The sequence below is a fragment of the Nonomuraea sp. NPDC003201 genome, from assembly GCF_053590415.1.
Genome location: NZ_JBSFTC010000071.1, coordinates 1 through 42,003, shown reverse-complemented (window position 1 = coordinate 42,003; position 42,003 = coordinate 1). Strand labels below are relative to the sequence as shown.

Annotated in this window: 37 protein-coding genes and 3 pseudogenes; 14 read left to right on the top strand and 26 right to left on the bottom strand. The window is 70.0% G+C overall.

Annotated features, from left to right (window positions below; genetic code table 11):
* The coding region (locus ACWDX9_RS24800) for a hypothetical protein (protein ID WP_449957731.1) at nt 1-212 on the bottom strand (212 nt) is incomplete at its 3' end.
* A 30-nt stretch (nt 213-242) separates the two neighbouring features.
* On the opposite strand from ACWDX9_RS24800, the gene ACWDX9_RS24795 reads away from it, so the two are divergent.
* Entirely contained in the window at nt 243-3,440 is a 3,198-nt protein-coding gene (locus tag ACWDX9_RS24795; RefSeq protein ID WP_449957729.1) for a hypothetical protein, read from the top strand.
* An 85-nt stretch (nt 3,441-3,525) separates the two neighbouring features.
* Here ACWDX9_RS24795 and ACWDX9_RS24790 read toward each other — a convergent pair whose 3' ends face one another.
* Both ACWDX9_RS24790 and ACWDX9_RS24785 read right to left on the bottom strand, forming a co-directional pair.
* Complete coding sequence (locus ACWDX9_RS24790) at nt 3,526-4,158, bottom strand: TetR/AcrR family transcriptional regulator (RefSeq protein WP_449957727.1); 633 nt, start codon at nt 4,156-4,158, stop codon at nt 3,526-3,528.
* Between the two features lie 32 nt (nt 4,159-4,190).
* Nucleotides 4,191-5,387 carry a cytochrome P450 gene (locus ACWDX9_RS24785; protein ID WP_449957725.1) on the bottom strand — a complete coding sequence of 399 codons (1,197 nt, stop codon included), beginning with the start codon at nt 5,385-5,387 and terminating at the stop codon, nt 4,191-4,193.
* A gap of 129 nt (nt 5,388-5,516) precedes the next feature.
* Between ACWDX9_RS24785 and ACWDX9_RS24780 the strand changes: the two genes are divergently transcribed.
* The 3 genes from ACWDX9_RS24780 (at nt 5,517) to ACWDX9_RS24770 (ending at nt 8,760) form a co-directional block, all read left to right on the top strand.
* A complete protein-coding gene (locus ACWDX9_RS24780) occupies nt 5,517-6,155 on the top strand; it encodes a class I SAM-dependent methyltransferase (protein WP_449957723.1) in 639 nt (212 codons plus the stop codon).
* Entirely contained in the window at nt 6,152-7,159 is a 1,008-nt protein-coding gene (locus tag ACWDX9_RS24775; protein WP_449957721.1) for an aldo/keto reductase, read from the top strand. The genes ACWDX9_RS24780 and ACWDX9_RS24775 overlap by 4 nt, the downstream gene beginning before the upstream one ends.
* Nucleotides 7,160-7,374: 215 nt before the next feature.
* The gene (locus tag ACWDX9_RS24770) at nt 7,375-8,760 is read left to right on the top strand and encodes a hypothetical protein (protein WP_449957719.1); all 1,386 of its coding nucleotides are present in this window, start codon (nt 7,375-7,377) and stop codon (nt 8,758-8,760) included.
* 56 nt (nt 8,761-8,816) lie between these two features.
* Here ACWDX9_RS24770 and ACWDX9_RS24765 read toward each other — a convergent pair whose 3' ends face one another.
* The gene (locus ACWDX9_RS24765) at nt 8,817-11,828 is read right to left on the bottom strand and encodes an MGH1-like glycoside hydrolase domain-containing protein (RefSeq protein WP_449957717.1); all 3,012 of its coding nucleotides are present in this window, start codon (nt 11,826-11,828) and stop codon (nt 8,817-8,819) included.
* Between the two features lie 55 nt (nt 11,829-11,883).
* Between ACWDX9_RS24765 and ACWDX9_RS24760 the strand changes: the two genes are divergently transcribed.
* On the top strand, nt 11,884-12,360 hold the full coding sequence (locus ACWDX9_RS24760; protein ID WP_449957715.1) for a phosphotransferase: 477 nt from the start codon (nt 11,884-11,886) through the stop codon (nt 12,358-12,360).
* 67 nt (nt 12,361-12,427) lie between these two features.
* Here the strand turns inward: ACWDX9_RS24760 and ACWDX9_RS24755 are convergent, their stop codons facing one another.
* The 4 genes from ACWDX9_RS24755 to ACWDX9_RS24740 form a co-directional block, all read right to left on the bottom strand.
* Nucleotides 12,428-13,252 carry a MarR family winged helix-turn-helix transcriptional regulator gene (locus tag ACWDX9_RS24755; protein ID WP_449957714.1) on the bottom strand — a complete coding sequence of 275 codons (825 nt, stop codon included), beginning with the start codon at nt 13,250-13,252 and terminating at the stop codon, nt 12,428-12,430.
* Nucleotides 13,253-13,382: 130 nt separating this feature from the next.
* Nucleotides 13,383-14,261: an SDR family NAD(P)-dependent oxidoreductase gene (locus ACWDX9_RS24750; protein WP_449957712.1), complete on the bottom strand. Its 879-nt coding sequence runs from the start codon at nt 14,259-14,261 to the stop codon at nt 13,383-13,385.
* Nucleotides 14,262-14,487: 226 nt separating this feature from the next.
* Nucleotides 14,488-15,072: a dihydrofolate reductase family protein gene (locus tag ACWDX9_RS24745; protein ID WP_449957710.1), complete on the bottom strand. Its 585-nt coding sequence runs from the start codon at nt 15,070-15,072 to the stop codon at nt 14,488-14,490.
* A gap of 234 nt (nt 15,073-15,306) precedes the next feature.
* Complete coding sequence (locus tag ACWDX9_RS24740; protein WP_449957708.1) at nt 15,307-15,813, bottom strand: pyridoxamine 5'-phosphate oxidase family protein; 507 nt, start codon at nt 15,811-15,813, stop codon at nt 15,307-15,309.
* Between the two features lie 588 nt (nt 15,814-16,401).
* Between ACWDX9_RS24740 and ACWDX9_RS24735 the strand changes: the two genes are divergently transcribed.
* The gene (locus tag ACWDX9_RS24735) at nt 16,402-17,757 is read left to right on the top strand and encodes an FAD-binding oxidoreductase (RefSeq protein WP_449957707.1); all 1,356 of its coding nucleotides are present in this window, start codon (nt 16,402-16,404) and stop codon (nt 17,755-17,757) included.
* A 9-nt stretch (nt 17,758-17,766) separates the two neighbouring features.
* On the opposite strand, the gene pdxR is transcribed toward ACWDX9_RS24735, so the two are convergent.
* From pdxR to ACWDX9_RS24710, 5 genes are all read right to left on the bottom strand, one after another.
* On the bottom strand, nt 17,767-19,197 hold the full coding sequence (gene pdxR, locus ACWDX9_RS24730) for a MocR-like pyridoxine biosynthesis transcription factor PdxR (RefSeq protein WP_449957705.1): 1,431 nt from the start codon (nt 19,195-19,197) through the stop codon (nt 17,767-17,769).
* A 324-nt stretch (nt 19,198-19,521) separates the two neighbouring features.
* The gene (locus ACWDX9_RS24725; protein ID WP_449957703.1) at nt 19,522-19,764 is read right to left on the bottom strand and encodes a hypothetical protein; all 243 of its coding nucleotides are present in this window, start codon (nt 19,762-19,764) and stop codon (nt 19,522-19,524) included.
* A 10-nt stretch (nt 19,765-19,774) separates the two neighbouring features.
* Nucleotides 19,775-21,922 carry a hypothetical protein gene (locus ACWDX9_RS24720; RefSeq protein WP_449957701.1) on the bottom strand — a complete coding sequence of 716 codons (2,148 nt, stop codon included), beginning with the start codon at nt 21,920-21,922 and terminating at the stop codon, nt 19,775-19,777.
* On the bottom strand, nt 21,919-23,505 hold the full coding sequence (locus ACWDX9_RS24715; RefSeq protein ID WP_449957699.1) for a peroxidase family protein: 1,587 nt from the start codon (nt 23,503-23,505) through the stop codon (nt 21,919-21,921). The genes ACWDX9_RS24720 and ACWDX9_RS24715 overlap by 4 nt, the downstream gene beginning before the upstream one ends.
* A gap of 2 nt (nt 23,506-23,507) precedes the next feature.
* Nucleotides 23,508-24,824, bottom strand: coding sequence for a cytochrome P450 (locus ACWDX9_RS24710; protein ID WP_449957698.1), 1,317 nt, complete (start codon nt 24,822-24,824; stop codon nt 23,508-23,510).
* Between the two features lie 227 nt (nt 24,825-25,051).
* Here ACWDX9_RS24710 and ACWDX9_RS24705 point away from each other — a divergent pair, with 227 nt between their 5' ends.
* The gene (locus ACWDX9_RS24705; RefSeq protein WP_449957735.1) at nt 25,052-26,002 is read left to right on the top strand and encodes an acyl-CoA desaturase; all 951 of its coding nucleotides are present in this window, start codon (nt 25,052-25,054) and stop codon (nt 26,000-26,002) included.
* A gap of 24 nt (nt 26,003-26,026) precedes the next feature.
* Here the strand turns inward: ACWDX9_RS24705 and ACWDX9_RS24700 are convergent.
* Nucleotides 26,027-26,113, bottom strand: a pseudogene (locus ACWDX9_RS24700) (phosphopantetheine-binding protein); the annotation flags it as partial.
* 290 nt (nt 26,114-26,403) lie between these two features.
* Here ACWDX9_RS24700 and ACWDX9_RS24695 point away from each other — a divergent pair.
* Nucleotides 26,404-26,550: a hypothetical protein gene (locus ACWDX9_RS24695; RefSeq protein ID WP_449957697.1), complete on the top strand. Its 147-nt coding sequence runs from the start codon at nt 26,404-26,406 to the stop codon at nt 26,548-26,550.
* A gap of 3 nt (nt 26,551-26,553) precedes the next feature.
* Here the strand turns inward: ACWDX9_RS24695 and ACWDX9_RS24690 are convergent, their stop codons facing one another.
* Nucleotides 26,554-27,336, bottom strand: coding sequence for an SDR family NAD(P)-dependent oxidoreductase (locus tag ACWDX9_RS24690; RefSeq protein WP_449957695.1), 783 nt, complete (start codon nt 27,334-27,336; stop codon nt 26,554-26,556).
* A 110-nt stretch (nt 27,337-27,446) separates the two neighbouring features.
* On the opposite strand from ACWDX9_RS24690, the gene ACWDX9_RS24685 reads away from it, so the two are divergent.
* Nucleotides 27,447-27,854, top strand: a complete 408-nt coding sequence (locus ACWDX9_RS24685) for a winged helix-turn-helix transcriptional regulator (RefSeq protein WP_449957693.1) — start codon at nt 27,447-27,449, stop codon at nt 27,852-27,854.
* Between the two features lie 337 nt (nt 27,855-28,191).
* Complete coding sequence (locus ACWDX9_RS24680; RefSeq protein WP_449957691.1) at nt 28,192-28,569, top strand: AMP-binding enzyme; 378 nt, start codon at nt 28,192-28,194, stop codon at nt 28,567-28,569.
* Nucleotides 28,570-28,576: 7 nt separating this feature from the next.
* Here ACWDX9_RS24680 and ACWDX9_RS24675 read toward each other — a convergent pair whose 3' ends face one another.
* The 3 genes from ACWDX9_RS24675 to ACWDX9_RS24665 are packed head-to-tail and all read right to left on the bottom strand — an operon-like array spanning nt 28,577 to nt 31,340.
* Nucleotides 28,577-29,182 carry a response regulator transcription factor gene (locus ACWDX9_RS24675; protein ID WP_449957690.1) on the bottom strand — a complete coding sequence of 202 codons (606 nt, stop codon included), beginning with the start codon at nt 29,180-29,182 and terminating at the stop codon, nt 28,577-28,579.
* Nucleotides 29,179-30,294, bottom strand: coding sequence for a sensor histidine kinase (locus ACWDX9_RS24670; RefSeq protein ID WP_449957688.1), 1,116 nt, complete (start codon nt 30,292-30,294; stop codon nt 29,179-29,181). The genes ACWDX9_RS24675 and ACWDX9_RS24670 overlap by 4 nt, the downstream gene beginning before the upstream one ends.
* Nucleotides 30,291-31,340 carry a hypothetical protein gene (locus ACWDX9_RS24665; RefSeq protein WP_449957687.1) on the bottom strand — a complete coding sequence of 350 codons (1,050 nt, stop codon included), beginning with the start codon at nt 31,338-31,340 and terminating at the stop codon, nt 30,291-30,293. Before ACWDX9_RS24665 ends, ACWDX9_RS24670 begins: the two co-directional genes overlap by 4 nt.
* A 194-nt stretch (nt 31,341-31,534) precedes the next feature.
* Between ACWDX9_RS24665 and ACWDX9_RS24660 the strand changes: the two genes are divergently transcribed.
* The 4 genes from ACWDX9_RS24660 (at nt 31,535) to ACWDX9_RS24645 (ending at nt 35,205) form a co-directional block, all read left to right on the top strand.
* Nucleotides 31,535-31,930, top strand: coding sequence for an SgcJ/EcaC family oxidoreductase (locus ACWDX9_RS24660; RefSeq protein WP_449957685.1), 396 nt, complete (start codon nt 31,535-31,537; stop codon nt 31,928-31,930).
* Nucleotides 31,927-33,336, top strand: a complete 1,410-nt coding sequence (locus tag ACWDX9_RS24655; protein WP_449957683.1) for an MFS transporter — start codon at nt 31,927-31,929, stop codon at nt 33,334-33,336. The genes ACWDX9_RS24660 and ACWDX9_RS24655 overlap by 4 nt, the downstream gene beginning before the upstream one ends.
* Nucleotides 33,337-34,103: 767 nt before the next feature.
* A complete protein-coding gene (locus ACWDX9_RS24650) occupies nt 34,104-34,553 on the top strand; it encodes a VOC family protein (RefSeq protein WP_449957682.1) in 450 nt (149 codons plus the stop codon).
* A gap of 145 nt (nt 34,554-34,698) precedes the next feature.
* Nucleotides 34,699-35,205: a pyridoxamine 5'-phosphate oxidase family protein gene (locus tag ACWDX9_RS24645; RefSeq protein ID WP_449957681.1), complete on the top strand. Its 507-nt coding sequence runs from the start codon at nt 34,699-34,701 to the stop codon at nt 35,203-35,205.
* A gap of 72 nt (nt 35,206-35,277) precedes the next feature.
* Here the strand turns inward: ACWDX9_RS24645 and ACWDX9_RS24640 are convergent.
* The 8 genes and pseudogenes from ACWDX9_RS24640 to ACWDX9_RS24605 all read right to left on the bottom strand — a co-directional run.
* A pseudogene (locus ACWDX9_RS24640) lies at nt 35,278-35,523 on the bottom strand (MFS transporter); the annotation flags it as partial.
* A gap of 289 nt (nt 35,524-35,812) precedes the next feature.
* Nucleotides 35,813-37,243: an MFS transporter gene (locus tag ACWDX9_RS24635; RefSeq protein WP_449957679.1), complete on the bottom strand. Its 1,431-nt coding sequence runs from the start codon at nt 37,241-37,243 to the stop codon at nt 35,813-35,815.
* 470 nt (nt 37,244-37,713) lie between these two features.
* The gene (locus ACWDX9_RS24630; protein WP_449957678.1) at nt 37,714-37,896 is read right to left on the bottom strand and encodes a hypothetical protein; all 183 of its coding nucleotides are present in this window, start codon (nt 37,894-37,896) and stop codon (nt 37,714-37,716) included.
* Nucleotides 37,893-38,216: a YciI family protein gene (locus ACWDX9_RS24625; protein ID WP_449957677.1), complete on the bottom strand. Its 324-nt coding sequence runs from the start codon at nt 38,214-38,216 to the stop codon at nt 37,893-37,895. The genes ACWDX9_RS24630 and ACWDX9_RS24625 overlap by 4 nt, the downstream gene beginning before the upstream one ends.
* Nucleotides 38,217-38,268: 52 nt before the next feature.
* Nucleotides 38,269-38,520 carry a dihydrofolate reductase family protein gene (locus ACWDX9_RS24620; protein ID WP_449957733.1) on the bottom strand — a complete coding sequence of 84 codons (252 nt, stop codon included), beginning with the start codon at nt 38,518-38,520 and terminating at the stop codon, nt 38,269-38,271.
* A complete protein-coding gene (locus ACWDX9_RS24615; RefSeq protein WP_449957675.1) occupies nt 38,517-39,398 on the bottom strand; it encodes a hypothetical protein in 882 nt (293 codons plus the stop codon). The genes ACWDX9_RS24620 and ACWDX9_RS24615 overlap by 4 nt, the downstream gene beginning before the upstream one ends.
* A 200-nt stretch (nt 39,399-39,598) precedes the next feature.
* Nucleotides 39,599-40,831, bottom strand: a complete 1,233-nt coding sequence (locus ACWDX9_RS24610) for a glycosyltransferase (RefSeq protein WP_449957673.1) — start codon at nt 40,829-40,831, stop codon at nt 39,599-39,601.
* Between the two features lie 517 nt (nt 40,832-41,348).
* Nucleotides 41,349-42,003 (bottom strand): annotated as a pseudogene (locus tag ACWDX9_RS24605) (hypothetical protein); the annotation flags it as partial.

Below are 42,003 nucleotides of genomic sequence, written 5' to 3'. Positions count from 1 at the left end.
GCGGCGGTGACCAGCGCCGTGGCGGCCACCGCCGCCGCCAGAACTCGCTTCATGCGCATCCTTAGAGAGGAGAAAGCCTCCTCCCACCCAGCGGGGCGTACCGCCGGCACCGCGGCCTGCTCACCGCGTGGTGCGAGGAGGTCCCGGACGGCGCCGACGGCGCGCTGGCCCTGGCCGACGGCTGGGCGGCGCTGGCGAAGGCCGCCGGGCACGCGCTCGGCGGGCCCGAGGACGAACGCGCCGTGCGGGCCCTGCTGGAGAGCGGCTGCATGGAGTCGGCACCGCAGGCCCTCTGGACGTTCGTCCTTCCGTTGCTCGGCCCGATGGCACGGGCGGACGCGGGCATCGGCCGCGCGCTCCTCGGCATCCTGCCGCTGCCCGCCAAGGACACCCCCAAGGCGAAGAGCGCGGCAGTATCGCTCCTGCTCGGCAACCTCGCGGGCGCGGGCCTGACCGCCCCGTTCACCACGTCCCCCGGGCCGGCGGTGAAGGACTGGCTCGGCCGCTTCCTGAAGCGGTACGCGGGGCTCGCGCTCCCCGTGGCCGGTCTCGGCGACCTCCTGCACGACGCCGGTACGCGGCTGCGCGCGGAGGGCCTCACCTGCGACGACCATGAGGCGGTGCTGGGAGTGGACGAGGACGAGGTCAACCACTGGGAGGAGACCGCCGCCGACCTCCCGCTCCTCGATCTCCTCCTGGACCGCGGCGTCCCGCTCGCGCGGCCCCGGCTGCTGCACACGTTCAAGCTGTACGACCGGCTCGCCGCCGGAGCGGGCACCGATCTGGCCGCCGTCGCCGCCGACCCGGACTGGGCTCCGCTGCTGCGCGACGCGATCGTGGGCAACGTGGCCAACCAGCTCAACGTCACGGAGCCCGCCGTCCCGAAGCAGACCGCCCCCGAGACCGTACGGGCCCTGACCGCGACACCGGGAACGGCGCAGATCGTCGCCGCCATCCTGGCCGAGCATGCCGAGCGGGTCGTCCCTGATCAAGGGCTTCCGGACGTGCACGCCGCCCTGTGTGACGCCGAACGGTTCACCATCGCCGGAGTCCCGGGCCCCCTCCTGGACAGCGTCCGGGCGATCGCGACCGGGACGGACCCGGCCCGCGCCCTCGCCACCACGCTGAGCGGCGGCGTCCTCGACGAACTGGAGTTGCCCGCCTTCGTCCCCGGCCACGTCAACACCATCACCGACTACCTGGAAGAGAGCGGCACCGACCTGCTCCTGATCGAGTCCGGCCGGCTCTGGGAGCACAAGTTCCGCGCCTGCGTCGTCACTCCGGCTGGAGTCGGCCCGTCCCACGGCTTCGGCACGTACGAGTTCGTCTCCAGCCGGTCCCACGAACGGACCGAGGCGCGCGACCTCTACGACCGCTGCCTGATCGCCGTGAACGGCCGGGTGACCGTACTGGACCACGGCGGCCCGCACTGCCCGCACGGCAGCGCGCACCCCGCCGCCCGCCGCGTCGTACCGGCCGACGGCGAACGGGTCGCCTTCCCCGGTGGCGCCGAGGCCACCGTGTGGCGCGGCCAGGGCCGGATCATCGAGCTGCGGGACGCGGCCGGGCGGACCATCGGCCGCTACGTCCGCGGCTGGAGCAGGGTGCCCGAGCACGACGGTGCCGAGAACATCAGCACGGTCGGGCGTCACCGCTACGCGTCCGGAACCCGCCTGGTCGCGCCTCCCGGCCGGTGGTCGGCGATGCGGCCGCGCGACCCCGAGGGATCCAGGGCGCTGCGCGCCGTCGACGAGAAGAAGGCGCAGGCCCTGATCGACGTTGCGGACGCCGCGCTCGCCGCCGGCCTCATGCGGGTGCTGGACCCCGAGAGCGAGTACGCGGAGAAGGTCGCCGCCCGCGACGAGCTGGCGGGACGGCTCCGCCCGCTCCTGCCGGAGATCACCGACGAGTCGCTCCGGAAGGGCGTCACGTTCCTGGTGTGGACGGCCGTCGAATGCCGCGAGCGCGCGTTCGCCCTGCTGGAACGCCTGGTGCTGACCCCGCCGCCGCACCTGCGCCCGGCGCCCGCCTCCGCGGCGCCCGCCGTCCTGCCCGAGAAGTCCCCTGAGAAGTCCCCCGAGCCGTCCCCCGGGCCGGACGATCCGGGGCCTGAGTCCGCGTACGAGAGGATCGTCCACTTCACCCGCGCCGCCGTCGATGTGCCGTACGACACGACGATCGCGACATTCGACGCCTCCGCCGTCAAGGGGGTCGAGAACACGCTGGGCCGCCTCGGCGCCGCCGTCCTGGAGGCCGCGTGGGGCAACGGCGTCGGGCGCGCGCGACTTCTGGAACTGGCCGCCGTCCCCGAACTCCTCCGTACCGACGGCACCTGGCACGTCGCCCGGCTGCGCCCGGAGTACGACCTCGGGCAGATCCGTTCGGGTCGCGGCCCCATCATGGCCGCCGCCGTCGCCGACCACGAGCAGGTGGGGCACGGGTACGCGGTCACGGCGCTCCTCCACACGCCGGACGGCCCCGACCCGCTCCTGTTCACCCGCAACCGCGCCGTCGAGCTGCGGACCTGCCGCGGCTGGGGCGACCAGGACCGGCTCCGGCGGGCGCTCGACCTGATCGCCGAGAACGGCCCGCCGCCCGTGGACCGGGAGGCGACCGTACGGGCGTTCGCCGAGGCCACCGGCCTGTCACCGGCCCAGTGCCTGATCCTGCTGTCCACCTCGGCCCGCACGCTCTCCTGGCCCGACGGCTGGGCGCGGGGCCGCGTCGCCGCCTTCCGCGAGGGCGACGCCGCCCGCGAACTCGACCTGCGCACCGCCGCGCTCTCCTTGGAGGCGCTCACCACCATCGACGAGGCCGTCGAAGTCGTCGAGCTGCTCATGCCCGACGACCCCGCCGACCTCTGGCGTACGGGCCCCGACCTGGACCGGGCGGTCGCGTACTGGACGGAACGCCACCCGAGGCTCACCCCGCTCACCACCGAGCAGTGGGTCACCCTCGCCTCCGGCGCCGAGGACGTCCTGGAGGCGCTGATCGCCCTGCTCGGCGAGCGTCCGTCCGTACCGCCGCTGGGTCACAGCGCCCGCGCCGCGAGGCTCCTGGCCGACCGCCTGCCCGAGAAGGACCACCCCGCCCGTACGACCGCCGCCGCCCGCCTGCGTGACCTGCACGAACACGTCACCGGCCCGGACACGACGCTGCCCATCGCCGCCGGGGTCACCTCGGTCACCGCCCTGGAACGAGCCGCCGGAGCGACCGCGGTCCACCTCCCGGAGAGCAGGCTCGCCATCGGCGAAGCCCTCATCCTGGAGCCCGCCGGGGACGGCTACCGCGTCCACCTCCGCCCGTCCCGCTGGTCCGACCTGGACGCGCTGGCCCCGGCCCTCCGCCGCGGCGGCGCCACCGATGTCGCCCTGGTCATGGAGGACCTGCGCTTCCTCCGTTCGTCCGAGCCGCTGGAGGCCGCGGCCCGGCTGGAGTGACGTTCCCGGAGGCGCGCGGTGCGGGCCACGATGTCCAGCCGCCTTCACGGCCGGCTCAGCATTGCGTAAATCGGATCAGGCGGGTTCAGTGTCCGATCTGTCGCGAAGTCAGGGAGGAGTCGAGGATGTGGTGTGACCGGGCGGAAGGGGCCGGCAGTTCGTCGTCCGACGGCCGCAGGCTCGACAGCAGCAGCGCCAGGTAGCGGCGGAGATCACCGCATTCGGGGTCGCCCGAATGCATGGTGGCCAGCGCCATCACCAGGATGGCGGCCAGGTCGCGGACGATCAGGTCGTGGCGTACCGCGCCCTGCCGCTGGGCCCTGGCCAGCACGACGCCCAGCGGCCCCATGAACCGTACGGCGATGTCGACGGTGAACGCCCCCGACATGCGCGCCGCCCGCAGCAGCGCGCGGTGCGCCGCGAGGGTCTCGACCGAGGCGGTCAGCGCCTCGGTCAGCGCCCGTCCGGCGTCGTCGGCGTCGCGGGCGGCCAGGACCAGCGGCTCGACCTCTTCGGCGAAGTACGTCTGGAAGGCCGCCCTGATCACGCCGTCGCGGTCGCCGAACCTGCGGTAGACGGTGGCGCTGCCGATGCCGGCGCACCGGGCGATCTCCTCGAGTGACACGTCCGGGCCGTGCTCGCGCAGACTCGCGATGGCGGCCCGGACGATCTTGTCCGCGTTGCGCAGCGCGTCGGCTCGCTGTCGCTGCTCGTGCACATGTGAACGCTAGCAGCCGACGCGCCCTGGGTTCACCAGGCGACTTCGAAGCTGGTCAGCCCGAAGACGATGTGGAAGGAGCGGAACTCGGCGGGGGCGCCGCTCTCGCGCAGGCCGGGGAAGCGCTCGAACAGGGCGGGGAAGGCGATGCGCAGCTCCATCCTCGCCAGCGGCGCGCCCAGGCAATGGTGCACGCCGTGGCCGAAGGCGACGTGGCCCATCTCGCCGCGGGTGATGTCGAAGCGGTCGGGGTCGGAGATGTACTTCGGGTCGCGGTTGGCCGAGGGCAGCGCCAGCATGACCAGATCGCCCGCCGGGATGTGCTGTCCCGCGACCTCCACGTCGGTGGTGGTCACCTTGGCCACGCCCGAGTGCACGATGCTGAGCCAGCGCAGCAGCTCCTCCACCGTGGCGCCGATCCGCTCGGGCTCCTTCTTGAGCAGTTCGAGCTGGTCGGGGTGGCGCAGCAGGGCCAGAGTGCCGAGCCCGAGCATGTTGGAGGTCGTCTCGTGGCCGGCCAGGAGCAACAGGTTGGAGATGCCGGCGAGTTCGTCGATCGACAGATCGTCGCCGTGCTCACGCACCAGCATGCCGAGCATGTCCTCGCCCGGCTCGACCTTGGCTCGGGCGACCAGTTCGGACATGTAGGCACGCGACTCCAGCGAGGCCGCCGTGCGCTCCTCGGCGGGCCTGGAGATGTCGAGCAGCGTGTTGGTGCGCTGCTGGAAGTCTTCGCGGTGCTCGTACGGGACCCCGAGCAGCTCGCAGATCACCAGCGAGGGGATGGGCAGCGCGAAGGTCTTGATCAGGTCGACCGGCGAGCCCGCGCGCTCCATCGCGTCGAGGTGGTCGTTGACGATGTCGTGGATGCGGGGCTCCAGCCGGCGCATGCGGCGCATCGTGAACTCCGGCGTCAGCATCCTGCGCAGCCGGGAGTGCTCCGGCGGGTCGAACAGCAGCAGGTTGCCCGCCTGCATCTTCGCGACCTGCTCGGGGCTCAGGCCCTGCATGCCGGGGACCGGGAGGTTCTGCGGGCGCCTGTTGCTGAACCGCTCGGCGTCTCCGAGGATCTCTTTGACGTCGGCGAAGCGGGTCACGAGCCAGGCTTCGAGCCCGAACGGCGTGGGCACCCGCTCGATGCCCGCGCTGTCGCGCAGTTTCGCGAGCTCGGGCACCGGATCGAACGCGGTGCGCCGCATATGCAGGGGCAGAGTCACAGGATCGCTCATGTCATCTCCTGGAGAGGCCGATGTGCCGGAAACGCCCTTCAAAAATGATAGTAATCCATCACTTGCCCGGGGTGGGCGGCGACCGGCACCTTCTGGATCCTTTCCCGTGGGCTCTCATATCGTCGGATCATGGAATCCCAGGAGCTCCATCTGGACCGCGCACGAGCCACGTCCTTCGGCTCGGTGGCCGAGCAGTACGACCTGTACCGCCCGGAGTCCCCGGACGAGCTGATGGACGAACTCACGGCGGGCCATCCAACCCGCGTGCTCGACGTCGGATGCGGCACCGGCAAAGTGGCCCGGACGCTGGCCAGACGAGGGCTGGCGGTGCTGGGGGTCGAGGTGGACGAGCGCATGGCGAACGTCGCGCGGGGCCACGGCGTCGAGGTGGAGGTCGCCCCGTTCGAGACCTGGGATGACGCGGGGCGTCGCTTCGACCTCATGACCTGCGGCGACGCGTGGCACTGGATCGACCCCGACGCCGGGATCGCGAAGGCCGCACGGGTGCTGGCCCCCGGCGGTGTCATGGCCTGGTTCTGGAACTCCTCGCAGGTCGAGGAGCCGGTGGCCGCGGCGTTCACCCGCGTGTACGCGCAGCACGCGCCGGAGATCGTCTGGGTCTGGGGTCCACGGGACACGACCTGTACCGAAGGCGTGCCGTCGTCCGCCGACGGAGGCGGCGCCTTTGACCCGTTCCCCGTTTCCTTGACCTGGAGCGCGCTCGAGCTCCTAGCGTCGGTGGCACCGAGAAGGGAGCAGATCACGTGAGAACTGTGCAGCTTGGCCGTACGGGCGAGCAGGTCAGTCAGCTCGCCCTGGGATGCATGATCATGGGAACGGCGACACCGGAGGACGAAGCCGTCACGATCCTCGATCGGTACCTCGAGGCCGGAGGCAATTTCCTGGACACCGCCGACTGCTACTGCTGGTGGGAGAACCGGGGGAGCTACGGCGGCGAGAGCGAGGAGCTGCTGGGTCGCTGGCTGGCCAGGACCGGGCGGCGTGAGCAGGTGTTCCTCGCGACCAAGGGCAGCGCCGTAATACGCGACCTGGACGCGGTCTGGTCCGAGGGCCGGCCCGACTGGGACGCCGCCTACCGGACGTTCGTCGGGGCCGGGGCGAAGACCTTGCGCGAGGCCATCGACGGCAGCTTGCGCCGGCTCGGCACCGACCATGTCGACCTGTACTACGTGCACGTCGACGATCGCGCCACCCCCTTGGAGGAGACGCTGGAGGCGCTGGCCGGAATCGTCCAGGCCGGCAAGGCCCGCTACATCGGCTGGTCCAACGTGCGAACCTGGCGGTTGGAGCGGATCCGCCAGTTGTGCGCCCAGCACGGCTGGCCGGCGCCGGTGGCGCTCCAGCAGCAGCACTCCTACCTGCGGCGCCGCGCCGGGCTCCGGCACGCGTCCATCGTGGACGACGAGCAGCTCGACTACCTGCAGGCACACGACGACCTGACCCTGGTCGCCTATTCGCCGATCCTCAAAGGCATCTACGACAGCCCCGCCAAGCGGGCAGGCCACGGGGTGATGGACCCTTACCTGGGGCCGGACGCCGAGGCCCGACTCGCCGTTGCCGCCGAGGTGGCCGCTGAGACCGGCGTCACCCCGAACGCGCTGGTCCTCGCCTGGCTGCTGCACCAGACCTCGCCGGAGATCGTGCCACTGATCGGGCCACGCACGCTCCAGCAGTACGAGGCGGCGCTACCGGCGCTCGACGTCAAGCTCACAGCAGAGCAGCTTGCCCGCCTCGACGCCGCCGGAGCCTGACCGGAACCCGACGCCGGGCCCGCGCGCATCGGATCGCCCGCCAGACCCGGGTGGGGGAGTGGGTGATGGGTCGGGCTCGGCGATGACTCCGACGCGTTAGTGTGTCTGGCTCGCCCTGATGGGGTGCCGTTAAGAACTTTGCGAGCCGCCAAACCCGCGGCACGGGGAACTCGCGCATGGAAGATCGCGTCAAAGCATGAATGAGATCTTTTCGCGTGTTCGTGGCAGCTGCCCTCATCGTCCTGGGGGCCGGATGCGGCGGCAACGTGGCGGACCCTCGGCAGGGACGTCCTGCGACCACTCCAGGCCAGGCTTCCGCGACGCTGCTTCTGCCGGAGCAGCCAGGAGACCTCCATCTGGAGCAGCTGGTCACATCGGACGCCGAACAGGATCCGGTCACGGCGTACGCGGAAGGCGACACGCCCGGCGGCAGGACGCTGGCCGTCCTGGTGACGGAGTCGGAGGACTGGGACCAGCCGTACGACTGGGAGCGGCCGTACCGTGGAAAGCCGGTCAAGCTGGACAAGCACGAGGCGACCATGGGCGGATCGGGACGGCACCGCTGGATCACCTGGCCGGTCAAGACGAGCCAGGACTTCGAGTCGTTCGCGGTGCTGGGCCACGGGTTGTCGGACGCCGAGCTGATCAGGGCGGCCAACGGAGCGGCAGAGGATCTGCGGCGGCCCCGGATCGATGCCGCGTATCTGCCACAGGGACTGGACCTGGTCAAGACCGGTTCGCTGCCGATCGGCAACTGGAAGGCGGAACTCGGCGGAACAGAGCAGGTCTGGACCAACCGGCGGGCGCGCGCCAGGATCTCCGTCAGCCAGTTGCCCGGCGATGCCGCCATGGAGATTCTCGCCGGCGCCACGGTCAGGGGAGAGCCTCGCGAGATCCGCGGAACCACCGGCCTGGCGGGTGGCGATCTGCTGTCCAGCGGATCGCTCAGCCTGGACTGGGTGCACCAGGACCAGACCCTCATGATCCCCAAGGTCCGGCTCTGGCGGGAGAACGGCATGATCGTCAAGGTGTCCGCGCTGGGGCTTTCCGACCTGGTGGTGGACGCGTTCGTGCGAGGTCTGCGGCCGGCCGGCCCTGAGGCCGTCGAGCGGGCGCGTGGCCAGATCCTGGAGTACCCTCCCGATCTTCTGTTCCCGCCCGTCGACGATGAGAACCGTCCGTTGCGTGTCGTCACGCACGGCAGGAACGCCGAACGGGCCTGGGCCATGAGCGCCGGTCTGCAGGACGGAACCTTCACGTCCGCGCTCCGCGTGCTCTCCCGCCGGGCCGAGATCGTGGACGGTGGCGGCGGGACCTTCGACTGGAAGCCGGAGTACGGCCGGGTGCCGCTGACGATCATGCGTGACGTGTTGGAGCTCGACCTGCCCAGCGACAACGTCCTCATCGGCTTCGCGGGGACCGGAGTACGGAACGTGCGCATCAGCTACGCGGACGGCACCTCGGCAGAGCCCCCGCTCGGCCCGGCGGGAGGTCCAGGCGGCGTCCGCTGGTTCTCTGCCGAGGTGAAGTCCCGCTCGTTCAAGCTCTCCGCAGAGATGAAGGACGGCAAGGTCACCGACACCGTACGGCGCATCCCCTGAGCGGCCTGATCACGTGCCACGAGCCGTGGAACAAGGGGACGGCCGCACGGCGGTGGTCAGGCGGCGCGGCCCTCCAGACCGGCGATGGTGATCGTGCCGGAGGTGGCGCGCAGGCCGAAGCCGTACCGGAAGCCCTCGCGGGCCTGCGGCGTGGCCAGCGTGGCGCCGATGCCGGCCGTGCGGAGCCGGTGCCACCGGCCGCCCGTGTGGGCGAAGGAGGTGATGGTGTCGCCGGACAGCACCAGCGCGAACCGGTCGCCCGGCGCGAGCGTCAGCGGCGCGTCGCCGGGCGTGTCCAGGAAGCGGCCGCCGACCCGCACGTTGATGCCGGACTGCTTGCGGGTGTTGTTGTACCAGGCGGTCACGTAGGTGTCCCGGTCCTTGACCCAGCCGACGAACACGCTGTCCTCCGGGCTGCCGGTGCCGGCGAACGAGCCGACCGTCACCACGCTGATCGCCTCGGCCGACGACGGCCCCGCCGGGCCCGCCACCAACCCGAAGAAGGGCTGCGCGCCGCTGCCCGCGAACCGGCCGCCGCCGGCCGTGGTCGCCGGCTTGGCCTCGCCGTCGAAGGGCTGGTGCACCGTGTAGCCCGCCGAGGTGTCAGCGGTGAACGCATCCTGGGCCTCGACCTTCGCATAGGAGGCGGGGTCGAGCGGCACCTCCACGTGCGCGTACGCGCTGGCGGCCCGCCCAGACCGGTCGTACGTCGCGAAGGCGCGCACCGGATAGGCGTCCGGGCGTGGCGAGGTCCCAGGCGGCGGCGTCACCCGCCAGCGCACCGCGAACCGGCCGCCGGGCCGCACCACGGGCGTCTCCGCGTGTCCGAGCGGCTCGGCCGACCAGCCCGGCGGCACGGCAGGCGCCACCTTGACGTGGGTGGCCGGCTTGCGGCCGTCGTTGGTGAAGGTGGCGGTCACCACGGCGGGCACGCCCTGCTCGGTGACGGCCGCGTCCAGCCGGGTGTCGCCCGCGGCGGGCGACCACGCCTGCAGCTCGGTGACGCCGACGTACGCGCCGGGCGGGTTGCCGAACACCAGCCGGATCCTGGTCGTGGTCAGGGCCGGGAACGTGATCCGGTTCAGCGCCGCACCCGGCTCTCGCGGCGTGCGCGCCTGCCCCGGCACCTCCCGCCACGCCGACCCGTCCCGGAACTCCAGCCGGTACGACGCCGGCGCTCGCACCCCGCCCCCGTCGTCGTAGGCGTAGAACCGCACGTCGCTCACCTGGGTCGGCACGCCGAAGTCCACCCCGAGATGGTCCTCTGGGTTCGGGGAGCGGTAGTTGGTCCAGCGGCTGTGCGGGACGTCGTCGTAGAAGATCCGCCCGTCCACCGCGTCCCACACGTTGTCGATGCCGTTGGTGTACGACGCGAACGGTTTGGGGTAGCCGGTTCCGTACGGATTCGCGGCGTCGTTGCCGGGACGCGAGGAGCGGTCGGGCTCGACGGCGGCGGGCACGCGGGCGGTCAGCTCGCCGAGCGCGGACCGCGCGGCGGCGAGCCTGCCGTTCACGTAGACGCGCAGTCCCTTGCCCTGGCCGTACCTGGTGCCGTCGCGGTCCCACAGCACCGTCACGTTGTGCCCGTGGTACGGCACGTTCTCCAGCGCGAAGTGGTCCCACTCCGCGGGTGCGAGCGGGTTCACCACGACCTTGCCGTCCGCCTGCGGGCGCAGCCCGATCAGGCCGCTGATCACCAGGTCGTCGAAGGTGGAGTGGTTGTAGTGCTCGCTGTGCCCCCGCGCGTCGTAGATCCAGCGCGGCTCGTCGGGGTGGTGAGCCTCGGCGACGTACGGGTGGCCGTCCTTGTACTGGGTGAGCGCGTAGCCGCGCAGCACCCGGTAGTAGTCGGCGGCGGTGACGACGTCCTGGTCGCGGTCGTTGAGCAGGTTGGCCATGGCGGTGAGCGTGGTCGAGGTGGAGTACGGCCAGCTCGGGCCGTCCCAGCGGCAGCAGCCGCCGAGCGCGTCCCGCATGAAGAAGGGGCTGCGCCGCTCTGCCGTGGTCGGCCCGTACGGCGCGGCGAACCCCTGCGGGTCCAGCAGTTGCGCCCACGCCTTCTCGGTGCCGGGCTTGGCCATGCCGAACGCCCACGGTACGAACCCGATCTGCTCCCTCGTGGAGACCAGCTTCCGCTGCGGGTCCAGGTCGGCGCGGGCCTTGTGGTAGAAGAACTGCCGCTCGGGGTCCCACAGGTAGCGGTGCAGCGCGTCGCGCAGCGAGGTGGCCCGCCGCTCGAACGTGCCGGACAGGGCTCCGTCGCCGCGCATCCGGGCGATGGCGGCGATCGCCCTGGCGTCGCCGTACTGGTAGGCGTTGAGCGTCGGCCGGTAGCCCGCGCCGCCGTGGTAGGGATCGGCCGGGTCGGTCTCGTAGGAGGAGGCGGTGTACTCCATCGCGTCCCACACCGGCACCGACCAGTACAGGCCCAGGTCCTTGTCGTACTGGCCGCCCCACTTGTCGTACTGGCGGACCAGGTCGGGCAGCAGTCCTTCGACGAAGGACGCGTCGCCCGTGACGAGATAGCGCTGGTAGGCGGCGTCGGCCGCCCACCAGGCGTACTGGTGCGCCCAGTCGTCGGTGTCCTTGTTGAGGTACTCCTCCTTCGGCTTGGGGCCGCTGCCGGGGCCCTGCAGCCAGTAGGTGAGGTAGTCGTCGATCGGGCGGGTGTCGCGCAGCCAGCGGCCCTCGTACACGTGGTGGCCGGCGGCCGCGACGATGCCGCCGAGCGGCGCGGCGTAGCCGGGGGCGTTGTGGAACTCGGTGATGATGTCGCCGGTCGCGGAGTCGGTGTAGCGGATGTGCCGCTTGTAGGTGCTCCAGCGGTAGTAGTAGACGTCCTGGATCTCCCGGTCGGGCACCTCCAGGAAGGGGATGTTCGCCTCGTACCACTCCGGTTCGGCGTATCCGGCCAGCAGCGCCCGGTGGTCGAGGAAGGCGGTGCCCGGGCCGACCTCGGGGTATGCCGGCGGGGGCTTCGGAGTGGCGGCGTTCGCCGGGGTGAGGGTCAGGGCGGTCGGCGCGACCAGCGCCGCGAGCATCGCGAGCGCCGCAGCCGTGCGTCTCATGGTCACCTCAAGCGTTCTCGGGGGGTGACGGTAGACCGCTCAGATCCGATCGCGCTTGCGGATCGAATCTGACCGATATTGCCCACATATTGACCAGTCGCGAGCGAAAACGCAAGATCTGTCCGGGAATGCGCGCCGACATCCTGACTGCAGATATCGCCCTGCCTGCCTCTGGACTGCTGGCCGGGTCCCGCCGAAGGGCGCGGACGCGGCGGCATGGGCCGCGGCGATCGGCGTGATCCGCAAGCCCGCGCCGCCCTATGAGGGGCGGCTCCTCCACGGGGACTTCCAGCCTGGCAACGTGCTGTTCGACGTGCCGCCTCCAAGGTCGGCAGGCGCCCGGATCACCGGCGTCGTCGACTGGGCGAAGACCTCCTGGGGCCCGACGGATTTCGATGTGGCGCACTGCTCCACCGATCTCGCACTGTTGCACGGCGCGGCGTGGGGTCTTTCGGCGGGGCCGACAGCCCGCAGCCGACCGGCCTTCTTCTTGCCGGGCAGCCAGGCGCCTTCGGTTACGCCAGGCGGGTGATCCCGCGCAACGACCTGCTCACCTCGGTGGCCGGGCCGGGGTCGTCGCCGTCGCCCGATGCGCCCGCTCAGTCGTCGACGGCCTGTACCGCGGCGGCGATCGGCTCGAGCCCTGCGGCCAGCTCGTCGAGCTCGTCCGCACTGAGCACGTCGTACGCCGGCGCGGCCAGCTCGTCGGTGAACGCCTCGATCCGCTGCTTGGTCTTTCGGCCGGCGTCGGTGAACCGGCCGGCGGCGTCCACGAGGCCGCGGCCGCGCAGTCCGTCGACCACGGCGGCCAGCCGTGCCTTGGGCAGGTGGTGGATCCGGCCGAACTCCTCCGCCCTCATTCCGAGGGAGAGGGCCATGAGGACGTGGGACTCGGTGCCGCCGATGCCGTGGGCGAGAAGGGCGGCGTTGTGGCCGTCCCCGCGGTGCTCCCGCAGCAGCGTCGCCGCGTGCCAGAGCCTGGCCACCGGCTCCTCGGGTACGTCGAGCGCCCGTAGCCCGGCGTACAGCACTCGGCCCTCGGTCGGCGCGCTGACCGCTGCTCGGGTGGCGCGGTCGGCGGCCCGCGCCAGAGCGGGGGAGTCGGCGAGCTCCCCGATTCTCTGCCGCAGCGCGGCGGTGCTGCCCCGCTCGCGTACGGCGATCGCCTCCTGCGGGCTGATCTTCCCCCACACCCAGGGGATGTGGCGCGCCACCTCGCCGTCGGCGAAGTTGTAGAAGACCGCGTGCACCACCCCGGCCGGTGCCATCCCCAGCGGCGCGGCCCGGCCGGCGAAGTATCCGTCCCAGTAGTTGCGCATGCCGACGGCCAGGAACGCCTCGTTCGCCACCTCGGAGAAGGTGACAGTGGCGATCGGCTCGACCAGCTCGAACATGCGGTGGATCTTGGCCTGTGGGTGCGGCATCGGTGGTTCTCCTGTGCTCGTGACAGCGCCCTCGTGGGCGGCCTCTCATCCTGGCTACGAACGACGCGGCCCGGATACGACAACTCCGGTCGATAATTTCCGGTCGATTCCGCCGGGCAGCGTCGGGGTGTCACCCGGACTCGGTCACCGCTCGGTCGCTGTCCCTATCGGTGGTAAGGGGCGTCCCGTCGGAGACGCTGAGACCGACTTCTCGCCAGGCCTCGTCGCTGGCGGCGAGTTCCCGTGCCGCCTGCTGCGCCAACGGCACGGCATCGGCGCCGAGCAGCAGGCGTAGGGGGGCATCGTCTCGGCCGGCGATGTCTCGGACCACCTGGGCGACACGGCGGGCGCTCGTCGCCTCGTGACCGGAGGCGGCGCGCACCAGCTCGGCGAACGCTCCGATGGTCGGCTGGTACGGCGCGCTGGGCTGCGAGATCGTCATCGACGAGCCCGCCCAGTCGGTGCGCATGCCGCCCGGCTCGAGAACAGTGATCTTCACCCCGAACGGAGCGAGCTCGTGGGCAAGGCCGCTGGAAAATCCAGTTACGGCCCACTTCGCCGCCTGGTAGGCAGTCAGACCAGGGGAGGAGAAGCGGGCACTGAGCGAAGAGACCTGGATGAGATGACCATCGCCCTGCTCGCGCAGGATCGGCACGACCGCCTTCGAAACGTTGACGACGCCGTAGAAGACGGTTTCGACCTGCGTGCGGAACGAGTCGATCGTCGTGTCCTCGAACGAGCTCAAGTCGCTATAGCCGGCGCTGTTGACGACGACATCGATGCGACCGAACCTCTCCACGGCCTGAGCAACCGCGCGCACCGCCGCGTCATGATCGGTCACGTCCAGCCGCAGCGGAAGCACCCCATCGCCGTAGGTGTCGAGGAGATCCTGCAACCGCTCCGGGTTGCGCGCCGTCGCCGCCACGCGATCACCCGCTTCGAGCGCGACCTCGACGAACGCGCGACCCAGACCGCGCGAACCTCCTGTCACGAACCACACCTTGGACATCGACACTCCTGGCTATTTGATCGACTCGCATGACAAGCTCGGTACTCCGGTGGACATGCCCGCACGTGTGCTCGACATCGACGCCGGTGGTGCTCCCTATCGCCTTCGAGCGCCAAGGGGGCAGTCTGGTGTACCCGACGACTCATCAACGGCCGCGAGGTGGGTGAGGAGGAACCCTGCGTCGCGGGGGTTCTCCGGTATGAGGCGATGGCGCTGGTCGCCGTGGTCACCGGCCGGCATCTGAGGTCACCCGGTAGCGCAGGTGCGTGACACCGGGCGCATCAAGCACCCGGGTCAGCTCGAACTCGATGCGATCAGCGCCGAACAGCCGCCGCCCGTCACCGAGTACGACCGGGATCAGGTGGATCTCCAGCTCGTCGAGCAGGCCCTCGCGCAGCAGCGACTGCGCGAGCCCGGCACCGTGCACCATCACGTCCTTGTCGCCGGCGGCCGCCTTGGCCTCGCGCATCGCCGTTGCGACGTCGGGCACGTAGTGAACCCAGCCGCTCTGCGGCGCCGGCGGGACGCCACGCGTGGGTACGAAGATCGGCACCCCGTGGTGATCACCCTGCCAGTGGCCGGCGTAGTCGAACGTCTTGCGACCCACAACGACCGCACCCGTCGCCATCGACTCGCCGAACACCTGCCCGCTCAGCCCCGGCGGGTCGAAGTACGGCGGCTCGGAGACGGGCTCGCCGAGCCACTCGTGCAACCGGATGCCGCCGGTCCCGAGCCCGTTGCCCGGGCCGTCACCCGGACCGGCAATGAACCCGTCGAGCGACATCGACATGTACAACACGGACTTCGCCATCAGTTTCCTTCCTTGCCGGCGCAGGGCGAGCGCACCTGGCCTGACCATGTGGCCTGCCCGTACCGTCACCGGGATGTGAGGTAAACGGCCAGCCACTCATGTCGAAAATGTCGTTGTTCGAGGCCTGCCGCAGCGTTGCTCCTGCGGCAGGTGGATCCGGGGCGCGGCGAGCGGGACATGGCCGCCGTCGTCCACGCGATCGAGGCGTGCCGAGACGCCTGTCGCCGTCGAGCACTAGGCCGGATGGCGCCAGGGCACCACGGGCGCGCGGTGGTCGCCGGCGAGGCCGTGCAGGGGGCACGGCCGGCGCGGCTCGCGGGGGCACAGCACGAACGCCTCGCTGATCGTCGCGCGATACAGGCGCCACGCCGCCGGTGCGGTGACGTCCTCGAGCGACACGGTGGCCCCACCCCGGCTGGGGTCTCCGGGGAAGATCTCGATACCGCGCTCCAGGTCACGGCCGGTCAGCTCGGCGGCAGAGCCGGACAGGTACACCGCCCGGCCATGGTAGGCCGGCACCGTCGAGTCGAAGATCACCATGCTCAGCCTGGGACGCGCGGCGAGGTTGCGGGAGTGCTGCGTGTCGGGGCTGGACACCCAGAAGATCTCGGCGTAGTCGGAGGTCGCGAAGTAGACGGGCGATGTCCACGGGATGCCGTCGGCGTCGGCGGTACCGAGGACCACGTACAGGTTGGCGTCCATCAGGCCACGGGCGTGAGCGTCCAGATCGACGTCGGTCATGACGCCGGCCCCTGCTGGACCCGGTAGACAACGGTCATCGGGGCCTCCGTGCCGCCTTCGGTGGTATTGCGTCGAATACGGTAGGCAGAGTGTTGGTGGCGGCGATCGGCTCCGTTGGGCCGGTCGGCTGGCCAACCCGCGGGCGGGTACCGCTCTTGAGCAAGCAACGGTGTCCAGTGGATCGAGAGCTCGTCCATGATGGTCACCCCGCATCCGGGAACACGGTCGGGTTGGGCATCGTGACCTCCTTGCTCGACGGTGTACAGCCAGTCTGGCGGGCGGCACGCATCTGGACATCCGTGCTGAGCACTGAACCGCTACGGAACGGTCACTGACGTACGCCATCCTGGTAGGCGTGGCTCCGGTGGCCGAGCCGGCGCGCGTCCGGTGCGCATGGGTGGCGCGTTCACCCTTGCACGCGCAGCGGCCAGACCGCCGAGGCCGGGGGACCACAACCGTGCGCGTGGCCGTCACGACGCCCGCCCCTCCGTCGATGAGCAGATCATCGGCCGGGCGCTGAATTGGTCCTCAATTGGCGTACAGGATCGGACCTTATCGAGGGTACCGATTCCTGTCAGGCTGAGTGGCATGACGACGACAGCAGCCCGCTTCGAGGGCCAAGTACTCACGCCTGGCGACGCCGGCTACGACACCGCCCGTACCGTCTGGAACGCCATGATCGACCGGCGTCCACGCATGATCGTCCGCGCGGCGGGCGTCGCCGACGTGGTCGCCGCCGTGCGGCTGGCCCGCGAACTGGACCTCGAGATCGGCGTGCGCTGTGGTGGCCACAACGCCGCCGGCTTCGCCGTGCCTGACGGTGGTCTCATGATCGACCTGACGCCCATGGGCGGTGTGCGGGTCGACCCGGCCCGTCGCCGGGCCCGAGTGCAGGGCGGCGCGCTGCTCGGCGCGCTGGACCGGGCGTCCCAGGCGTACGGCCTGGCCACCACTGCCGGCAACGTCTCACACACCGGCGTCGGCGGGCTCACGCTCGGCGGCGGCATGGGCTGGCTGGCCCGCCAGTACGGCCTGGCCTGCGACAACGTCGTCTCCTACACGATGGTCACCGCCGAGGGGGACGTGGTGACCGCGAGCCGTACCGACAACCCCGACCTGTTCTGGGGGCTGCGCGGCGGTGGTGGCAATTTCGGCATCGTGACCGAGTTCGAGTTCGAGTTGCATCACATCGGCACGCGGACGCTGGTCGCCGAGTTCGACTTCCGCGCCGAAGACGCCGTCCCGGTCATGGAGGGCTGGCGCGACCTGAACGCCGTCGCGCCCCGGCAGGCGACGTTCACCGCCAGTGTCAGCAGCGCTCCCTCTGGCCCGATCGCCACGCTGGGGTTCGTGTGGGTCGGCGACCCGGCCGAGGGCCGCCGGCTGCTCCCCGCGATGCGGGCGCTCGGGCGTCCCGTTGCCTCCCGCGTCACCACCCCGTCCTACCTCGAACTTCAGCAACGCGAGGACTCCACCGGCGGCCACGCCTACCGCCGCTATGCCAAGGGGCACTACCTGCGGAGCTTTCCCACCGCGGCGATCGAGGCGTTCCTGCTGCGCGGCGGCTCCGACCTGAGCGCGAGCCTGGAGCTGCCGGGCGTCGGCCTGCAGGCGCACGGCGGCGCCATCGCCGAGGTCCCGGAAGCGGACGCGGCGTTCAGCCACCGCGGCACGATGTTCGAGTTCGGTGCCGGTGCCCGCTGGACCGACCCGGTCGAGGACGACGCCAGGATGGGTGCCGCCCGCGCCGCCGGTGCCTCGCTCGAGCCGTACGCCAGCGGGATCTACGTCAACTCGTTGACGGCCGACGAACTGGCCGATGGGCAGCGCGGCGTGCGGCGGGCGTACTCGGCCGCGAAGCTGGCCCGGCTGACCGCGGTGAAGACCGCGTACGACCCGGCGAACGTGTTCCACCTGAACCAGAACATCCGTCCGGCAGTGTGACGGGTCGCGTCAGGATCCCCGTACCTCCCGGATGGCCGTCGCCAGCAGCGCGACCCCCTCGGCGATGGCGCTCTCGCTGAGGATGGCGTAGCCGAAGATCAGACCACCGGGCCCGGCGCCGGCGATCCGGAACGGCCCGACGCCCTGGATGCCGAGCCCGTGCCGGGCGGCTGCCGCCACCACCGCCGCCTCGTCGAGGCCGGGCGGGAGCCAGGCGACCACGTGCTGCCCGGCGGCGATCCCGGCCGGTCGCAGCTCCGGCAGATGGGTACGCAGCGCGTCCAGCAGCGCGTCCCGGCGGCGCCGGTACACCGGACGCATCCGGCGCAGGTGACGGTCGAACTCACCGCGGCCGAGAAAGTCGGCGAACGTCAGCTGGTCGATGACCGACGAACCGCGGTCGGCGAGCAGCTTTGCCGCGGCGAGGTCGGCGACCAGCTGGGGAGGCACTACCATCCAGCCGAGCCGCAACCCCGGCGCGAGCGTCTTGCTGGCCGTGCCGCAGTAGACGACGTGATCGGGCGCCAGGCCCTGCATGGCGCCCACCGGGGACCGGTCGTAGCGGTACTCCGCGTCGTAGTCGTCCTCGACCACGATCGCGCCGCGGCGCCTCGCCCAGCCGATCACCTCGGCCCTGGCCGCCGCCGACAGCACCCCGCCGGTCGGCCACTGGTGCGACGGCGTGAGCACGACCGCATCGGCGTCGGCCCGATGGAGCGCATCGACCTGTACGCCGTCCGGACCCACCGGAATGCCCACCACCTCCAAGCCCGCGGCCCCGGCCAGCACCCGGGCATCATCGTCGGACGACGGATCCTCCAGGGCGATCCGCCTGGCGCCGCGCCCCGCGAGCACCTGGATCAGCAGCGCGATGCCCTGCCCGTAGCCGTTGCAGATGACCACGTTGCCGGGGACGGCCAGCGTGCCGCGTACCCGGTTGAGATAGTCACACAGGGCCTGGCGCAGTTCCGGCACACCGCGCCCGTCGAGGTAGGCGAACCGGTCGTTGGGTGTGGTGGTGAGCACCGTACGAACCGAGCGCAGCCAGGCGGCCCGCGGGAACTGCGACACGTCGGTGCGCCCGTACCCGAAGTCGACCCTGAAGCCGACGCCGCGGGCGGGCGGCTGCCCCGTCGAGTCCGCGTCGGCGGCGGCCGGCGGCATCGACGCGGCGACCTGGGTGTAACCACCCGATCGGCTGGCAAGATAGCCCTCGGCCACGAGCTGCTGGTACGCCTCCACGACCACCCCGCGGGAAACCCCGAGCCCGGCCGCGAGAGTGCGGGTGGGTGGCAGCGACGCACCCGCTCGCAACCGACCGGCCCGGATGCTCGCGCGGATGGACGCCTCGATCTGCCGGTGCAGCGGCACCCCGGCGTCACGGTCCAGTTCGATGAGCAAGTCCTCGGCCAGCCCGGAATTGGTCCTCAATCGCCCCACAGGAACGGACCTTATCGGCGTGTACCAATTCCTGCCAAGCAGAGTGACCTGCCGAGTCTCTCGGTGGCGAACCATCCAGATGAGCTCCTGGCCGGGGGCATCGGGACTGGGGCAGTGCGGCAAAGGCGGTCATCAAAACGGCTCGCCCAGTTGGACGCCTCGAGGGCGATGCGGCGAGCCGAGTACTTACCAGTGCGGCGCAGCAGTCGAGATTCAATCCAATGGTTTACTTTGTAAAGGGCGGCGGTTCGTAAGAATTTCGATAAGCACAAAATCGCCAACCACCAACCTCAACCACAGGGGGCCGTCAACGCCTCGGCCCGGTCATGGGCTCGCCTCGTCCGCGTAGCGGCTCAGGCGCTGCGCGGCTGTCTCCAGGTCGGCGGCGGCCGCAGTGCAGGCTGCGAGGTGGGCGGTCACCGATGCGTGCAGCCAAGGCGGTGCCTCGCCGTCGGCCTTCAGGCGTGCCTCGATCGCGCGCAGGCGCTCGGCGCAGGCGGCGAGGGCGCGGGCGTCCGAGCGCAGGGTTTCGGCGTGGGCGGTGATCGCGGCGATGTGGGCGGGCATGGTTCCTCCGTCAGATGGGCGGTACCAGGACGGCGGCGTCCCGGAGCGTCTGGCGGGTGGTGGTTGACAGGCACAGCAGGGGGCGGGCGCCGTCGAGTCCCAGTTGGCGGAGTTGGTTGGCCAGTGGGTGGGTCGACTGTGGTTCGACGAGTAGCCGCAGTGATGGCGCCGGGTGGAGTCGGGCTTGCCCGCGGGTTCGTACGCAGGATCGCAGCACGGCGCCGGCGTCGCGTGTGTAGCCGACGAGGCCGGGATCGTTCAGGGGTAGTCCTGGGCCGAGTCGTCCGCGCAGGGTGAGGATCTGGTAGGCGGTGAGGTGGGCGGTGCGGGTGTCGAGCCGGAGGTCGAGGGGTGTCAGGTATGTCTGGCCGCCCCACAGTTGTGGGCCGAGGGTGCGGACGATTGTGGTGTCGACTGCGGAGCCGATGAGGAAGTTGCCGGAGTGGCGTAGGTCCGCTGCTCGCAGTAGGTCGGGCCAGGCGGTGATGGTGGAGTGTCGCCTGGGCGGGTTGGGTTGCGAGCGTCGGTGGAAGGGGCCGGGTATGACGATGCCGATGTGCAGTTCTCCGTAGCGGCCGGCGCTGGTGTGTCGGTTCCAGGCGGCGTGTACGGCGATCAGTGTGCGGCCTGCCACTTGTATGGCGGGGCCGAGGCCGGTGCCTTCCAGTAGGTCGGCGGTGGTTGTCGGGTGTGCGGTGAAGTATGCCGTGAGGGCGTTGCCGTCGCGGGATCTGATGGGTAGTTCGATGGTTCCTTCGGGGGTGTCCATGGGGTGGGTGGGGACGGTGAGGAAGGGGAACTCGTCAGGGTCGGGTGGGCGGTCGAACAGGAGGTATGCCTGGGAGCGTATGACTTGTCCTCGGAACGGTGTGAGGTGTTCGTCGATGTGGTCGCGGGCTTCGGGGAGGTCGTGGGTGATGTTGGCGAGGTAGTGGTCGATGCTGTGGCAGTGCGGGAAGAGGTGGGTGGAGTCGCCGTAGTCGACGACGTACCAGTCGGGGTGGAGGTCGAAGCAGGTGCCGGCGCCCTGTCCGTCGAGGGTGGGGATGATGTCGTGCTGGTTGGTGACGCTGGCTACCCAGGTGCGTGGGTCGGCGGGGTGTTTGAAGTCGATGGGTGAGCCGATGGCGACGGCGTGGGTGACGGTGTGGCGGGTGCAGAAGTCGGGGTCCTGCGCGAGGTTCATGATTGCTGCTCCGCCTGCGCTGTGCCCGATGAGTGCGAGTTCGGCGCCTGGAGGGGGTCCGTAGTCGGTGACGGCTTCGGCGAGGGCGCGGCTGTAGGGGCTGCTGGACAGGACGGCGCTGCTGAAGGCGCCGAGGAGGTCTTGGGGTGATTGGCCGTCGGGGCGGCCTACTCGCATGCCTGGTGCGTGGAGGACGTGGCGGATGACGCCGTCGGGTCCTTGGATGCTCTGGATGAGGGCTCGTCCGGTGGTGCCGATGGTGCTGATGTTGGTCAGGAAGCCGAGTAGTGATCCGTGTGTGCAGAGTTGGGTGGTTTCGGTTGTGGTCAGTTCGATTCGGCGTGCGGCGCCTTCTCCGGTGTCGAGGATGGCGATGGCTTTGTTGCTGATGCCGGTGATCGGGTCGGCGGTGGCGAAGCCTTTTCCTGTTGCGATGAGCCAGGCGGTGGTGTCGTTGAGGGGGTTTTCGTCGAGTAGTGCGCGTAGTGCGAGGACTTCGCCGAAGATCGGGGCGAGTTGGCTGAGTGCGTGTACTGTGCCGCGGTCTTTGAGCAGGGCGCGTAGGGCTCGGATGGCTTCGAGGTCGCGGTCGGTGGCGGCTGCGTTGATGAGCCGGGTGAGCATGGGGTCTTCGGTCAGTTCGGGGTGGGTGGGTGCGACGGCTGCTATGCGCAGCCGGAGCGATGTGGCCAGTACGCGTATGGCCAGGCTTTCGGCGCCGAGTAGGGCGCCGGCTTTGGCGGTCGCGGTGGCCAGTCGGTTGCCGGTGAATGCGTAGCCGAGGCCTTGTTTGTTTGTTGTGGCCTTCAGCAGTGCGCGGTAGGCGGGGTGGGCTGCGGTGGGGGCGTGGGGTAGGGCGCGTAGCAGTGCGCTGTCGGTGAGTGCGGTGGTGGTGTGTGCGGCTGCGTCCTGGATGGTGATGGCGATGTCCACGAGTTCGCGGGCTATGGTGCGCAGTCGTGCGGCGGTCATGATGGGGTCCGGTGGGACATGCTGATGTGGCGGGGGGTGGGGTCTTCTGGTGTGTTGCGGCGGAGGATGTCCGAGAGTGTGCGGGTGGTGGCGAGGATCCGGATGCCTTGGGGGGAGAATGTGGCGGCGTTGAAGATCCGGGGAGCGAGCAGGGGGTTGGTGAGTGCTTGGGAGAAGGCGTCGATGGCGATGATCTTGGTGAGCAGGGGAGGCAGGATCGCGGTGGGGGATCCGGGTTCTTCGGCGAACAGGCCGACGTACAGGTCGATGTCGTTGACGTCGTGGTAGAGCTCGCGTAGTGCGTTGCTGACGCGCTGGTCGCTGGAGATCTGCTCGAAGGTGCGCACTTTGGGGAAGCGGCAGTGTTCGCGGTAGCTGTTGTAGGGGGCCAGGTCGAGTGCCCGGGAGTCGGCGATGCTGGCTACGTCGATCTCGCGTAGGACGGGGTCGGTGTTGAACAGGCTGATGCGGCCGGCTCGTTGGCGGGAGGCGTCTTCGAAGAGCCGGCCGAGTCCGGGGCCGGGGATCAGTGCGCTGCCGAAGAAGGTTTGGGTCATCGGCAGGTCGCGTCCGCCTACTGACAGGTGGGAGGGGATCAGGCTGTGCCAGCGGTAGACGAGGTTGAATTCCACCGAGGCCCAGTTCTGCCGGTGCCAGGGTGCGTGGGCCAGTGTCGCCGACAGTCGGGGGTCCAGGGTGAACTGGAAGTGGTAGGGGGTGATGTGGTTGATGTACTCCTCGACGACCAGTTTGATGAGCAGCACGATGAGGATGTTTCGGGCTGTCTGGAAGAGGCGTTCGTCGTCCCAGTGCGGGTGTTCCTGTGTGAGCAGCCGCGCGATCCTGTTGTGCTCCCGCAGGAACAGGACGGTGAGCATGGTGAAGCCGATCTGGCCGTTGCCGCGGTCGCTGCCGGTGGCGAAGAGCGTGTCGCGTTGCGCGTCGGTGAGTTGGTCGAAGCGGATGACGCTGAGTGGGGCGAACTCCGGCTTGATCTTGCCGTTCTCGCACAGGTAGGGCGGGAACTCGCCGCCGTTGAGGAGTTGGCTCTTGAGCAGTCCGCCGTCGAAGGTGCGTAGTGCGGCTGTCGCGGCTTCGTGGAGGCCGTATACCTGGTTCAGGTCGATGTGGTGGTTGGAGCTGTTCTTGCGTGGGTCGCGCGGGGTGTTGGTGTCGCCGCGCAGGAATCCGTCGGTGAACCATTGGGCGAAGTACGCGAAGAGCACGGTGGAGCGCGGGCAGGGGATCATGGATTCGCCGCGGGTGAACAGGTTGCCGGCGCTTTGGGGCGTGGGGCGGTTCTCTTCGGTGGCGGGGGTCGGGGGCAGGTGTCTGCCGCTGTAGGTGCGGTCGGTCAGGGAGGTCCATGAGGTGTAGTCGGCCATGGTGCTCAGCGGCTCGGGGCGTGGTGGCATCTCGCGGATGGCGTGGTCGATCAGTGAGGCGTTGATGCGGCGCCGGATCGGCCGGCTGCTCTGGAGGAGGTTCCAGATTGGCCGGCCGTTGGTCAGGGCCAGGAATCTGAGGCGGTTGGCGAGGCCATCCGTGGCGATGGTGCGTGCGCGTGATCGGCTTGCCGCCATTGTCAGCCTTCCCGCTCGTCGGTGCCGAGCTCTTCGGTGCCGAGCGCGAGGGTGAAGGTGTCGGGGAAGATCCCGAGTGTCCGTTGGACGTGGCCTGCGGGTGGCGGGAGCGGGTGCACGCCGGGGCGCAGGAGCAGGCGGCGTACGGTCTCGGCGATCACTACGTCGGCGACGTGCACGCCGAGGCAGGCGTGATGGCCGGAGCCGAAGAACAGGTGATGGTGGCGGGGGCGGTCGAGGCGGAACTCGTCGGGTTCCGGGACCACGGCCGCGTCGAACATGGCGGAGGCCGGTGCCGCGAGCATGAAGGTGCCGGCGGGGATCAGCGTGCTGCGCGGGGTGCCGGCGGCCAGGAGGTGGTCGCGTTCGCACAGGCGGGGAAGGAGTTTGAAGAACGGGCTGAACCGCAGTGCCTCCCAGACGTATGGGTCGAACTGTTCGGGGTCTGCGGCGAGGGCCGTGGCCTGGGCGAGCACGTGCGGGCGTAGCAGGAGTTGCTCGACCGCTTCGACCATGGCTCCCGGTGCGCTCTCCACGAAGCCCAGTGGCAGTCCGGCCATGTTGATCACGATGCGGTCGTCGGTCACGGAGGCTTCGGCGGGCAGGGAGGAGCGGGCGAGGCGGGTGAAGACGTCGTCGGGGAGGTCGTGTCCGGCCCGCAGGTTGGCCCGGTGGTCGGTGAGGCGGTTTCGCAGGTATGCGACCAGTTCGGTGCCCGCTGTGACGGAGGCGGCCTGGATCTGTGGGTCTCCGTGGAAGTTGGCGAAGCCGTCGGCGACGATGGCCCGCGTCCACCGGCCCAGGGTCTGCGGGTCGGGGCCGGGTATGCCGAAGTATTGTGCGCATACGCCGAGGGCGACGGGGCGGAACAGTCCGTTGACCGTTTCGAGGCGTCCGTCGGGCGGGGTGGCGTCGAGCAGTTCGTCGGCGAGGCGGCCGGTCAGCTCGCGGACGTCGGCGGCGTCGCGCGGGTCGAGCATGAGCTGCATCAGGCCTTTTTCGCGCCAGTTCATCGGGGTGGCGTCCCTGCCCAGCATGAACGGGGCGCCCAGTGCGGCGTCGAGGCGTGGGCCGAAGGCGCGTACCGAGAAGACCTGTTCGTGGGAGAGCACTTCGGTGACGTCGGCGAAGCGGGTGACGACCGTGAAGGCGGGTGTGGCGAAGATGGGGCGTCGCTCGCGCAGCTCGGCGAACAGGCTGCGCCAGTCGGTACGCATCCACTCGCGGACCAGGCTGAACGCGGACATCGGGTCCCGGGCCAGCGCCTCGTCGTATCTCTCGAGATGGCCGCCCGTGGTCGCCTGGTCGACAGCACCCATTCCGTGGCCCTTCGCCTGATGTCGGAGCGCACAGTGATGATCACGTTGTGCAATCACAATCTAGGGATGCGTCGCGCCTTTCTTCATGACGACCGGGTGCAGTGTTTTGCTTCCTCAGGGTAATCACGCCGTTACTGTCAGGACATTGCCGCCGTCCATGGGCCTGGCCGTTCAATTAGGAGCCTGATCGTCCTGTACCGCTCGTGGGAGGAAACGTGTCGTCACCCATGCCGCAGCCGGGTACGGCGGAGACGGTGACGGTCACCACCGGCCGCCGCACCGCCTATCTGGTCGTCCTGGTCGTGCTGCCCGTGTTGCTGCTGGCTCTCGCGGTGCCGGCTGCCTGGGGGTGGGGCATCGGCCTTCGCGATCTGGTCATCGCGGTCGTGATGTATCTGGTGAGCATCTTCGGGATCGCCATCGGCTATCACCGTCTCTTCACGCATCGCGCGTTCAAGGCCAACCGGGTGCTGCGGATCGCGCTCATGCTGGCCGGCGGCATGGCTGTTGAGGGTCCTCTCACGTTGTGGGCCGCGGAGCATCGCCGCCATCACAAGTACGCCGACCGCGAAGGTGACCCGCACTCGCCGTGGCGCTACGGCGACGGCGGCCTGGCATTGCTGCGCGGCATGCTGCACGCGCATATCGGCTGGTTCTACACGGCCCATCAGCGCTCCAGTCGCCGGCATTGGGTGCCGGACCTGCTGGCCGACCCGGATGTGCGGCGTTTCGACGCCGCCTACCCGGCGGTCGTTGTCCTGTCGTTCGCGCTCCCGGCTGCCGCGGGCGGGTTGTGGTCGATGTCGTGGTCGGGTGTGTGGAGCGCGTTCCTGTGGGGTGGTCTGGTTCGCTATGCCGTGGTGCATCACGTCACGTGGTCGGTGAACTCGATCGCGCACACCTTTGGCGACCGTCCGTTCCGTACCAGGGATCGTTCGTCGAACGTGTGGTGGGTGGCGATGTTGACGCTCGGCGAGGGCTGGCACAACTGGCATCATGTGGAGCCGACGTGTGCCCGGCATGGTGTGCTCAGGGGCCAGTTCGACCCCAGTGCGCGGCTGATCCGCTGGTTCGAGCGGGCGGGCTGGGCTCACGGCGTACGGTGGCCGAGCCCTGACCGCCTGACGACCCACCGCACCGACCACAGTCCCGATGACGGGGCCGGCTCCCTGCGATGACGTGTCGCGCGGGCGGGAGGTCATCCGGATCGCGAGGAGTGAGTGACCGCCGAGGTCGTAGAAGTCGTCGTGCCGCCCGATCCGCTCCAGGTCGAACACGTCGCACCAGATGGCGGCGACCGGTTCTTCGGCGGCTCCGCGCGTCCGGGTGTTCGGTGCCGTTCTCGCCGACGACGGTCGTGGGGACGTCGAGCGGGTCCGCGGCTGAGCCGTTGCCGATGAACACCTTCTCCCCGGTGATCAGGTAGGCGTCTCCTCCTTCGACGGGTATGGCGACGGTGGTGCGGCCCCGGTTTCCGGCTCCGGCGACCTCGGGGTCGGCGGTGCCGGACACGACGCCGGCGGCGACCCGCTCGGAGATGAGGTCGCGGAGCGGGCCGGGCGGGAGCGCCTGGAGGTAGATGCCGGAGCCGAACCCGTTGTGGACGGCGAGGGCCAGCGCCACCGGCATGGACCGGCTCGCCGCCGTCTCGACGACCCGGCAGCGTTCGAGCTGCGGCCTGGTCGACGTCATCAACCTGGAGTTTGAGCCGCACTCTCTGTTGTGAGGCTCACGAAGCCGTGGGGAACTGGGCCGGCAGGCCGTCCAGCAACTGGCTCAGCAGCGGGTATCCGCCATCGATGCGGATCACCTGGCCGGTGACCGTGGCGAACGCGCCGTCCACGAGCGCGGCGATCGGGCGAGCCAGGTCCTGCGGCCGCAGCATCGTGCCGGTCACCGACCGGTCGCCGAAGTGGCGCCGGATGCCATCGGTGAACACCTCGGCGGTGGCATCGGTACCGACCGCGCCAGGAGCGACGGCGTTGACGGTGATGCCGTCCCGGATGGCCTCGCCGGCGACCTGCTGGGCGAAGGCGTTCACGGCGGCTTTGGCAGTGGACTGGGCGGGACTGCCGATGATCAGCTCGGCCGCGGTGGCGGAGACGTAGACGATCCGGCCGGACCGCCGTTGGCGCATGACCGGCAGTACCTGCCGGGTCAGGTGGTAGACGCCGGCCAGTTCATCGCTCATCTTGGCGGCGAACGCCTCCCACGGCACATGTTCCAGCGGGCCGAAGGGCGGCGCCGCGGTGTGGGCGTTGCCCACCAGCACGTCGATCCGCCCGTGTTCGGCGACTACCCGGTCCACCAGCGTGGTCACCTGGGCCTCGTCCGTCACGTCGGCCTGGATCGCCTGCGCGGCGCCGATCTGCTCGGCCACCAGCTCTGCGGACTCGGCGTCGCGCAGGTAGTTGACGATCACGTGATAGCCGAGCCGACCCAACTCGTGCGCGGTCGCGGCCCCGATTCCCCGGCTGGCTCCGCTAACCAGCGCCACCTGCTTGCTGTTCATCTGTCTCTCCTGATTCGTCGTACGAAGACGTGAGAGACGCTAGGTTTTGGGCTTACATTTTGTAAGTACGCACCTCAAGGTAAGCCCGAGAGAGAGCAGTAGGTGAGCAGGTGGACGAGAGCGACGCCCGGTGGATCAGTGACACATTTCACAACGACTGCCCCGGGCGGGAGGTGATGGAACACGTCACCGGACGGTGGGTGCCGCTGATCCTGGCCGCCCTGACGCCTGGGCCGATGCGCTTCTTCGAGTTGCGCCGGCGCATCGAGGGCATCAGCGAGAAGATGCTGTCCGCCAAACTGCGGACTCTGGTCCGCGACGGGCTGGTAGAGCGCACCGTGGAGCCGACCACCCCGCCGCAAGTCAGCTATGAGCTGACCGAGTTGGGTCAAGGCCTGTCCCGCCCCTTCGCCCAATTGGTCCGCTGGATTTCGGCGCACACCCCCGAGGTCATCGCGGCCCAGCAGCGCTATGACCACAGCGTAATTCCTGCCGGTCAGGTGATTCTGAGCCAGTAATGCAGATTGCGGCGATCTGCACCCCACATCATCCGCTCGCTTGCCTACGGCCTCCTGGCGTTCGACAGCAGGAGGCCGTCGTAATCGAGCGGCAAGCAACGCTCGCGCCCTCGCACCGCCGGCAGTGCTGCGCAGAGGACTTCGGACGTCTGCGCAGTCGACTCCAGAAATCGACAATGACCCGACGACGCAGACGGTCGCCGGCACCCAAGCCGCCACCATCTCGCGCCCGGCCTCATGCCTCCGAAGGCCCTCGGCCAAGATCCGAGGTTGTTCCGGTGGGTGCGCGGAACAGCGTGCGTACGGCGAGCTCGACGCCCAGCTCCGAGGGGAAGACGTGGCCGGCCGCGCGTGCCGCACGGGAGATCTCGGACGGCTGCGCGAGGACGGGGAGCTCGAGTGCCTCGGCCGGCGGGACGGTCAGGTCAAGCTGCGCGGGTTCCGGGTCGAGCTGGGGGAGATCGAGACTCTGCTCAACTCGATGCCCTGCGTCGCCGAGGCGGTGGTCGCGGTGGTCGGGGAGGATCCGGACAACCAGCATCTGCGGGCGTTCGTGGTGGCCACGTCGGTGGCGTTCGACCGGGGCGAGGTGCTGGCGGCGCTGCGCGACAAGCTTCCCCCGCACATGGTGCCGTCGCGGTTCGAGGTGATGCCCGCGCTGCCCAGGACCGCGAGCGGCAAGCTGGACCGGCTCGCCGTCGCCGCGAAACCCTGAGGAGCGGTCAGAGCCAGCCGGCGTCGCGGGCGATGCGGATCGCGTCGAGCCGGTTGCGTGCGCCGACTTTGCTGATGGCGTGGGACAGGTAGTTGCGTACGGTGGCCGGTGAGAGGTCGAGTTGCCTGGCGATCTGATCGGTGGGTTTCCCGCTGTCGGCTGCGAGCAGGACCTGGCGTTCCCGGTCCGTCAGCGGGGAACTGCCGGTTTCCAGCGCGGCGGCGAGCAGGTCGGGATCGATGACGCGGTCGCCGGCCGCGACCCGGCGGATGCCGTCGATGAGGGTACGGGCGGGCGCGTCCTTGGCGATGAATCCGCGTACGTGGACTTTGAGCGCGCGCAGCAGGTAACCGGGCTGGCTGAGGCCGGTGAGCACGAGAATCCGGCAGCTCGGCAGCTCGGCCGCGAGCTGTTCGGCCGCGGCCAGCCCGTCCAGGCCGGGCAGGTCGATGTCGAGCACGGCGACGTCCGGGCGGGTGCGCAACGCGGTGGCGAGCACCTCGTCACCGCGGTCGAGCTGGGCGACGACCTCGATGTCGGTCTGCAGTGACAGCAGGGCGGCCAAGGCGGCGCGGATGATGTGCATGTCCTCTGCGAGCAGGATCTTGATCATCGTGTCTTCCGGTGAGGGTCGTGGGGGATCGAGATGCGCACCCGGAAATGTTCGCCGTCGCGGGCGGCGGTGACGGTGCCGGACAGGTCGCGGGCGCGTTCTGCCAGGCCGGCCAGCCCGGTGCCGCGGCCCTGATCGGCCCAGACGCCGTCGTTGGTGATGGTCAGTTCGAGGGTGCCGGCGTTCGGGGCGATGGTGATCGTGCAGGTACGGGCCCTGCTGTGGCGGAGCAGGTTGGTCACGCCTTCGCGGACGGCCCAGGCCAGGAGCCGCTCCTGGGGCGGTTCGAGGTCGGCGGGAAGGTTTGCGGTGATGTCGGCCCGGATGCCGGCGGTGTCGAGCAGCACGCCGGCGCCGTCGAGCTCTGATCGCAGTGACACGGAATGCTCGCCGCGGGTGATGGCGCGAAGGTCGCGCAGCGCGTCACGGGCCACCTCGGCCATGCCCGCCACCTCCGCGCGGGCCGTGCGACGGTCCTGGTCGAACAGGGCGAGCGCGAGATCGCCTTTCAGGGAGACCGCGGACAGGCTCTGGCCCAGCAGGTCGTGCAGGTCACGCGAGAGCCGCAGCCGCTCCTCGCCGACAGCCGCCGCGGCCAGCGCCATCCGCGTCTCGCGCAGTTCCTCGACCACCCGGACCAGCAGCACCGACCCGTAGAGCGAGCCTGCGGCGACGGTCACCACGACGAGGTCGTAGGCCGCGCTCAACGTCCCGAGGAGCGGGCCCTGCCGGACCGCGTCGATCAGCGCGGGAGCGGCCAGCAGCGCCGCCGCGATCGGCGGCCACAGCTTCGGCCGGTCCCGCAGCAGCAGCGCGAGCGAGGCCGCGCCGAAGCACTGCGTACTGACCCAGCTCCAGCTCCACCACAGCAGCGGCAGGTAGACCACGACCATCAGCAGTGCCAGCGACACCGGCCATCCCGGCGGCGGGCCGCCGCGCAACCAGGACATCGCGTGCCACAGATGAAGCGCTCCGACGACCGTGGCGAGCAGGACCACGAGCAGCGGGTTGCCGGTGCTCGTCCCCGGCTCCGACCCGGTGATCGTGTACGCGACCGGTGGCACCAGCCAGGCGACGGTGACCGCCACGATGAGCCGGCGTGAGCCGCTCATCGGCCGCGCTCGTTCAAGATGACGCCACCGTCGTCGTCGACGGTGAGGACGTACGGACCGCCGGGTTGCCGAAGCAGCCGGGCCACGGCCTCCCGCACGGCCGGCCGCGCCCGCTCCTCGGCCGCGGGCCGCAACGGCTGACGCGGCGCCACGACACGGACCGGTACGCCGGCGGCCGCCAGGAGCGCGACCGCGGTGTCGAGTTCGCGGCGCAGCGACGGCTGCTGGAAGCCGCGGATCAGGAGCCGGGCGTCGGCCAGGGTGCGCCGGGACGCGGCAACGAGCTCGTCGAGTTCCGCGGTCACCCGCCGGTCGGTGACCGCCAGATCCTGTGCCCTGTCGGCTATCGCGGCCAGCTGCGCCGCCACGGAGACGCGCAGTTCTTCGTCGATGCGCTCCCGCTCGCGTACGACCGCCTGCGCAGCCAGCAGCTGCCGTGCCGATTCCAGCCTGCCGATGGAGCGCGCCAGCAGCAACAACACGTACGGGCCCAGCACGGCGTTGACGGTCAGCAGCCCCCAGATCCACTGCCCCGGAGCTCCCAGCAGCAGGTCGACCGGGATCGGCGCGACCAGGAGCAGCCCGTAGAGCATCAGCGACCACGGCCTGCGCACGACGATCAGCACGGCCAAGGCCAGCGGCCCGAACGAGCGCGGCCACAACGGCCCGGCCCACGGCAGCAGCGCGATGATGACCAGCGCCATCGCCGCCAGCAGCCACCGCGCGTACCCCGGCCGCCGGCCCCGGGCCTCCCCCCACACCAGGCGGAGGAAGAACGGCACGTACAACGCGGTGCCGACCGCGTAGACGACCAGCGGTGTCCGGGACGCGGTGTTGAGGACGGCCGCGGTGATGTTCATCGCCGGCACGGTGGCGCTGAAGACCAGCACACCGGCGATGGCCCAGCGTGGCAGCCGCGCGGTCACCTGCTCCAACGTGCCCTCCACCGCCTCCTGGCCCGCCACGGCGTGCCGGGCATCGGGGGCATCGGCTGCCGCTCGCACCGAACAGGTCCGATGCCGAACGGTGGCGAGCGTCATGGTCATGCCCGCATCATGCACCGTCACCAGCCGCGACAGCAGATCCAGATGTCGTCGATCACTGATGACAAACATCATCGCTTATCTGCGACTTTGCCATCTACCAGCCGGGCGGAGGCGTCATCCACAGTTGGCCACGTCGCCGGACGACGTCCCCACGCCGTCCGGGCCATCGATCGCCACCATGGAAAGGACCTGCGATGACCTCCACCATCGCCCTCAACGATGAGATCACGGCCGTTTTCGACCAGGTGTACGCGGCCTGGGCGGCCGGGGACGCCGAGGCGTTCGCCGCCGTGTACACCGACGACGTCACCGTGGTGATGCCCGGGGTGTTCAACAAGGGGTCCGCGGCGGTACGGGAGCACATGGCCGCCGGGTTCGCCGGACCGCTGAAGGGGTCGCGCGGTGTCGACCGGCCTCACGACGTCCGGGTGTACGGGGACACCGCCATCGTCGTCAGCAGGGCCGGGATCGTGCCGGCCGGCGAGAGCGAGGTGCCGGCCGAACGGGAGGTGTGGGCCACCTGGATCCTCACCCGCGCGGACGGCCAGTGGAAGGTCGCCGCCTACACCAACACCCCCGCATACCGATGACCACGCTCACCAGCACCAGCCCTGGCCCCGGCCCCGGCGCGGCGGCCACCGGTGACCGCCGGTGGCCGATGCTGGCCGTCCTACTGCTCGGGCAGTTCATGGGGCTGCTCGACGTGTTCGTCGTCAACGTGGCCATGCCGGTGATCGGCGTCGAACTGCCCGCCTCCGGCAGCTCGCTGCAACTGGTCGTCGGTGGATACACCGCCGCGTACGCGATGTCGCTGATCACCTCCGCGCGGCTGGGCGAGATCTTCGGCCACCGGCGGATGTACCGGATCGGCGTCGTCGTGTTCACCGCCGCGTCGCTGGGCTGCGGGCTGGCCCCCGACAGCCTGACGCTGGTCGCCTCCCGGATCGTCCAGGGTGCCGGCGCGGCGGTGATGGCGCCACAGATCATGAGCATCATCCAGACCCGCTTCGACGGCCCCGCGCGAGCCAGGGCCCTGTCCGCGTACGGGGTGGTGCTGTCCACCGGCGCCGTCGCCGGACTGATCGCCGGCGGTCTGCTGGTCGACGCCGACCTCTTCGGGACCGGCTGGCGGCCGGCCTTCCTGGTCAACGTCCCCGTCGGCGTCCTGCTCGCCGTCCTGGTCCCGCGCCTGGTCCCCGCCGACCGGCCGGCGCGGCGTCGCAAGCTCGACCTTCTCGGGCTGCTCATCGTCGTGCCGGCGGTGGTGCTGGTGGTCCTGCCGCTCGTCCTCGGGAGGGAGCTGGGCTGGCCCGCCTGGGCCTTCGGCGCCATCGGGGCGGGCCTCGTCCTCGCGTGCCTGTTCGTCCCCGTCCAGCGGCGGGTCACGGCGCGCGGCGGCGACCCGCTGCTGGACCTCGGCGTCCTGCGCGCGCCCGGCCTGCGCGCCGGCGTGGCGACGTTGTCGGCGATGCAGGTGGCCTACGGCGGCTTCCTGTTCGTCTTCACGCTGCACCTGGAGAACCGGCTCGGCGCCGGTCCGCTGCACGCCGGCCTGACCTACGTGCCGATGTCGGTCGCTTTCGGCCTGGTCGGTTTCTGCTGGCGGCGACTGCCCCACCGCCTGCACCCCCTGGTGACCCCGGCCGGTCTCACGCTGTGCGCGCTGGCGTACTCGGCCATCGCCGTCGACGGCGACCACAGCGGCCCGCTGACCTGGACCGCACTGGTCCTGGCCGGAATCGGCATGGGGCTGTCGGCCAGTCCGCTGCTCACCCAGTCCTTGCAACGGGTACCTCTCGGCCAGGCCGCCGACGCCAGCGGCCTGCTCGGCACCACCATGCAACTCGGGCAGGTCATCGGCGTCGCCACCTTCGGAACCCTCTACCTCTCCCACGCCAACACCGCCGCACTGTCCACCAGCGCCCTGTGGCTGACGATCGTCAGCGTCGCCGGAATCCTCGCCGCGACAAAACTCGCCCGAACACTCCAGTCATAACCGGCCATCCGCACGCCAGGCCCGCCGCAGCGGGGATCCCGCCTACCTCGCGGGATCCCCATGCACCATTCGTCATTCAGCGGTCCATTCCTGATCCAGGCACAGGGCGTACCCGACGACCGCCGGACATGGAGCCTTCCGGCTTCCTTGGTGAGCGCCTCTTCCAGCCGTCGTCGGAGCTGACGTTCCGGATCCGTCTCTTCGGCAGCGAACGGTCGAAGTCGAACGCGACGGCCTGGCCTCCGCGTCCGGCCCGATGGGTACGTCTCGTCAATGCGCGGTGCCGCAGCGGTGATCTCGCTGGCCCGCTCGAACAGCTCCGGGCTGCCCCGGAACTCCACGCGGCGTCTCACCGCCCGCTGCCAACGGCGTCCACTGCTTGACCACCTTGGGAACAACCGCCGAAGTGGCCGCGCCGTCAGCGGTGGCCACGCTCAAGTCCCATGCGTTCGCGGCGCGTCTCGTCGGGCTCGACGACCAACGAGTCGATGTGGCGATGATGCGGACCCCGGACGGCCACGGCGGATCGAGCCGGCGAAGTAGCACACGCCGAAGGCGATGGGATCCCCATGGTCTTGGCCGAACATCCAACGGACCTGGCTCTGACCTGCAGTGGGTGTGTTGGGGCGGCGCGCACCAACGAGCAGCGGCACGGTCGCTGAAAAAAGTTGGGGCACGAGCCGCGGAGGATGTCGAGAATGCGATGCCGGCTCCGTCCCAGGAACACCAGCGGCCACGAACCCGCCGCGTGATGAAGGAGACCGAGCATGACAATCCAGCGGATGGACAACGTCCTCATCGTTGTCGACGACCTTGACGCCGCCATCGCGTTCTTCGTCGAACTCGGCATGGAACTGGAGGGCAGGGCGCCGATCGAGGGGCGTTGGGCGGAGCAGGCGGAGCGTGTCGTCGGGCTCAACGGGGTTCGGCAGGAGGTCGCGATGCTGCGGATCCCGGGCGGTGTCGGCGGGATCGAGCTGGCGATGTTCCACACGCCGAAGGCGATCAGCACCGAGCCGAAGGACGCGCCGGCGAACACGCTGGGCATTCGCCGCGTCATGTTCGTCGTTGACGACATTGAGGACGTCATTGCCCGTCTGCGCCCCCACGGCGCCGAACTCGTCGGCACGCTGGAGCAGTACGAGGACAGCTACCGGCTCTGCTACGTCCGCGGCCCCGAGGGCATCATCGTCGGCCTGGCCCAGCAACTCGGCTGACGGTCCGTCGCGGCCGACCAGGGCGATCCGGCTCGCGCACACCAGCCGGAGACGACGCATGTGCTTTCCCGCCATCAGCAACCACCCTCGATCCCGCAAACCCGGAGGAAAGCCGGTGCGGATCAAGAAAAAGATCATGGGAGAAATGACCGTGGAACCGAACAAGGTAACCGAGATTCTGAACCGGCCGCTCAGCCGCGAACTGCTCGCCCGCGACGTGACCCGCCTGGCCTACGTCGCCAAGGACGGCACACCCCGCAACATCCCGATCATCTTTGCCTGGAACGGCTCGGAGATCGTCATGAGCACTCCGAAGAACGCTCCGAAGCTCCAGGCTCTGAGCGAGAACCCGATGGTCGCCCTGACGATCGACACCGAGGCGCACCCGCCCAAGATCTTGCTCATCCGCGGCCGGGCCGAGCTGGACTTCGTCGATGGCATCCCGGACGAATACCTCCAGGCGACCAGCACCTACGAGATGACGCCCGAGCAACGAGTCGAGTGGGAGGCGGAGGTGCGTTCCCTCTACCACGACGGCATGGTCCGGATCGTGGTGACTCCGACGTGGGCGAAGCTGATCGACTTCGAGACGACTCTGCCGAGCGCGGTCGAGGAGCTGATCCGGCAGCGGGAGGAGCGTCAGTCTGCCTGAGCACCGCCCGGTCGCCCACGTTGGGTGAATCGCCCACGCCTCAGCTCCCAGAGGACCATACGCCCAGCGCCTGTTGCGTTCGGTGCCTTGGAAGATGCCGGTGAGGGCCCGCAGCGCGGCCGGGGACAGCAGCGCGGCCCCGATGCCCTGACCGACTCGGCCACCGATCAGCTGGCTCTCGTCTTGCGCCAAGCCACTGGCCAGCGAGGAAAGGACGAAGACCAGCAGACCGGTCAGGATCATAGAACGTGCGCCGAAGACGTCGGCGAGCCGGCCGCCGAGCAGCAGCAGCCCGCCGAGGAACAGCACGTAGACGCTGACTACCCAGGTGCAGGAATGGCGACGCTAACTGCGGCACGTCACAACCTACGCCCAGGCCAAGGACTACTGGCCGTACGCCGACGAGCAGGACGAGTACGGCGAGAAGGTCAACAACCTCAGCAAGTTCGTCGCCTCGTCGAAGCTGGATGACGCCCCTGGGGTGATTTTTCCCGCGGCGACCGTGACGCGCGACCCGGCCGCCACCATCTGGGAGCTCGAGGATGGCCGGTCAACGGGTTGGGAGGCACCCCGTTGGCCGGCCTTCTTGCCACGTTTGGCCGGTTGCTCACTGGTGGGGTTCTGACGGTGCCTTGCGGGGCATCAGGGCGACGACCGGGAGGCTGAGGGCGGTGACGGCCAGAACGACGATGAGACTGACTTTCATCGCGTGGCCCGGTCCGGAGATTGCGGCTTGGAAGAAGATCGAGGTGACCGCGGCCGAGCCGATCGCTGATGCGAGTTGCTGGATCGAGCTGAGCGAGCCGCTGGCGCTGCCGGCTTCGTCGGGTTTCGCGTCGCCGAGAGCGACGACGGGGATCGTGGCGAAGCTGAGGCCGATGCCGATGCCGATGACGAAGAACGCCGGGGCCAGCGCCCAGAGGCTGACGTTCGTCCCGGAGTGAGCGACGAGGACCAGTACCCAACCGCAACCGACGAGGTCGACGGTGAGGCCGATGAAGACGAGCCGGCGACCGAGCTTGGCGACCAGGCCACCCATGGCGGCGAACCCGGCGGCGACGAGCCCCAGGGTGAGCGGCATCAGACCGAGCGAGGTGTCCCTCGGGCTGGCGTGCAGCCCCTCCTGCAGGAACAGCGACAGCACGAAGAGCAGCCCGGAGCCGGCGGCGACCGCGACCAGGCACACGAGCAATCCGGAAGTGAAACCCCGGTTCTTCATGAGGGACGGCTTGATGAGCGGTTGGGCCGCGGTGCGCTGACGGTAGGCGAAGGCAGCGAAGAACAGGACGCCGACGATGATCGAGACGATCGGGATGACACTCCAGCCGTTGGTCGAGCCCTCGATCAGCCCGTACAGCAGCCCGAGCATGGCAATCCCAAGCAGGCCGGAGGCCCAGCCGTCGACGACGGTGGACCGGTCGGCGTCATCGTCTCGCGGCAGGATCTTGACGGCCATGATCAGCCCGACGCCGCCGAGGATGATGTTGATGAGGAAGATCGGGCGCCAGGACAGACCGAACAGGTCGGCGCTGATGAGGAATCCGGCCAGGACCGGGCCGCCGACACTCGAGAGACCGAGAACCGGGCCGAACAGCCCGAACGCCTTGGCGAGCATGTCGCGGCTGAACGCTTTCGTCATGATCGCCATGCCTTGCGGGATGAGGAGAGCCCCGAACGCTCCCTGAGCAACCCGGGCGACGATGAGCAGGACCGGATTAGGTGAGAACCCGGCGACCGCCGAAGCCAGGGTGAACCCGCTCATGCCGATCAGGAAAAGCCTGCGTTGGCCGAACTTGTCACCCAGCCGTCCGCCGACCACGAGCAGGACACCCATGGCGAGCATGTACGCCGTTCCCAACCACTTGATCAGACCTTCACCCCCGTGGAGCTCGCCGGCGATGGTGGGGGCGGCGATGTTCGTGACGGTTGCATCGATCACGTCGAGGGCGTCGGCGACCAGCACCAGCCCCAGGATCGCCCACATCAGGCGGCCGGAGCGGCGCGTGGTGACTGTGCTCGGCTCCGTCAAGGTGGTCATGAGGAAGGTCCTTCCCTTACCCGGGGCGCCTCTCCTGGGCGGCCTCTCACCCCCACTACGAACACCCCCGACCCGATCCGACACGGCCCACAAAAAATTTCGTTCTGGCGCGTGTGTCGTTGGCGGATCGACCACGGTGGTGTGGAGGCACCTACGCACGCTTCTCAGCCGTGTGCGACCGCTGGAGATGTCACGGCGCTCTCCGGATCGCCCACGTCAGGCCCGGTATGACGATCGTCGTTGCCAGTACATGACCACCTGCGAGCAGGAGCCTGGCCGATGTAGTCGTGTGGCTCGGAGCAAGCGGGAGCGCGAACGAGACCGTGGTCAGCACGAGTGCGACCCGGACGGTCGATGACGCCGACAGGCTCGGGCGGGTCGTCGTCGTAGGACATCTGAGCCTCCTTCTGCTTGTCGTCGCGCTTGTTCTCGCGCCGGATCCGGTCGATGGCCTTGGTTCGCGGTGGCGGTCAGCTCCGCGCCCGGGTTGGGGGCAGGCCGTCGGCCCGCCACCGCTCGACGGCGGTCGCGAACGCCTCGGCCGCTGCCTCCTCAGCGATGGCGAGGTCGCCGAAGCGCCTGGTCACGGCGGCCACCACCCGCGCCCACTCCTCATGGTGGGCCCAGGTGATCGCCTCCTCGACGTCGCTCACTGGAACGGCCGCACCTCGATCTTCCGATCGCAGACCTTCGACGCCTCGGCGGCGAGCTTGAGCGCCACATCCAGATCGGGGGCCTCCCACACCCAGATGCCGGCGAGGTACTCCTTCGACTCCACGAAAGGCCCGTCGCTGAACACCGCCTGCTCGCCCCGGTTGTCGATGACCGTGGCCGCGTCGGTGTCCGCGAGTCCGCCCGCGAACACCCAGTAGCCCTCGGCGATCAGTCGTTCGTTGAACGCGCTGATGGCAGGCAGCCTGTCCGTGCTGCCGGGATTGCTCTTGTCATCGATCACGGAAACCAGGTACCGCATCTGAAGATCATCTCCTATGGTGTCAGGACAGCGTGGTTCGATGGTAGGGACTTCAGGCCCTTGCATACCGCGGGCGTCCGGCCGGCCGGTAGACCTGGATCGTCACGCCCTTCGAGTCGACCCGCGACTCGACCAGGTCGAGCGCAAGATCCGGGCCGGTCTCCGGGAACAGTCTCGCGCCCTGGCCGAGGACCACCGGGACCACGATCAGAGTCACCTCGTCGACCAGGTCGTTCTCCAGCAGCCACCGGGTCAGGGTGCCGCTGCCGTGCACCTGCAGCTCACCCCCGGGCTTGGCCTTCAGCTCACTGATGGCCGCCGCGAGGTCACCGCGGAGAACGGTCGTGTCCTCCCAACGCGGCGCGGTGAGCGTGGTCGAGGCAACGTACTTTGCGTGATGAACGTCCTGGTCTCGTCATCACCCGCCCCCAGGGCCCACCCGCCGCGCTCGAATCCGTTCCTGCGATCCTCATCCGACGCACCGCCGTTTCCCTGCATCACTCCATCGATGGTGACCTGAGTCACGGCCGTCAGCTTCATGATCGCGGTTCCTTCATCTCGGCGCCGCCCCTTGCGGGCGGCCTCACCCCTGCTACGAAACTTTCCAGGACGCCGGTCGTCAGCGATCCGACAGCACGACAGTGTCGCGGCGACCGTGCTCCACCTCCTCAAGCGCGGCCAGTGCGGACAAGCTCGATCGCGAAGATCCTGACCAGTGGTGGCGGGCGTGGAACGGCTCAGGTCCGTGGGCAACCTCGTCGGTGGTGTAGCCGCCGAAGCGCTGGATGCGGGCGTCAGACCGAGCATTGCGTCGGCTTCGATGGAGATGCAGTTGTTGATGAGTTCGGTGGCGTGGGTGTGGCGGAGCTGGGTGAGCAACAGTTCCTGAGTTGAGTTCGCTGGCTGGTCCACAACCTGGCCGGTCTGCCGGTCGACCATCTGCGTGCCGTCGGCGGCGAGGCCGTTCGCGGGGCCCTTGCATCCGCACGAGTCATCTGCCGCGGATATTCGGTCCGTCTCACGGCTCCACCCGCGCTCCACCAGGCCGCGCTCGAGTAGAGCGCCGCCCTTGCTGACGGCGCCGGACCAGCCGAGCGCAAAGCGTACCGTGCCGATGCTGCCCGCATCACCGCCGAAGCCGACCCCGTCGGGCTGCGCAGTCCCCGCTGAGCGCCCCGCCATCACACATTACGGCCCCGCCGCCCTACCGCAGGTCGTGACCTGCCAAAACGCTCTTGCGAGGCGCGTCCGAGAGGAAAGTCACGGTAAGCCGCTCGACCGAGCCCCGCTGACGGGACTTTTCGTTCCGATGCTCGTCATGTCCCGGCCCGGCCGTGGGCATGCGCAAACCGGCGGGGTGCCTACCTGTGTAACCTCCGGGATCAGCCTGCGGACCCGCTCCGGCCGATCATGTCGAGCAGCAGTTTCGCGGCCTGCTCCGCCCCGTCGGTGCGGACCGTCTCGGCCACGGTGGCCGCGCGGGCACCGGCCTCGGGGGCCAGAGCGATCTCGAGTGCGGCGGACAGGGACTCGGCGGTCGGCGTTGGACCGTCGTGTCCCGTACCGATGCCCAGCTCGGTTACCCGGCCCGCCCAGTACGGCTGATCCGCGACCTGAGGCACGATCACCTGCGGCGCCCCCGCACGGGCTGCCGTCGTCGTGGTGCCAGCACCGCCGTGATGCACGACCGCGGCCACCCGGCGGAACAGCGCCTGCTGGTTGACCTCGCCGACGACGAAGCAGTCGTCCCGGTCGTCGATCAGGGCCAGGTCAGCCCAGCCGCTCCCGAGCAGGACGCGGCGACCCTGCGTCCGGACCGCTTCGATGACGGCCCGGGAGACCTCCTGCGCGTTCGCGCCCCGCACCAGCATGCTGCCGAAGCCCACGTACACCGGCTCTGGACCGGCGGCCAGGAACGCCTCCAGACCGGCCGGGAGCGGGCGCCCGTCCGGCCGGATCCACGCGCCGGTCTGTGTCACGTCGAGTTCCGGCGTCTCCTGCCACGGGCCCAGGACCGGGTCGGCCGCCAGGAACGGGTGGTCGGTGAAGACGTGGTCGCGGACGCCGCTCACCGGTGGCAGGCCGATCGAGGCCCGGTGGGTGTTGATCGTGTCGCCGAACAGGGTTTCCATGTTCTCGGCGTGCAGGTCCCACAGCCCCCGGTTGTCGGTCACCTCAGGGGGGATCACTTGGCCCGGCCGGCGGAGAGGCGGGTGATGCGACGACGGCAGGTAACACGGGGAGAAGGACGTGAACACATAGGGCACGCCCAGTTTCTCGGCCGCTGTCCGCGTACCGGCCAGGGCCGGGAACGAGCCGGTGGCCACCACCGCGGCGCAGCCCTCGGCCGCCTCGGCGACCGCCTCGTAGGCCATGGCGGTCAGCTCGGCGGAGATGTCGGACAGACCCGCCTTGCCGGGGATCGCCCCCGTCGCCAGCGCGCGGATCGGCCAGGCGAGGGGAGTCAGCGGTACGTCGACATCGTCCAGCAGTTCCGCGAAGTCCGGCGGCGCGCACACCCGCACCTCGACGCCAAGTGCCCGTAGCCGCACCGCCAGCCCTGTCATCGGCTCGACGTCCCCGCGGGACCCGTAGGTCACCAACACAACGCGCATTCCGCAGTCCCCGATCTTCGTGCGTTCCGGTGTCGAAGGGTGATTGTGCGGTAGGACCGGGGCCTTGTGGCAAGTCCCCCCATGCGCTATAGGTTGGTAGTGGCAGGGAGTGGATTTTCCCCTTGCCCTTTGTTGCTTCGCCGCCCAGTAGGTGGCCTCCTCCTTCTCGCCATGATCGTGCGGCAGCCCGTGGACAACCACAACTTCTTTGGAGCTGGTCGCAGGGACCCGAGCGGAGGGCCTGAGGTACCGGCCGGCAGTGTGGCGGCCAGTGGCCCTTGGGCAGCGGCGTGTTCGGGGTAGTCAGGCTGGCTATCGCCGCTGCGGACACAGAGCATCATGGCGCGCCGTCCCCCGTCGTCGAACACCGCGCTCACGTCGGCGAGGGACGCGACGAGCGGCCTGCCTGCCCAGGTGAATTCCTCCCGCGGCCAGGCGTCCGGCCGTTGTCCGTGCCCGGCGTTGAAATCGTCGAGATGGTGCTCAGTGTCTGGTGGTGTGCTTCCGTCTTCGGTCATCATCCGGCCGGGTCGGGTTCGGCGGGGGTCGGGGTGTCGGGCTCGGCCGCGGGGGAGGGGAGGCGCTGCAGGAGCAGGTTCAGGTTCGTCTGCAGTTGTTCGGCGCGCTGTTCGGCTGAGCGATGGTCGGCGCGCGCGCTGTCCCGTTCGCGTTCGGCGGCCTCGATCCGGCTGTTGCGGACTACCACGAGGTCGCGGGCTTCGCTTTCCGCGTGGCGGGCCTGGACCACCTGCTGGGTGAGGTCGGTGTTGCGTCGCTCGGCAGCCTCAAGCTGCGCGCGCACCGTGGCGGTCTCGGTGCGGGCCTGTTCGGCGGCGGCCTGCGCGCCGTCGGCGCGTTCGCGTTGCCGCTGGGCTTCCTCGGTGGTGGCGCGGTGGCGCTCCCGCAGGGCGGCCAGTTCACGTTCGGCGGTGGAGATTCGCTCCCGTTCCCGGACCAGGGCCTCGTCGTGCGCAGCGCGCAGCTGTCGTAGCTCGTCGGCGTGCTGCCGGGCCGCCTCCGCGCGCAGCTGGTCGGCCTGGTCGGCGCGCGCCCGATCAGCGATGGCCAGCCGTTCTGCCTCGTCGGCGCGCTGCTCGGCTGCCTGCGCCCGCTCGTCGGCGTCCCGCTGGGCCGTGCGGGCCTGCGCCGCGGCGCGTTCGGCGGCCTCGGCC

Excerpts from the sequence above, each read along its gene's own strand:
- ACWDX9_RS24750 (WP_449957712.1), bottom strand. The coding sequence starts at position 14,261 with ATGTCCAAGGTGTGGTTCGTGACAGGAGGTTCGCGCGGTCTGGGTCGC.
- ACWDX9_RS24695 (WP_449957697.1), top strand. The coding sequence starts at position 26,404 with ATGCCGGAGCCGAACCCGTTGTGGACGGCGAGGGCCAGCGCCACCGGC.
- ACWDX9_RS24705 (WP_449957735.1), top strand. The coding sequence starts at position 25,052 with ATGCCGCAGCCGGGTACGGCGGAGACGGTGACGGTCACCACCGGCCGC.
- ACWDX9_RS24720 (WP_449957701.1), bottom strand. The coding sequence starts at position 21,922 with ATGACCGCCGCACGACTGCGCACCATAGCCCGCGAACTCGTGGACATC.
- ACWDX9_RS24735 (WP_449957707.1), top strand. The coding sequence starts at position 16,402 with ATGACGACGACAGCAGCCCGCTTCGAGGGCCAAGTACTCACGCCTGGC.
- ACWDX9_RS24690 (WP_449957695.1), bottom strand. The coding sequence starts at position 27,336 with ATGAACAGCAAGCAGGTGGCGCTGGTTAGCGGAGCCAGCCGGGGAATC.
- ACWDX9_RS24670 (WP_449957688.1), bottom strand. The coding sequence starts at position 30,294 with ATGAGCGGCTCACGCCGGCTCATCGTGGCGGTCACCGTCGCCTGGCTG.
- ACWDX9_RS24665 (WP_449957687.1), bottom strand. The coding sequence starts at position 31,340 with ATGACCATGACGCTCGCCACCGTTCGGCATCGGACCTGTTCGGTGCGA.
- ACWDX9_RS24780 (WP_449957723.1), top strand. The coding sequence starts at position 5,517 with ATGGAATCCCAGGAGCTCCATCTGGACCGCGCACGAGCCACGTCCTTC.
- ACWDX9_RS24635 (WP_449957679.1), bottom strand. The coding sequence starts at position 37,243 with ATGACCACCTTGACGGAGCCGAGCACAGTCACCACGCGCCGCTCCGGC.
- ACWDX9_RS24710 (WP_449957698.1), bottom strand. The coding sequence starts at position 24,824 with ATGGGTGCTGTCGACCAGGCGACCACGGGCGGCCATCTCGAGAGATAC.
- ACWDX9_RS24715 (WP_449957699.1), bottom strand. The coding sequence starts at position 23,505 with ATGGCGGCAAGCCGATCACGCGCACGCACCATCGCCACGGATGGCCTC.
- ACWDX9_RS24660 (WP_449957685.1), top strand. The coding sequence starts at position 31,535 with ATGACCTCCACCATCGCCCTCAACGATGAGATCACGGCCGTTTTCGAC.
- ACWDX9_RS24785 (WP_449957725.1), bottom strand. The coding sequence starts at position 5,387 with ATGAGCGATCCTGTGACTCTGCCCCTGCATATGCGGCGCACCGCGTTC.
- ACWDX9_RS24625 (WP_449957677.1), bottom strand. The coding sequence starts at position 38,216 with ATGCGGTACCTGGTTTCCGTGATCGATGACAAGAGCAATCCCGGCAGC.
- ACWDX9_RS24755 (WP_449957714.1), bottom strand. The coding sequence starts at position 13,252 with ATGCCGCACCCACAGGCCAAGATCCACCGCATGTTCGAGCTGGTCGAG.
- ACWDX9_RS24725 (WP_449957703.1), bottom strand. The coding sequence starts at position 19,764 with ATGCCCGCCCACATCGCCGCGATCACCGCCCACGCCGAAACCCTGCGC.
- ACWDX9_RS24615 (WP_449957675.1), bottom strand. The coding sequence starts at position 39,398 with ATGGCGGGGCGCTCAGCGGGGACTGCGCAGCCCGACGGGGTCGGCTTC.
- ACWDX9_RS24645 (WP_449957681.1), top strand. The coding sequence starts at position 34,699 with ATGACCGTGGAACCGAACAAGGTAACCGAGATTCTGAACCGGCCGCTC.
- ACWDX9_RS24740 (WP_449957708.1), bottom strand. The coding sequence starts at position 15,813 with ATGACCGACGTCGATCTGGACGCTCACGCCCGTGGCCTGATGGACGCC.
- ACWDX9_RS24610 (WP_449957673.1), bottom strand. The coding sequence starts at position 40,831 with ATGCGCGTTGTGTTGGTGACCTACGGGTCCCGCGGGGACGTCGAGCCG.
- ACWDX9_RS24745 (WP_449957710.1), bottom strand. The coding sequence starts at position 15,072 with ATGGCGAAGTCCGTGTTGTACATGTCGATGTCGCTCGACGGGTTCATT.
- ACWDX9_RS24675 (WP_449957690.1), bottom strand. The coding sequence starts at position 29,182 with ATGATCAAGATCCTGCTCGCAGAGGACATGCACATCATCCGCGCCGCC.
- ACWDX9_RS24655 (WP_449957683.1), top strand. The coding sequence starts at position 31,927 with ATGACCACGCTCACCAGCACCAGCCCTGGCCCCGGCCCCGGCGCGGCG.
- ACWDX9_RS24765 (WP_449957717.1), bottom strand. The coding sequence starts at position 11,828 with ATGAGACGCACGGCTGCGGCGCTCGCGATGCTCGCGGCGCTGGTCGCG.
- ACWDX9_RS24650 (WP_449957682.1), top strand. The coding sequence starts at position 34,104 with ATGACAATCCAGCGGATGGACAACGTCCTCATCGTTGTCGACGACCTT.